Annotated in this window: 50 protein-coding genes (1 of these 50 running past the window's edge); 9 read left to right on the plus strand and 41 right to left on the minus strand. The window is 37.2% G+C overall.

The features are described 5' to 3' along the window. Positions 1–186: 186 nt before the first annotated feature. The 3 genes from GHD00_RS15890 to GHD00_RS15900 all read right to left on the minus strand — a co-directional run bounded on the left by GHD00_RS15890 (position 187) and on the right by GHD00_RS15900 (position 3,322). On the minus strand, positions 187–585 hold the full coding sequence (locus tag GHD00_RS15890; protein WP_163539143.1) for a hypothetical protein: 399 nt from the start codon (positions 583–585) through the stop codon (positions 187–189). Between the two features lie 269 nt (positions 586–854). Further along, a complete protein-coding gene (locus tag GHD00_RS15895) occupies positions 855–2,075 on the minus strand; it encodes an NAD-dependent epimerase/dehydratase family protein (protein WP_163539191.1) in 1,221 nt (406 codons plus the stop codon). Between the two features lie 311 nt (positions 2,076–2,386). After that, entirely contained in the window at positions 2,387–3,322 is a 936-nt protein-coding gene (locus GHD00_RS15900; RefSeq protein ID WP_163539144.1) for a hemolysin family protein, read from the minus strand. A 719-nt stretch (positions 3,323–4,041) separates the two neighbouring features. Here GHD00_RS15900 and GHD00_RS15905 point away from each other — a divergent pair. From GHD00_RS15905 to GHD00_RS15920, 4 genes are read left to right on the plus strand one after another with little or no spacing between them, the layout of a single operon-like run. Then, on the plus strand, positions 4,042–4,992 hold the full coding sequence (locus tag GHD00_RS15905) for a metal ABC transporter solute-binding protein, Zn/Mn family (protein WP_163539145.1): 951 nt from the start codon (positions 4,042–4,044) through the stop codon (positions 4,990–4,992). 1 nt (position 4,993) lies between these two features. Beyond that, on the plus strand, positions 4,994–5,758 hold the full coding sequence (locus GHD00_RS15910; RefSeq protein WP_163539146.1) for a metal ABC transporter ATP-binding protein: 765 nt from the start codon (positions 4,994–4,996) through the stop codon (positions 5,756–5,758). Further along, positions 5,733–6,656, plus strand: coding sequence for a metal ABC transporter permease (locus GHD00_RS15915; protein WP_163539147.1), 924 nt, complete (start codon positions 5,733–5,735; stop codon positions 6,654–6,656). Before GHD00_RS15910 ends, GHD00_RS15915 begins: the two co-directional genes overlap by 26 nt. After that, positions 6,657–7,526 (plus strand): metal ABC transporter permease, encoded by an 870-nt coding sequence (locus tag GHD00_RS15920; RefSeq protein WP_163539148.1) that lies wholly within the window; start codon positions 6,657–6,659, stop codon positions 7,524–7,526. A gap of 162 nt (positions 7,527–7,688) precedes the next feature. Here GHD00_RS15920 and ftsZ read toward each other — a convergent pair whose 3' ends face one another. The 19 genes from ftsZ to GHD00_RS16015 form a co-directional block, all read right to left on the minus strand. Then, positions 7,689–8,645, minus strand: coding sequence for a cell division protein FtsZ (gene ftsZ, locus GHD00_RS15925; RefSeq protein ID WP_163539149.1), 957 nt, complete (start codon positions 8,643–8,645; stop codon positions 7,689–7,691). Between the two features lie 37 nt (positions 8,646–8,682). Then, on the minus strand, positions 8,683–10,818 hold the full coding sequence (locus GHD00_RS15930) for a tetratricopeptide repeat protein (RefSeq protein WP_163539150.1): 2,136 nt from the start codon (positions 10,816–10,818) through the stop codon (positions 8,683–8,685). 654 nt (positions 10,819–11,472) lie between these two features. Then, on the minus strand, positions 11,473–13,011 hold the full coding sequence (gene garD / locus GHD00_RS15935) for a galactarate dehydratase (RefSeq protein ID WP_163539151.1): 1,539 nt from the start codon (positions 13,009–13,011) through the stop codon (positions 11,473–11,475). Between the two features lie 276 nt (positions 13,012–13,287). Continuing rightward, positions 13,288–14,751, minus strand: coding sequence for an alpha-ketoglutaric semialdehyde dehydrogenase GucD (gene gucD / locus GHD00_RS15940; RefSeq protein ID WP_163539152.1), 1,464 nt, complete (start codon positions 14,749–14,751; stop codon positions 13,288–13,290). 39 nt (positions 14,752–14,790) lie between these two features. Next, entirely contained in the window at positions 14,791–15,720 is a 930-nt protein-coding gene (gene kdgD / locus GHD00_RS15945; protein WP_163539153.1) for a 5-dehydro-4-deoxyglucarate dehydratase, read from the minus strand. A 28-nt stretch (positions 15,721–15,748) separates the two neighbouring features. Continuing rightward, a complete protein-coding gene (locus GHD00_RS15950; RefSeq protein ID WP_163539154.1) occupies positions 15,749–16,453 on the minus strand; it encodes a FadR/GntR family transcriptional regulator in 705 nt (234 codons plus the stop codon). Between the two features lie 553 nt (positions 16,454–17,006). Beyond that, entirely contained in the window at positions 17,007–18,587 is a 1,581-nt protein-coding gene (gene pckA / locus GHD00_RS15955) for a phosphoenolpyruvate carboxykinase (ATP) (protein ID WP_163539155.1), read from the minus strand. Then, positions 18,565–18,732, minus strand: coding sequence for a GapA-binding peptide SR1P (locus GHD00_RS15960; protein WP_163539156.1), 168 nt, complete (start codon positions 18,730–18,732; stop codon positions 18,565–18,567). The genes pckA and GHD00_RS15960 overlap by 23 nt, the downstream gene beginning before the upstream one ends. Before the next feature lie 109 nt (positions 18,733–18,841). Next, positions 18,842–20,335 (minus strand): tripartite tricarboxylate transporter permease, encoded by a 1,494-nt coding sequence (locus tag GHD00_RS15965; protein WP_163539157.1) that lies wholly within the window; start codon positions 20,333–20,335, stop codon positions 18,842–18,844. A gap of 15 nt (positions 20,336–20,350) precedes the next feature. Further along, positions 20,351–20,809: a tripartite tricarboxylate transporter TctB family protein gene (locus GHD00_RS15970; RefSeq protein ID WP_163539158.1), complete on the minus strand. Its 459-nt coding sequence runs from the start codon at positions 20,807–20,809 to the stop codon at positions 20,351–20,353. A 112-nt stretch (positions 20,810–20,921) separates the two neighbouring features. Continuing rightward, complete coding sequence (locus GHD00_RS15975) at positions 20,922–21,962, minus strand: tripartite tricarboxylate transporter substrate binding protein (RefSeq protein WP_163539159.1); 1,041 nt, start codon at positions 21,960–21,962, stop codon at positions 20,922–20,924. 385 nt (positions 21,963–22,347) lie between these two features. Beyond that, entirely contained in the window at positions 22,348–23,022 is a 675-nt protein-coding gene (locus GHD00_RS15980) for a response regulator (RefSeq protein WP_163539160.1), read from the minus strand. After that, positions 23,022–24,620, minus strand: a complete 1,599-nt coding sequence (locus GHD00_RS15985; protein WP_163539161.1) for an ATP-binding protein — start codon at positions 24,618–24,620, stop codon at positions 23,022–23,024. The genes GHD00_RS15980 and GHD00_RS15985 overlap by 1 nt, the downstream gene beginning before the upstream one ends. A gap of 558 nt (positions 24,621–25,178) precedes the next feature. Next, complete coding sequence (locus GHD00_RS15990) at positions 25,179–25,910, minus strand: FadR/GntR family transcriptional regulator (protein ID WP_163539162.1); 732 nt, start codon at positions 25,908–25,910, stop codon at positions 25,179–25,181. A gap of 404 nt (positions 25,911–26,314) precedes the next feature. Next, on the minus strand, positions 26,315–26,761 hold the full coding sequence (gene rpiB, locus GHD00_RS15995) for a ribose 5-phosphate isomerase B (RefSeq protein WP_163539163.1): 447 nt from the start codon (positions 26,759–26,761) through the stop codon (positions 26,315–26,317). A gap of 80 nt (positions 26,762–26,841) precedes the next feature. After that, positions 26,842–26,961 (minus strand): GapA-binding peptide SR1P, encoded by a 120-nt coding sequence (locus GHD00_RS16000; RefSeq protein ID WP_163539164.1) that lies wholly within the window; start codon positions 26,959–26,961, stop codon positions 26,842–26,844. 201 nt (positions 26,962–27,162) lie between these two features. Further along, positions 27,163–27,921, minus strand: coding sequence for an SDR family NAD(P)-dependent oxidoreductase (locus GHD00_RS16005; RefSeq protein ID WP_163539165.1), 759 nt, complete (start codon positions 27,919–27,921; stop codon positions 27,163–27,165). After that, positions 27,921–28,880, minus strand: a complete 960-nt coding sequence (locus GHD00_RS16010) for a transketolase family protein (RefSeq protein WP_163539166.1) — start codon at positions 28,878–28,880, stop codon at positions 27,921–27,923. Before GHD00_RS16010 ends, GHD00_RS16005 begins: the two co-directional genes overlap by 1 nt. Position 28,881: 1 nt before the next feature. Continuing rightward, positions 28,882–29,724, minus strand: a complete 843-nt coding sequence (locus GHD00_RS16015) for a transketolase (RefSeq protein ID WP_346427665.1) — start codon at positions 29,722–29,724, stop codon at positions 28,882–28,884. 646 nt (positions 29,725–30,370) lie between these two features. Between GHD00_RS16015 and GHD00_RS16020 the strand changes: the two genes are divergently transcribed. After that, entirely contained in the window at positions 30,371–30,724 is a 354-nt protein-coding gene (locus GHD00_RS16020) for a substrate-binding domain-containing protein (RefSeq protein ID WP_240468729.1), read from the plus strand. Positions 30,725–30,773: 49 nt separating this feature from the next. Beyond that, positions 30,774–31,274: a thiol peroxidase gene (gene tpx, locus GHD00_RS16025; RefSeq protein WP_163539168.1), complete on the plus strand. Its 501-nt coding sequence runs from the start codon at positions 30,774–30,776 to the stop codon at positions 31,272–31,274. A gap of 186 nt (positions 31,275–31,460) precedes the next feature. Here the strand turns inward: tpx and rlmD (GHD00_RS16030) are convergent, their stop codons facing one another. The 10 genes from rlmD (GHD00_RS16030) to pcrB form a co-directional block, all read right to left on the minus strand. Beyond that, entirely contained in the window at positions 31,461–32,939 is a 1,479-nt protein-coding gene (gene rlmD, locus GHD00_RS16030; protein ID WP_163539169.1) for a 23S rRNA (uracil(1939)-C(5))-methyltransferase RlmD, read from the minus strand. Between the two features lie 415 nt (positions 32,940–33,354). After that, on the minus strand, positions 33,355–34,734 hold the full coding sequence (rlmD, locus tag GHD00_RS16035) for a 23S rRNA (uracil(1939)-C(5))-methyltransferase RlmD (RefSeq protein WP_163539170.1): 1,380 nt from the start codon (positions 34,732–34,734) through the stop codon (positions 33,355–33,357). Positions 34,735–34,993: 259 nt separating this feature from the next. Next, positions 34,994–35,911, minus strand: a complete 918-nt coding sequence (locus tag GHD00_RS16040; RefSeq protein ID WP_163539171.1) for a diacylglycerol kinase — start codon at positions 35,909–35,911, stop codon at positions 34,994–34,996. Between the two features lie 126 nt (positions 35,912–36,037). Further along, the gene (gene gatB / locus GHD00_RS16045; RefSeq protein WP_163539172.1) at positions 36,038–37,471 is read right to left on the minus strand and encodes an Asp-tRNA(Asn)/Glu-tRNA(Gln) amidotransferase subunit GatB; all 1,434 of its coding nucleotides are present in this window, start codon (positions 37,469–37,471) and stop codon (positions 36,038–36,040) included. Next, positions 37,471–38,940 carry an Asp-tRNA(Asn)/Glu-tRNA(Gln) amidotransferase subunit GatA gene (gatA, locus tag GHD00_RS16050; protein WP_163539173.1) on the minus strand — a complete coding sequence of 490 codons (1,470 nt, stop codon included), beginning with the start codon at positions 38,938–38,940 and terminating at the stop codon, positions 37,471–37,473. Before gatA ends, gatB begins: the two co-directional genes overlap by 1 nt. A 14-nt stretch (positions 38,941–38,954) precedes the next feature. Next, positions 38,955–39,245: an Asp-tRNA(Asn)/Glu-tRNA(Gln) amidotransferase subunit GatC gene (gene gatC, locus GHD00_RS16055; RefSeq protein ID WP_163539174.1), complete on the minus strand. Its 291-nt coding sequence runs from the start codon at positions 39,243–39,245 to the stop codon at positions 38,955–38,957. Positions 39,246–39,349: 104 nt separating this feature from the next. Then, entirely contained in the window at positions 39,350–40,504 is a 1,155-nt protein-coding gene (locus tag GHD00_RS16060; protein WP_163539175.1) for a CamS family sex pheromone protein, read from the minus strand. Further along, positions 40,501–42,516, minus strand: a complete 2,016-nt coding sequence (ligA, locus tag GHD00_RS16065; protein ID WP_163539176.1) for an NAD-dependent DNA ligase LigA — start codon at positions 42,514–42,516, stop codon at positions 40,501–40,503. Before ligA ends, GHD00_RS16060 begins: the two co-directional genes overlap by 4 nt. 18 nt (positions 42,517–42,534) lie before the next feature. Beyond that, positions 42,535–44,775 (minus strand): DNA helicase PcrA, encoded by a 2,241-nt coding sequence (pcrA, locus tag GHD00_RS16070; protein ID WP_163539177.1) that lies wholly within the window; start codon positions 44,773–44,775, stop codon positions 42,535–42,537. Positions 44,776–44,790: 15 nt separating this feature from the next. Further along, positions 44,791–45,471, minus strand: a complete 681-nt coding sequence (gene pcrB / locus GHD00_RS16075; protein WP_163539178.1) for a heptaprenylglyceryl phosphate synthase — start codon at positions 45,469–45,471, stop codon at positions 44,791–44,793. A gap of 792 nt (positions 45,472–46,263) precedes the next feature. On the opposite strand from pcrB, the gene ahpC reads away from it, so the two are divergent. Both ahpC and ahpF read left to right on the plus strand, forming a co-directional pair. Beyond that, on the plus strand, positions 46,264–46,827 hold the full coding sequence (gene ahpC / locus GHD00_RS16080) for an alkyl hydroperoxide reductase subunit C (protein WP_163539179.1): 564 nt from the start codon (positions 46,264–46,266) through the stop codon (positions 46,825–46,827). Between the two features lie 15 nt (positions 46,828–46,842). Next, the gene (gene ahpF / locus GHD00_RS16085; protein ID WP_163539180.1) at positions 46,843–48,369 is read left to right on the plus strand and encodes an alkyl hydroperoxide reductase subunit F; all 1,527 of its coding nucleotides are present in this window, start codon (positions 46,843–46,845) and stop codon (positions 48,367–48,369) included. A 236-nt stretch (positions 48,370–48,605) separates the two neighbouring features. Here ahpF and GHD00_RS16090 read toward each other — a convergent pair whose 3' ends face one another. The 6 genes from GHD00_RS16090 to modA form a co-directional block, all read right to left on the minus strand. Further along, entirely contained in the window at positions 48,606–49,592 is a 987-nt protein-coding gene (locus tag GHD00_RS16090; protein WP_163539181.1) for a Gfo/Idh/MocA family protein, read from the minus strand. Positions 49,593–49,704: 112 nt separating this feature from the next. Then, positions 49,705–50,001 carry a YerC/YecD family TrpR-related protein gene (locus GHD00_RS16095; protein ID WP_163539182.1) on the minus strand — a complete coding sequence of 99 codons (297 nt, stop codon included), beginning with the start codon at positions 49,999–50,001 and terminating at the stop codon, positions 49,705–49,707. Between the two features lie 17 nt (positions 50,002–50,018). Then, positions 50,019–51,089, minus strand: coding sequence for a DUF3048 domain-containing protein (locus GHD00_RS16100; protein ID WP_163539183.1), 1,071 nt, complete (start codon positions 51,087–51,089; stop codon positions 50,019–50,021). Positions 51,090–51,176: 87 nt separating this feature from the next. Beyond that, positions 51,177–52,919, minus strand: a complete 1,743-nt coding sequence (locus GHD00_RS16105) for an adenine deaminase C-terminal domain-containing protein (RefSeq protein WP_163539184.1) — start codon at positions 52,917–52,919, stop codon at positions 51,177–51,179. Between the two features lie 93 nt (positions 52,920–53,012). Beyond that, positions 53,013–53,666: a molybdate ABC transporter permease subunit gene (gene modB, locus GHD00_RS16110; protein ID WP_163539185.1), complete on the minus strand. Its 654-nt coding sequence runs from the start codon at positions 53,664–53,666 to the stop codon at positions 53,013–53,015. After that, on the minus strand, positions 53,638–54,411 hold the full coding sequence (modA, locus tag GHD00_RS16115) for a molybdate ABC transporter substrate-binding protein (RefSeq protein WP_163539186.1): 774 nt from the start codon (positions 54,409–54,411) through the stop codon (positions 53,638–53,640). The genes modB and modA overlap by 29 nt, the downstream gene beginning before the upstream one ends. Before the next feature lie 108 nt (positions 54,412–54,519). On the opposite strand from modA, the gene moaC reads away from it, so the two are divergent. Next, positions 54,520–55,005 (plus strand): cyclic pyranopterin monophosphate synthase MoaC, encoded by a 486-nt coding sequence (moaC, locus tag GHD00_RS16120; protein WP_163539187.1) that lies wholly within the window; start codon positions 54,520–54,522, stop codon positions 55,003–55,005. Between the two features lie 56 nt (positions 55,006–55,061). On the opposite strand, the gene GHD00_RS16125 is transcribed toward moaC, so the two are convergent. From GHD00_RS16125 to GHD00_RS16135, 3 genes are all read right to left on the minus strand, one after another. Beyond that, entirely contained in the window at positions 55,062–55,577 is a 516-nt protein-coding gene (locus GHD00_RS16125) for a MogA/MoaB family molybdenum cofactor biosynthesis protein (RefSeq protein WP_163539188.1), read from the minus strand. Between the two features lie 13 nt (positions 55,578–55,590). Beyond that, on the minus strand, positions 55,591–56,940 hold the full coding sequence (locus GHD00_RS16130; RefSeq protein ID WP_163539189.1) for a DUF2252 domain-containing protein: 1,350 nt from the start codon (positions 56,938–56,940) through the stop codon (positions 55,591–55,593). 295 nt (positions 56,941–57,235) lie between these two features. Then, positions 57,236–57,671, minus strand: partial view of a VOC family protein gene (locus GHD00_RS16135; RefSeq protein WP_163539190.1) — the 3' portion only. Its footprint extends 413 nt past the window's final position; 436 of the gene's 849 nt are visible here — the last part of the coding sequence; the start codon falls outside the window, past its right edge; it ends in the stop codon at positions 57,236–57,238.

The raw sequence follows: 57,671 nt of genomic DNA on the forward strand, positions 1-57,671 counted from the left end.
TATTCAAAGAAAAAACTGTTCAAAATTAATGAGCAAAAAGTGTTCAATTTAACTTGACGGTTACAGTATGTAACCTTTAGTTATTTTTGGAATTTGCAAATCCCTTAATTAGTTAACCAATGTAATCTAATATCATTTACTAACACTTATCTTATACTTTCCCTATACGAAATCCAATATCACTACTTAATCCTCATTAATTAATTTTCCATGGACAAATACTATCCATACAAAAATAACAAAACAAACAAGCAAAATTGAACCACTGGCGATAAAAAACACTGTTGAAAAAGCTTGTGATAAGTTAAACGGAGACATATAATATAGCCACATCCCTATTGGTAAACCAGTTGAGCCTATCATTGCTGTTATGACATGGAGCTTCGATAACATTGACTTTTTGGGTATTGGGAAAATTTTATAAAAAACAGCAAATGCAAATAAAGAAAGCCAACCTACTACTAGAATATGAGCGTGAACCGCTCTAAAAGATAGAGAGCCTCTACCAGCCATATCCGAACCAATAAACGCACCTATCAACGCAAAAATTGCTGCTGCTTTTATTAACAGACGTGTTCTATCCATGTACTTTTCCTCCATCTTTTTATAGATTTTTAGATTTAGAAATTGTTTCAGTTATATATATTATCCGGCGAGAATTTTTCTAAATCATAAATTTTTATGCTAAAATTGATACCCAAATATTTGACCTTATGCGGAATACAATATATAAAAGACTCTACTCCCTAGGAAGTAAAGCCTGTTACTGAGTAATTTTTCATGTAATTTAGTTAATTTTTGTCTAAATTTATATAGTAGATTATCGAAACAGGAATGATTGATTAATTAATTTGCTAATTGAGAACTCCTGACTCTGGAATACCCGGTTGTTGCTGTTTAGTCCATGTACTTTTAGCAGGGATTTTCGAATAATCTGCCCGGTATGCATATTTTTCGGCAACCTTCGTTACCTCTTGCAACAATCCTGTATTTAACGTAATTGGCTCTAACCCTTTTGATAAGAAAAGGCTATTTTCCACGTGTAGTTCATTTTCAGCAGCTTCTTTACGAGGATTTGATACATAAGCAATTTCTCCCCCTGTAATTTTACTAACAAGCTTAGCCAAATCATTTACACGATGCGTTTCTGTCATTTGATTAAAAATCATAACGCGCTCTTCACGTGCCGGTGGATTTTCAATTGCCAATTGAATACATCGAACTGTATCCTGAATATGGATAAATGCACGTGTCTGACCACCTGTTCCATGAACGGTGATTGGATAACCCACAGCCGCTTGCATTAAGAATCGATTTAATACCGTTCCATAATCTCCATCATAATCAAAGCGATTAATCAATCTTTCATCAAGACTTGTTTCTTTTGTATTAGTTCCCCAAACAATCCCCTGATGAAGATCAGTAATTCTAATATTATCGTTTTTATTATAGAAATGGAATAATAATTGATCCTGGGTCTTTGTCATATGATAAATAGAACCTGGGTTCGTTGGATATAGGATTTGCTGGTTCAATCGTTCCCCGGTCTCTGACTTAACTTCTATATCAAGATAACCTTCGGGAATTTTCATCCCTGCAGTACCATATCCATAAACACCCATTGTACCTAGATGAACAAGGTGAATATCAAGACCTGACTCAACTATCGCGCATAATACATTATGTGTAGTATTTAGATTGTTATTAACAGTATAGCACTTATGTTTTGGCGATTTCATCGAATATGGTGCAGAACGTTGCTCAGCAAAGTGAACAATTACATCCGGTTTCTCATCATTCATTACTTTCAATAATTCACTATAGTCATTGGCAATGTCAATATTATAAAATCCAATCTTATTTCCTGAAACCTCCTCCCAAACTTTTAACCTAGTACCCATTGGTTGAATTGGAGTTAGGGATTCTGCTTCTAGTTCATTGTCAATATTTCTTCGAGATAAATTATCAATAATCACAACCTCATGGCCTAAATTAGATAAATGAAGACTAGTCGGCCAACCACAAAATCCATCCCCGCCAAGTATAACAATCTTTTTATTTAAACCCGTATCCATGCTCTCAAAACTCAAATTTATCACCCTTTGTCTTTTATTTAATGTTAAAAATATATGATATATATATTATAAAGTACAGCTTATCCTAAGGACATAGTATAACTTGCATAATAATGAAAATACAATACAATTATAGAGTAATTCCATAAGAAATCAAAAAAGTAAGACTGTCATTTAACTTGACAGTCCTACATGTTTTATAACTATTCAAAATTTCCTTCGCTTGGTATGAACTATTTACAGTTAACTTTTTCTAATAATTTGCTTAGTGGACTCATCACAATTTTTTAAATACTAAAACTGGTTTCACTTCATAAACCAGATGTTCCTCCGAATTCATCCAATACGATTGCCATATGCACTTTTTCTTTTTGTAATTTCGGAAGAAGGGTGGAAATCTTCATTGATTCAACAACAAAGAGTGGATCTCTTATCAACTCGCTAATTTCGACATCTTTGTACTTAATCAAATGGGTAAAAAATTCTTTTTCTGATAAAATCCCAACAATATTATCAATACTGTCACGATATACAGGAATTCTTGAAAACCGTTCTTCAAAGAATATATTTTTTATTTCTTCAATGGATTGATTTATATCAATTGCAACCATATCGGTACGATGTGTTAGAATTTCACCTGCTAACTTATCATCAAAATCCATGGAACGATGAATAAGTTCCCTTTCTTCTTTATCAATAACCCCTTCTTCTTCACTTATGTCTAATATTACTTTAATTTCCTCTTCTGTTACGGAAGGTAAGTCACTCCCCTTTTCAAAGAGATTAGACACTGCTTTCTTTAATTTTACAAAAAAGAAATTGACTGGTGTTAGTAATTTTATTAATAGGTATAAAATAGTTGAAATAGCTAATGAATAGGTTTCTGCGTGTTCCTTTGCCAAAGATTTAGGAAGGATTTCACCAAAGATCAAAACCAATATAGTCATTACTACAGTGCTTATTACTAAACCAGTATTTCCACCAAACAATTCAGTTGCTACTGTGGCTGAAATACTTGCAGCTGCTATATTAACAATGTTATTTCCTACTAATATTGTAGACAACGTGTTATCAAAATTTTCAGCAAGATATAAAGCCTTTTTGCTCCCTCGTCTACCTTCATCAATAAAATTCTTTAATCTAATTTTATTGACACTTGAGAAAGCTGTCTCAGCAGATGAAAAAAATGCTGACATCAAAATTAACGCAGCTAACAAAATTATTGAATTCAGAGGTATATCATCCAAAAATTTCACACTCCTGTAATATGTTCATTTATATTATTTTCAATTAATCATAATACCAATAAAACAATAGTCGAGTTTATTATTAAGCGTTTACACCATCACGTTTACTTTTAACTTGAACATTTTATACAACTTTCGAATTCTATCATCTCAAACTGTACAGTTAAGCGTTATACTTTAAAGTTATCTTTATTTATCAAATACAAACCATTAGTCCGATAGAAAATATTAATCACTTGAATATTCAACTAGAATCCGTAAGACCTTTTGCACCAATCTATTTCAACTCTATTAAAGCAATTCATTCAAGTTTAGCAAAGATCTTTTTTAAAAGTTTTACAGATTAATATGTAAAAGAGCTTTTCATACAATGGATTTTTTTGGAGTTATTTACCAAACATCTAAAAGGATTCCTAAGGATTTGAGTAAGTTAATCCGTTTTTAGATAACCTTTATTGTATATATCCCCAAAGATATTTTAAAAAATCAAAAAAATCATTGACAATTATCCTCAATTAGCATATTGTTTCCTTAGAGAAACTTTTATTACCTTTTCTAATATAGTTGTCCGTAGGTAAAGGTGTTGGTGCTTTAAAAATTATAAAAATCTAGCTCTGAAAAATTCAGTGTAGAAAAAATCAAGAGGCTTTAGTGTAAGTGCAACTAAACGCATCTTCGCCTTAAGGCATGCATCAAAATGAAAAATGGAGGGAATACACATGTTAAAGAAAAAAAACTGGATTTATGGGATAGTTGTTGCTTGTACTCTTTTAGTAGGCGCAGGTTGCAGTGAAAGTGAGACGACTAATAATGAACAAGAAGAAACGGAGAATATTAAAGTTGTTACAACCATAGCTCAAATTGGAGAACCTTTATCCGTTATCGGAGGAGATCTTATTGAAGTGGAAAGCATAATGGGACCTTCTGTGGATCCCCATTTATATAACCCAACTCAAAGTGATATCACAACAATTGAAAAGGCTGATCTTATCTTTTACAACGGGCTTGATTTAGAGGTGAATATGGTTGAGATTTTTGATGAGATCGCTGAAACAAAGCCCGTTCTTGCTATTGGTGATACGTTATCTGAGGATCAATTATTAGAGGAGGAATCAGGTGTTGTTGATCCTCACATTTGGTTTGATATTGAGCTGTGGCAACAAGCACTGGAAGCTGCAGTGGAAGAATTAAAAGAATATTCACCTGATAACGCAGAGCTTTTAGAAAAGAATAAACAGGATTACTTTGCTGAATTAGATGAGTTAAATACAATGGCAGTTGAAAAGCTAGCTACTATTCCAGAAGAACAAAGAACCCTTGTTACTGCACATGATGCCTTCGGCTACTTCGGAAACAAGTTTTCAATGCAAGTTATTGGTCTTCAAGGATTGAGTACAGAAGATGAGATAGGTGTCTCCGATATCAATGAAACAATTGCTATTATTAAAGAATATCAAATACCTGCAATTTTTGTAGAGTCCAGCATCGACGATCGTAGTATTCAATCTGTCATTGAAGGTGCAGCCAGTGAAGGTGTTCAGGTAGAACTCGGAGGGGAACTTTTCTCTGATGCTATGGGAGAAGCAGGTACAGAGGAGGGTACGTATATTGGGATGTATCGACATAATGTTGAAACCATCTTTAGCGCGCTAAGCAAAGGAGGGGAGTAATATGAAACAGACAGTTCTTCAAGTTGATAATTTAGCTGCTTCCTACCGAAAAAATACGGTACTGTTCGATGTAAACTTTCAAGTACCCGCTGGTTCGTTAACTGGAATTGTCGGTCCAAATGGAGCTGGAAAATCAACTCTTTTAAAAACAATGTTAAATCTGCATCCAGTTTTGTCAGGAACTGTTACTTACTTTGGAAATCCATTATCAAAAGTCAAAAATAGAATTGGATATGTCCCGCAACGTGGTTCAGTTGATTGGGACTTTCCAACCGATGCATTAGATGTCGTAATAATGGGATTGTACAGAGAGATCGGATGGCTAAAATGGCCATCACGTTCTCACAAGAAAAAAGCATATGAATCTCTCGAAAAAATGGGAATGACCGCCTATGCAAATCGACAAATTAGTCAACTCTCTGGAGGTCAACAACAACGTGTTTTTTTGGCTCGCGCCTTAGTTCAAGATGCTGACCTCTATTTCATGGATGAACCTCTCGCCGGTGTCGATGCCGCAACTGAACGGGCAATTATGACTACATTAAAAGAATTAAATTCATTAGGCAAAACGGTGATGGTCGTTCACCATGACTTACAAACTGTTGAAGACTATTTTGATCATGTCCTTTTATTAAACCAAACGGTTATTGACTATGGAAAAACAAACCAATCGTTTACACAAGAAAACATTGCCAAAGCGTATGGAGAAACTATGCGTTTACTGGAGAGGGGGCAAAACCATGTGGGCCATACTCTCAAGCAGTAATACGCAATGGGTTTTAATTAGTACAACGATCCTTGGCATTGCAGCTGGGGCCATTGGATGTATCTCTTATTGGCGGAAACAAAGCTTGATGAGTGATGCATTGGCTCACGCTGCCTTACCTGGAGTCGTGATAGCATTTCTTCTAACCGGTTATAAAAATTTATTTATTTTAATTATAGGAGCTGCAATTAGTGCGTTAATTGGCGCTTTCTTTATTCAGTGGATCCAGTCGTCTACTAGGGTCACAGAGGATACAGCAATGGGTATGATCCTCTCTATCTTTTTTGGCCTTGGAATAATGCTTCTTTCTATCATCAATCGAACAGCAGGGGGAAATCAAAGCGGCCTCGACAGCTTTATTTTCGGTCAGGCAGCAGCCATGGTTCGATCTGATGTGAACACGATGCTAGTTCTAGCTTCATTCGTCATTTTAGTCATCGTTATTGGGTTTAAAGAATGGAAAATGTACCTGTTTGATCCTTCATTTGCACAAGGTTTAGGTTTGTCCCTCACATGGATGAACGTGCTTTATACATTCGTTCTTGTTACAACGATTGTCATTGGAATTCAAGCCGTTGGTGTTATTTTAATTGCAGCGTTACTCATCATACCTTCGGTGAGTGCGCGTTACTGGACCCAGTCGTTTAAGTGGATGCTCGTCCTCTCGGCACTGTTCGGAGGGATAGCCGGAGCTGTAGGAACAGCGATTAGTGCATTGGGAAAAGGGTGGCCTACTGGACCATTTATTGTCGTTGTCGCAGCATCCTTTTTTGTGATATCTCTTGTATTTGGAAAAGAAAAAGGACTTCTTATCAACCATCTGCAGTATAAAAATCATCAAAAGCATGTGAATGCACAACAACTACACACTCGTATTTATGAAAAAGGAGTGGATTAAATGATTTATACAGGATGGATTATTTTGACCGCTTCATTAGTAGGATTATCCTGTGGACTCATAGGTGTGTTCTTAATCCTGCGAAAAATGGCGATGATGTCAGATGCCATCAGCCATACCGTTCTATTAGGTATTGTTATTGCATTTCTTATCACACATGAGTTAAATGGACCTCACATGCTTATAGGGGCGATCATCGCTGGTTTGCTCACTGCTTTTCTTGTGCAGTGGCTCAATTCCCTTGATATTGAACTTCATGCTTCAATGGGAATTGTTTTTACGACGCTATTTGCCATCGGTGTCATCCTAATCGCAACATCCGTTGGAAATGCTCACTTAGATGTCAAACACGCATTAATGGGGGAAATTACCTTTATCCCTTTTAATACAATAACACTCCCTGTGATTGGGGAGATGCCTAAAACAACAGCAATGCTGGCACTTGTGTTATTCATTGTTATTATATTTATCGTCGGTTTTTACAAGGAATGGAAAATCACTTCATTTGATCCTGCCTTAGCAGCAAGTTTAGGTTTACCAGTGATCCTCATGCATTATGTATTTATGAGCCTAGTTTCGATAACAACTGTTGCTTCGTTTGACGCAGTCGGTGCTATTATGGTTGTGGCGATGCTAATTACACCAGCAGCTTCTGCTTACCTTTGGACAGATAAGCTAGCTGTTATGCTTATTCTAAGTGGTTCATTTGGAGTTATTTCAGCAGTTGTTGGCTATTTTTTAGCGGCTTGGATCGATACGTCTATTTCTGGTTCAATGGCCTTCGCTACTGGACTCGTTTTCTTAGTAAGCTTTTGCTTTTCTCCAAAACATGGATTAATTTCAAAGTATATTCGGCCAGCCACTCTATAAGGAACCTTATTCTAGGTTCCTTATTATAAATTCTAGACAAAATGCAACCAGTCGCTTAATGACATAAAAAAGAGATGAATATATAGAGGAGAATAGCGCCCTAGCTATAATTCATCTCAATTCCTTACAATTCTTTTTTTATACATGCTTATGTATTAGACACTATTGCTTCGTAAACCCAGTTGCAATCACTGTCACGATAATTTCTTCTTTTAAGTTTTCATTTATTACGGACCCAAAGATCATGTTTAAATCATCATGAGTTGTCGAGGCTATAATGTCTGCTGCTTCCTGCACTTCATAAAGGCTTAAATTATGTCCACCAGTAATGTTCATGATTACCCCTCTTGCACCGCTAATTGATGTCTCTAGTAAGGGACTGTTGATCGCTTTTTGTGCAGCTTCCATTGCACGAGTTTCCCCAGTAGCTATACCAATCCCCATTAACGCTGTTCCTTTATGTGACATCACTGTTTTGACATCAGCAAAATCAAGATTAATTAAACCTGGAATTGCAATTAAATCAGATATGCCTTGCACACCTCTTTGAAGAACATTATCTGCTTCCTTAAATGCTTCAATCATCGGTGTTTTTTTACTAACAATTTCAATTAAACGTTCATTCGGAATGATTATTAATGTGTTTGCCGCCTCTCTCATTGCGTCAATCCCATTCTTTGCGTTTACTGCTCTTTTGTTTCCTTCAAATTTGAATGGGCGTGTGACGACCCCTATCGTCAGTGCACCTAAATCTCTTGCAATTTCAGCGATCGCAGGGGCTGCCCCCGTTCCGGTACCACCACCCATACCTGCAGTTATAAATACCATATCTGCACCTTCTAATACTTCTTCGATTTCGTTTCTGCTTTCTACTACTGCTTTTTTACCAATTTCTGGACTTGCACCTGCACCAAGTCCTCTTGTTAAAGATGCACCAATTTGTATAGTAAATTCCGCATTTGATTGATTAAGAGCTTGTCCATCAGTGTTCACTGCAATAAACTCCACACCTTCCACTCCCGTTTCAATCATTCGGTTCACTGCATTATTTCCACCGCCACCTACACCGATGACCTTTATTTTAGCGAATTGATCAATATTTGTATCTAACCCAAACATGTGTATCCTCCTTACTTCTATATGATTCCTGCTTGTACTACACTTTTGGGACAGTATTCTTCTCAGCAGGCAACATCAATTCATATTGTCGTGTTCTTATTTCAAAAAGGATTAATGGATCAAAATAGACTTCCGGATTTGTCTTCAGTATGTTTAACGATTCTTTATCCGTTTCAATCATTTGTTCACAATCTAGGATTGCTTCTTTTAAAACGTTAAATGGTTCTCTGAAAAACATGTTAACCTCACGTGTTATTGATTTCTCAAATAATTCAAACGGCATCATAAACTGGCTGCTTATTGAGGCAACGACTTCATCATAGTTTCCCTTCTCTATGAACCTTCGATAAAGTTTGTAAAGATTTACTTTATTTGTTCGTAGGTACCCTATAAGTTTCCCGGAATTTTTTAATAGCAAAACGGTTGGATTAAACCCTGTAAGTATCGAGACACTATCGATTTCAACGACGTTCGTCATTCGATCTGCGTCACGGATCCAGTCGTTTAAAACTTGAAAATCACAAGTTAATGTCAATTTATTTTCTTCATTTAAAGTATTAAAACCTTCAAACAATTCGTCTAAATAGGTTTGGCTTTCTGTAAATTCTTGTTCTGCAACCTTTACCCACTCATGAATCTCTTTAGAAAACTTCGGTAATATGGTTTGTTGAATATAAGATCGAACCACTTCGTTCATCTCTTTATTTAACACTTTATGTATGTTTCCTAAATTACTATTTTCATCAATCACATTGGAACATTCTCTTAAAAGAGTCGGAATCACCTCATTTAAGTTCTCTTTCATCTCATCTCTGATGATAAAAAAAGAGGTTGTAAGAGACTCCGATATTTCATTCTCTATATCATGTAACTGATGAACCGCACCGTTTAGTTTAGAAGTAATTTCTTCATTCAATGCAATTGAATTTACTAATCTATTTTCCAATTCTACTCTCTTGCTATAAAGATGTTCTAGTGATTGTCGAATATAATACAATAATTTTTCAGAGTTTTCTTCCCGATGATCGCCTCTTGTTAATAAAGATGTAGCAAACTCTGTTAAATCATCAAGCGGTTTGCTATCTTCTTCATCTAACCCATTCCTATTTGTCCACTTAGCAATTGATTCAAATAAATCCAGACTTTCACCTAAAACATTATATACATTTTCGGAATAGTAAAAGATCTCTTCAGCTTCATTAACGACAGATGAATCTATACTTGAAGGGAAAAATTCACTCCACGAGATCACTGCTGCAGATACTACGACAGAATCAGAAGTGTCTTTTACTTCCATCCAATGTAATAATAGAGTTGGAACAATATCTGAAAGTTGTTTTATAGAATAATTTTTCCTAAACAATTCTGTGTATGTCCACTGAAAAAGGTTTGATAGTTCTCCGCAACTTTTAAAATCGGAAGTGTCTACCTGTTGGAAATGGTCATTAAAAACTTTCACCCACGAAAGATACTGTTGGTCTGGCTTATAAGTTTTCCATAGTGATTTAGATAGATCAACAAACAATAATTGATCAATAGAATATAAAGCTTGTAATATTTTAGTGAAATAATCCGGTGCAATTCTTTTTGCATTTCCTTCATCAATATAGATTTTTAATCGTTCGTACCATTCAATCGAGTTTGTCCGAAGGGCCTCATTAACTGCGAGATCAATAGCATTCTCCCAATCTTGGTATCTTTCAAAGAAAGAGCAAGCAATGGTTGTTACATTTGGATGGTCCGGGTTAAGCGAAATTACATTCTTAACTACTTTCGTTGCCATATCTAAGTAACCCTTCTCAACATATATGTAAAATAAATTTAACTCAACCTCTGTATTTAATATTAAGTTATCTGAATGAATCGACTTGTAAATATTCTCTGCGTACACTAATTGACCAAGTTCATAGTAAGCATCAGCCTTATTTTTCTCAGCCCATTGTTCAAGTTCACCGTAAATATTCTCCCATTTAAAAATGGCCGCCTCAAAATCTTTATAATGAAAATACAATTCACCTTGCGAAAAACGAAGTTCTTCATCAGTAGTTAGTAATTCATCCTTTTGTCCAATCATTTGCATTTCTGCTAGGGCCTTAAGTGGATTATTTGTTGGATTTTCTATTACAAATTGTTTATAGTAAGTCTTTGAATTCAATGCATTCTCTACTGTCATAAGTATCACTCACTTCCCTTATGAGAAAATTTTTAGAGGGCTTATAACATATTTCGTTTGTGCATCTTATTTTATTGCTGTCATCTCTCTTTTTGAATTCAAGACACCTTTTAGTTTAATAAAGAGAGACTTCCATCAGTGGGGATTCTTTTCATCCCCACTGATGATTAGCGAAACTTACCAGGGTGCTAGCGTTCGTTATCCCCCACATATACTTCTTTCATTATTCTAAGTCTGGAATTAGGGGGCTTACGGACGATTGTTCACCGTGATAAATAACGCTCAAAAAGCTTGAATTTATTATTTGAATGAATTTCAAAATTCTTAGCAAGGACTTAAAAATAAAAAAGGAAGTCCCCCCCAAATCTCGTATAATGGTAGTCGACCAACACATCCCATAAAGCCTGGAGGAATACTTCCTATGACCATAACACCAAATATTAATGTTCATTATTTTAATTAAAACTTAACATTTAATGTATATTATATAACAAAAACTGATTCTTCATTTTATTTGTATGCAACCACTAAAAAATAATAAAACGTCTAATTGCTATTTCAATTAGATTGACGCCAACTAGTCTGTTTACTAATAATACTGCTCCAATAATTGCCCGCACAATACGCTAAATCTGTTAAAAGATAATTTTGAAGTCAAGTTATTGGGGCGGGATTGAACAAGCTTAAGTCATTATGAAGTCCCCAATGATCCGCCCACGTTTGCTTACGTCCGCTAGCAACATCTAACATAAAATGAAATATATCCCATCCTACTTCTTCTATGGTGGCCTGACCGGTGGCTATTTGTCCTGCATTAATATCAATTAAATCCATCCACTGCTCCTTAAGCGAATTCCGAGTAGAGACTTTAACTACCGGGGCCATTTGTAAGCCATACGGTGTTCCACGTCCTGTAGTAAAGATTTGCATGTGCATGCCAGAAGCCAACTGCAACGTACCACAAACAAAGTCACTTGCAGGTGTAGCAGCAAATATTAGGCCTTTTTTCTTCACCTTTTCACCAGATGATAACACACCTGAGATTGGGCTTCTTCCAGATTTAGCGATGGAACCAAGTGATTTTTCGACAACATTGACTAATCCGCCTTTTTTATTTCCAGGGGTTGGATTTGCGCTTCGGTCTGCTTCACCTTTTTGCAAATAATCATCATACCATTTCATTTCGTCAATTAAGGCACGACCTACTTCTTCATTAATCGCTCGTGGTGTTAATAGATGAACGCCATCTCGAACTTCTGTTACTTCCGAAAATAAAACTGTTGCACCTGCACGCACTAATAAATCAGCAGCATAACCTACTGCCGGATTGGCAGTTACACCGGAGAATGCATCACTGCCCCCGCATTGCAATCCAATTACTAAATCAGAAACTGGACAAGTAACTCTCTCACGCTCGTTTAGTTTTTGCAAACGTTCTTCTGCCATTTTCATTACCGATTCAACCATTCTGTTAAAACCTTGTTGATCTTGAAGGGAAATAATATTTGCTTCTGGATTATCACCTGGTATTAAACGCTCAGGAAATAATTTCTCACAGCCTAACCCAACCACCATTACTTCTCCACCAAAGTTGGGATGTGTGGCCAGATTTTGAATAGTCCGAATAGGAATATTTGCTTCAGGTGCATTGATTGCTACACCACATCCATAGGTATGATTTAGTGCGACAACATCATCAACATTTGGATACTTCGGTAATATTTCCTGCTTGATTTTATTAACAGTATAATTAAGAACTCCCGCTACACACTGAACGCTCGTTGTAATGCCTAAAATATTTTTTATTCCGGCACTTCCATCTGCATTTCGATAACCTTGAAACGTATAACCTTCAAGAGGTGACTGTTCTGCATTTGACCTTGTTGCAATCGGAAGTTTCTCTAATGCTGGAGGAGTCGGAAGCTGTACATATTTCTCCTTCACCCAGCTTCCTCTTTTTATCGGAACCGCTGCATAGCCGATTACTTCACCGTAACGAATAATCTCCTGACCCTGTTTTAAATCTGCAAGGGTAACTTTATGTCCCCCGGGGATAAACTCCCGCAATTTTAACCCACAAGAAAAAATAGTACCTTCCTTAAGCCCAACGGAATTAACAATCGTCGCAACATTATCCATTTCATTTATTCTTATATAAAGAGGGATTTCGTTTTCCGTTTTTTCTAATGCCATATCATATTTCTCCTTTCTACAAACTAATAAATACTGACATCCTCCCCTATTAAAATAAGGATCTAAAGCTGCTGCAAAGCTTGGATTGATGTCCTTTGGTAGTAGGAAGAAGAATTGCTTATCAGACACAAATTCATTACCGTTTAGTGGAATTCCTTATTCTGTAAATATAAGTATATTTTACGCGTTTTAAAAACTTAGAAGTTGAATATAATTAAACAGCATTGTGTGGAAGATGGAGAGGTAATAAAAACCGATTAGATTGAACAATAGTTTTTATTTTACAAACACTGTTTTAATGGATGTGAAAAACTCAATTGCGGCTTGACCTTGTTCACGGGAATGAGAACTGGATTGTTTCATACCACCAAAGGGTGCTTGCAGCTCAACGCCTGCACTCTCTGCATTAATGCGAACGAGACCAGAGTCCATTTCATTAATAAAGGATAGCATTTGTTGGATATTTGTAGTAAAGATAGAAGCGCTCAATCCAAATTCCGCATCATTAGCTACTTCCAATGCTTCTTCAATGGTATCTACTTTCATAAGTGCAAGAACAGGTCCAAAAATTTCTTCCTGTGCAATTGTCATATCAGTGGTTACATTTTCAAATATGGTTGGTTGGACAAAATAACCTTTATCATACGCTTCACCTGAAAGTCTCTCACCGCCTAAAAGTAGAGATGCACCTTCATCGATGCCTTTTTGTATATAGGAAAGTACTGTGTTTAATTGATTTTCACTTGCACTTGGGCCCATCCAAATACCTTTCTCGAGACCATTTCCAATTGTAATTTCCTTAACTTTAGTGAGAAGCTTCTCCTTAAACGATTCATAAACATCGTTTTGCACAATAACACGGCTAGTGGCTGTACATTTCTGCCCAGTTGATCGTAGTCCACCGCTAATAGTCGCTTCTACAGCAAGGTCAAGATCAGCATCTGCACTTACAATGACAGGGTTTTTTCCACCCATTTCCAATTGGTATTTTCCACCTCGAGCTAGTACTAATTGCCCAATTTGTTTTCCTACACGATTAGAACCTGTAAATGTAATGCCATTTACATCAGGGTGTTCAGCTAACCCCTGACCAATAACAGAACCAGCACCTGTAATCATATTTACCACACCAGATGGAAACCCAGCTTCTGCAAAGCATTCAAATACCTTTGCACAAGTTACGGCTGTTTCTGTGGCAGGTTTTAGAACAACGGTGTTTCCATAAATTAATGCAGGTGCAGCTTTCCAAATTGGAATGGCAACAGGAAAGTTCCAAGGAGTAATGACACCAACAACACCTAATGGCGCTCGAGTAGTAAACATTAAGGCATCTTTGTCTGTTGAAGGAATCACATCTCCTACTTTTCGTAGTCCTTCACCAGCATAATATCGAAGAATAGCTACTCCACGAGCTGTTTCGCCTTTCGCTTCCGGAAGTGTTTTTCCCATTTCTCTCGTCATTGTTTCGGCAATTTCGTCGATCCGACTCTCAAGAATATCTGCTGCTTTATAGAGGAATTTTCCTCTTGCATCTCCAGATAATTTCTTCCATTTTTTTTGAGCTAACTTCGCTACAGCTACTGCTTCGTTTAGATCTCCTGTTGTTGACTTTTGCACATGACCAATGACATCTTCAATATTGGCAGGATTCTTATTTTCAATCACTTCGTCTGCATTAGATTCCACCCACTTGCCATTAATATAGTTCAAATATAGATTTTTTTTGGTTTGTAATTCCATTGTTCACACTCCTAACGTCACTAAATTTGTTCTATCTTTTTAAAGTGATACTTTATGATCTGCTGGATATTTTTCTAAAGCTTGCTTTAACACCTTTTCCAGTTCCTTATAGTGCTCCTGTTCAACTGGAACAATCGGTGGCCTAACCGCTGTACTTACTGGTAACCCCATAATTTCCATACCTGCCTTAATTAACGAAACAGCGTACCCTTTACGCTTTTTTCGTATACCGTTTATAGGTAAAATAACATCTTCGTAAATATCGCGTACGAGTTGTTTATCCTTATTTAATAGTGCTTGATAGAACATTCTAGAAATATGAGGAATATAGTTTGATATGGCTGATGAATAAGAATCAAAACCTAATGGTAAGTATGCCGGCATGGTTACTTCAGCCATAGGCATACCATTTAGCCAACCTAAACGATCTCCAATCGTTTGCGTCAATTCAATGTTTAAATCCATATTACCAATTCCATCTTTCACACCTACTACTTGCGGGAATTCCATAAGCTTCATTAAAGCATCTAATTGTAAGACAGCATTTGCTCTTTGGTATAAAATAGCATTCAAATCAGTGCTTTGAATAATTGACTTGTAGTATTCACATAGACCTTTTTGCTCTCCTTCAATTAAATACGGTGGTAAGATTAAATAACCATCTGCACCTAATTTCTCTGAAATATAAGCCTTCTCAATGGCATCAGCTGAATTTCCACCCACTCCTGTATATACAGGGACATTGTCAGCTGCTACAGAAACGGCGATTTCCAACATTTTTTCATATTCTTTTGAGCTAATCGCATGAAATTCGCCTGAGCCACAAGCAATAAAAATGGCCTCTAACCCGTTGTCTACTAAAAATTCAATATTACTTATTAGGCTGTTTTCACAAATTTTCCCATCTTCCTTAAATGGTGTAACAGGGAATCCTAGAATACCTGTGGGTGCTTTTCTTTGATTTGACATTTTTTCAACCCTTTCACTTTGGAATTTTTTATTTATTATAAAGACTTGCAATAAGTCTTTTCCTCGCGTGATCTAGGTGTCGGTACATGGATAAATAGGACTCGATTGGATCTCTGCTTTCTAAGGCATCATAAATTTGTTTATGCTGCTTCACAGTAAAGTTCTTATCTTTATCCTCACTTGGAATAATTCTAAACATTTCATCAAACATATTGAGTAATGGATCGATAATTCCTTCAGTTATGGAATTACAGGCACTATAAGCGATAATCTGATGGAACTCTTTATCTATTTCTCTATGATCTCCCTGTAGATTTTCCATTAGCTCAATATTTTCCCGTAACCTCTGCAAATCGTTATCCGTTATTTTTTCAGCAGCTAATGAAACGAGTCCCAACTCTTGAGACATTCGTGTTTCTGCAATAGCTCTCATATTTCCTGCAGATAATGACAGCATAATTTCATATGGCTTACTCCAAATTTTATTGGTAAAATAAGTTCCTTCCCTAGTTTTCCTACGGACAACTCCAATCGTTTCTAAAGAACTTATAGCTTCTCTCAATACCGGTCTGCTTACTTGGAACTTATCCAGCAGATCCATTTCTGGAGGAAGTTTGTCTCCTGGTTTTAGTTGACCACTTATAAGAAAATGTATAATTTGATCGATTACTTGATTAGATAAAGTATCTCGTTTAACAGATTTTATATCCAAATTATTCGTATCTTTTTGCAAAATAGATCACTTCCTTTCCATTCAGTGAAGTTGTAAATTGGAATCAAAATTTATGAAAGCGTTTTTCTGTTTAATTGTAAGACAAATTAATTATAAGGTCAATAAATATTCAGAATTTTTTGTTATTTTTTTGTCTGACAAATAATTTTTTAGTGGGGAAACTACTACGTTTTCGATGAATAAAGGAACAGATAACCTTAAACATGTTAAAACAACTAGATTTATCACAAATAAATAATTGGATATACTCCCCAATATTAGGAGAAGATCGAGACGGTTCTTCTCCTGCCAAAAAGCCCAAATGAAGCAGGGGACGGTCCCCTGCTTCATTTGGGCTTTTTGCCTCTTTTCTATTAATTTTTGATTCTCTAAAAGGTATCTCTTTTTATTACATTTTTATTCTCATTTTGAAGCCATTTTATTAATTTATGTTCATCTTGTAGATCTTCTTAATTTTATATCTCCACTTAAACGTTAAATCGGTTACTCAACTTTAATTTTTAAAAAACTTATTATCACATTGATACATATTTCAACGTGTTCTACCTATTGATCAAATTTGCGGTCCTGCTTGCTTTATTTCTGGCTCTACATTAGAAAAGCGTTCGAAATTTGAAATAAATCTTTCCGCTAACTCTTGTGCTTTTTTGTCATAAGTTTTTTTGTTTTCCCATGTATGACGTGGGTTTAATATTTCTGTCGGAACCCCTGCTACCGTTTCTGGAATAAATAAACCAAAATGAGAATCTTGATTGTAGTTCACTTCCTCCAAATCACCATTAATTGCTGCCCGAACCATGGTACGAGTGTATGCTAATTTTATTCTTTCACCGACTCCATATGCACCGCCGGACCATCCAGTATTGACAAGATAAACACGTACATCATGGTCATCAATTTTTTTACCAAGTAACTCCGCATATACATTAGGGTCAAGCGGTAGGAACGGCTCACCAAAACAAGTGGAAAAGGTAGCTTCCGGTTCGGTAATGCCCCTCTCCGTACCAGCAAGTTTCGATGTATACCCGCTCAAGAAATGATACATAGCCTGTTCTTTTGTTAGCTTTGATATCGGAGGAAGTACACCGAATGCATCCGCTGTAAGAAAAATAATTACTTTTGGATGACCACCAATGCTCGGGCTAATCGCTCCAGGGATGTTTTCAATCGAATAAGCAGCACGGGTGTTTTCCGTATATGTGTTAGCATCAAAATCTAACAATCTAGTTTCAGGATCAATCACTACGTTCTCTAAAACAGAACCATATTTAATTGCCCTCCATATTTGTGGTTCTTCTTCCTGAGATAGCCCGATACATTTCGCATAACAGCCGCCTTCAAAGTTAAAGACACCATTATCTGACCAGCCATGCTCATCATCACCGATAAGCTTACGATTTGGATCTGCTGACAGTGTTGTTTTTCCTGTTCCTGATAAGCCAAAAAACAACGCCACATCATCAGGACTGTCACCCATATTAGCAGAACAATGCATTGACAATATGCCTTCAAATGGCAACAAAAAATTAAGCACACTGAATACAGATTTTTTCATTTCACCTGCGTAGGCAGTACCGCCAATGAGCACGATTCTTCTTTCAAATGAAATAGATATAAATGTTTCTGAATGAAGCTCATCCTTCATTGGATCTGCTTTTAATCCAGGTAGACAAATAATTGTAAAATCAGAACCCTTTTTTCCTGAATCACGTTCTTCATGTTGAATAAATAGTTGCTTAACGAATAGATTATGCCAGGCAAATTCATTGATCACCCGAATGGGTATTCGGTGGTTTGTGTCAGCACCGGCTGCTCCTTCAAACATAAATAGCTCTCGTTCAGACATATAAGCTAACGCTCTTTTGTAGAGTGAATCAAATGTTTGATCAGAAATCGGTTGGTTGATTTTTCCCCACTTCACCCGTCCTTTTGTAACGGAATCGTCAACAATATATTTATCCTTTGGTGACCTACCTGTAAATTCTCCTGTATAGGCATGAAGTGCTCCTTGCTCTGTTAGTATTGCTTCCTTTCGCATAATGGCCTTTTCGACTAACTCGGATACAGATAAGTTATTGTATACCTTTCTAGAATAAAGCGTATCCATCTCATTAAGCGCCTTCAATATTCTCATTCCTTTCGTTCTCTTGTTCTATGCCATTTGGGCTGCAAATAGCATAAAGAGTGGTTACTTTTGAAGAAGGGAACGTTTCTACAACACTCTCAAAATATGCACAGACAACAACACCCCTATCAGGAAGACCTTTGTAATTTTCCACTTTCTACCATCCTCTCTTTCATATCTCCCTGGGCTGTTGCGTCAAATGCTGCTCTAATAATTGACCTAATTACGAATTATGGCCATAACTTTCTCATATACAATTACCTTTAACCAGCTTTTTTCTTAGACCAGATACTGTTGGCAATCGGGAAGGCAAATGAAAGCACAGATAAAATAATTAATACAAGTGAAATATTGTTTTCAAACAAAATAGAAATACTTCCATTGGAAATCGTCATAGATTGTCTAAATGATTTTTCCATCATACCACCTAGGATAAACGCTAAGATGAAAGGTGGAGCTGGGAATGCAAACATTCGCATCAAGAAACCGATGACACCGAATGCTAATAATAGATACAAGTCAAAAACACTGAAACTAATTGCATATACCCCAATTAAACTAAACATTAAGACTAACGAAATTAATAATGGTCTAGGAATGGTTAAAATTCTCGCGATATAAGGAATTAACGGTAAATTTAAGACCAATAGAAAAATGTTACCGATATACATACTAGCAATAATACCCCAGAAAACTTCAGGGCGATCTCCCATTAACATTGGTCCTGGTTGTAATCCTAATACTAAGAATGCTCCTAACATAACGGCTGTCGTACCTGAACCTGGAATACCAAGACTTAATAACGGTACAAACGCACCACTAGTCGCAGCATTGTTAGACGCTTCTGGAGCAGCTAGCCCTTTAACCGATCCTTTTCCAAACTCCTCTGGCTTCTTAGCAATTCGCTTCTCAGCAATATAACTAATAAACGATGCAATAGTTGCACCGGCACCTGGTAAAATACCTAAGATAAATCCAAGTAAAGATTGACGGCCCACTGGACCACTCATTTCCTTCGCATCATCTTTAGATAATTTTAAGCTGCCAATTTCTTTTCCAGAACCAGCTGCAGTTTTATGACGATTCATAACTAAATAACAAACTTCTGCAATGGCAAATAAACCTAGAGCAATGACTAGAAAATCAATACCATCTAATAAATTCATGCTACCAAATGTAAATCGACCCGTTCCTGTTTGAGGGTCAATTCCAATTGTTGCAATCATGAAACCAACCACTGCTGAAATAAGTGCTTTAATCGTTGAACCTTCTGATAAACTAGCAATGGCAGTAAGACCTAGTAACATTAAAGCAAAATACGCAGGTGGTCCAAACGATATCGCCACACTCGCCAACATCGGTGCAAAAATCATCAGTAATACAACACTAATGGTTCCACCGGCAAATGAGGAGATGGCCGCAATCGCTAATGCTTTCCCTGCTTTACCCTGCTGCGCCATCGGGTATCCATCAAATGATGATGCAACAGTACCTGAAATGCCTGGCGCATTTAACAATATAGAGGATGTTGAACCACCAAATACAGCCCCATAATAAACACCTGCCATCATAACAAGTGCTAAAGTCGGATCCATTCCGTACGTAATCGGAATCATAATCGCAATCGCACTAATAGGGCCAAGTCCAGGTAGCATTCCGATAAATGTACCTACAAATACACCTAATAATACGAATAGAATACCTTCCCAACTAAAGGCCACTTCAAAACCTGTTAAAATTCCTTCAATAGCTCCCATGCTTCCCCTCCTCTCTTAAAACGGTAGTATTCCTTGTGGTAGTTTAATTTGAAGCATAAAAACAAAGATACTATATAGAGCTATAGGAAACACAATTGATACAATTGCATTCACAATATGGTTTTTATAACCTAAAAACCAAGAACAAAAATAAACGAACAAAACGGTCATAATAATAAAACCAAGTGTTTCAAATAACATAATGTAGATTAAGAGCAATGCACCTACACCCAATAAGGCTTTAACATCTTTTTTAGGAATTCGACGCTTTGCCTTTTGCTCTTCTGAATCACTATCTTTAGAAAAAAATAGAGCAACCGATAATACTAATAAAACCCATCCCAATGTCTTTGGAACGGCATCAGCATCTACTGGAATATAAGGATAGGTTGGTAATTGATAACTCATATATAAATAACCTATTGATAATAGTGCTAAGATTAAGCCAATTTTACGATTAACTCCTTGTAACACTGGAATTCACTCCTTACTAGTCAAAACCCGCTCGGAATTATTTTCATTTAATAACTTCGCTAAAATTATTCAGAAGTCAACGATATCAGCCCGTTGACTTCCATTAAAGAAATTATTCTAATAAACCTAATTCTTCAAGAATACTTTTTAGATTCTCTTTTTCTTCATCTAAGAATTGTTTATATTCTTCATTGCCCATGTACATTTCGTTCCAACCATAGTTAGCACGTACTTCAGCGAACGCTTCTGAATCACTTAACTCTTTAAATTTATTTTCGTAATATTCAACAGCTGCCGGGTCCATATCTTTTGGACCAAAGAAGCCTCTCCAGTTTACGAATGTTTCATCGATTCCCTGCTCTTTAGCCGTTGGGAATGTTGAAAGCACTTCACCATCTAAACGTTCTTCAGATGTTACGGCAAGAACTTTTAGTTTATCCGCGCGAACTTGCTCAGCAACTTCAGCTACACCTGTTGAGAATACATCAGCACTTCCGTTTAATACTTGAGTCACACCGCCAGCATCTGGGGCAGAAACATATTTAATTTTTGTAATATCTACACCTGCTGCTTTAGCGAAGCGTACGAACTGAATGTGGTCCATACTGCCAGGAGCAGATGTACCAACAATTGTTACACTTTGCGGATCTTCTTTCATATCCTCAAATAGTTCATTCAAATTATCCCATTTTGCATCTTTAGCAACTGCAAAAGCACCGTAGTCAGCAATCACGTTTGCAATTGGAGTAAAATCTTCATGTCCGTACTCAGACTGACCATTTAATGGTACTAATAAAATTGGTGAAGATGATACGAATAAGTTGTGGTTACTACCTTCTTGTTCAGCCATGTAAGCCCAACCGATAGCACCGCCGGCACCTTCTTTGTTAACAACACCTATATCTTGATCAATCAAACTTTCTTCAGTTAAAACTTGTGCTGACATACGAGCCGTTGTATCCCAACCTCCACCAGCACCTGCTGGAGCAACAATTTCGATAGACTCTGAAAGTGCCCATTCATCATTGTCTTCACCAGAGTTTTCTTCAGTATCTTCGTCGTTTGCATTGTCATTATTTGATGACGTGTTCTCACCACCACATGCGGCTAAGAACATTAATACAAATATTAATAATGCTAATAATTTCTTCATGATAAACCCCCTAATAATTTTAATTTTGATAAGGAAAACCCGACTTAACGAAAAGGAGCAATACTAAGTCGAGGTATTCCCACTCCCACCCCTCATTTAAAAAGTGTTAGAGTGTTAGTTACTATGATAATTGTTAATCTTTTGAATGTAACCGTTTACAAAATAACTCGCATTAAGAACCTTAAATGTTTTTTGTTCATTTTGTTCACGAGATGGATATGTAGTGATCAACTAATAAGGTGTCACGGTCTATCCATTGCCCAGAATAGCGGATTCATTAAGGTGGGGGTACAACGAAAATTCAGCCAATCCTGTCTGATCAACAGTAAGTATGTTTAGTGGCCTATTTTTTTAAAACAAAAAAAATAGAACCATATAAATGGTCCTAGCTCTGATAATATTTCCGTTCGGGTCTGCCAACAATTCCGTATTCTAATTCCGCTTGGCACTCACCCTCTGAGATTAAATATTCTAGATACCTTCTAGCTGTTGTTCGAGATGCCCCCATTTGCCGCCCCATTTCTTCGGCTGTAACACCTTTAGCTTGCTTTAGAATCTCTTTTACCTTTTTCAATGTTAAGGGATCAATTCCTTTAGGAGTATTTTGATCAAGTTCACTTGAGACTGTACTACTTCTCCCGAAATACGTATCTAGTAATTCTTGGTCAACCTCGTCCTTTTTGTCTATCTCTTCATAAAACTGTTTGAACTTTTTAACCGTTTCAACAAAACGTTTCAGAGTGACAGGTTTAATAATATAATCGAATATACCCTTTTTTAAGGCTTCTTGGACAATTTCTTTATCAGTTCCCGCACTAATCATAATAATCCCAATGTCTGGTTTAATTTCTTTAATTTCCTCAATAATTTCTGTTCCCAATCGATCAGGCATATAAATGTCGAGTAAAATCAAATCAACATCCATACCCTGGAGTTTGTCCAATGTATCGTCAGCTGCCAGTGATTTAAAGACCACTTCACAGTCTTCAATATGTCTAAGAAAACCTTCATGAATAGACGCCACACGATAATCGTCTTCCGTAATCGCCACTTTCAACATTATACATCGTCACCTTCTTCCACTTGCTTTGGTAAGTAAACAGTGAAAACCGTACCTTCTCCTTCTTCACTTTGTATTTCAATATTTCCACGTAGTTCGTCTACAACTTCTTCCACAATAGATAATCCATATCCACGGTCATCAGTTCCCTTAGTTGAAAAACTTTTCTTAAAAATTTGACTCTGCAGATCAGATGGGATGCCATAACCTTCATCGCTTACTTCAAAAATAATATCATTCCCTATATCTGTTGCAAAGAAATTAACCTTCTTACTATCACCATCATTTACTGCTTCAATGGCATTATCTAATAGGTTGCCTAAGATTGTAATCATTTTAGATGTATTAATGTGTTTAGGTAACTGAGATAATGAACTATTCTCATCAATGACTAGTTCTACTTTTTTCTCTGATGCCTTGCCTATTTTTCCTAAAAGAATAGCTTGGGCCGTTTGATCCTCAATATATTTGAATAGTGTTTTCGTTTGGTGTTGATGTTGTTCATACTCCTCTTGAATTAAATCAATCGCTTCCTGATAATTTCCAAGCTGTAGCAACCCGGATATAACGTATAGTTTATTTGTATATTCATGTGTTTGAGCACGTAAGTCCTCGGAATAACTTTTCACTTCAGATAGAGCATCTAACATCTGTTGGATTTCAGTTTTATCTCTAAAACTAGCGACCACCCCAACCACTTCTTTATTTTCATAAATCGGCGTGCGGTTAACGATTACTACCCGATCCCTTAGTATCATCTCATCATCTGTATCTGCTTTTCCTTCATGAAGTACTTTAAACATTTTGGTATTTGGTAGAACATCATTAATATGTTTAAACTTCACATCTTCAGTCAAACCTAGCATTTTTCTAGCTGAATTATTTAAAATCGTGATGATACCATCCGAATCAATTGCGATAATGCCCTCTTTTACTGAGCGCAATACGGCTTTACGCTCACGATATAAAGACACAATTTCATGAGGTTCTAACCCTAAAATATCATTACGAATACTTCGAGTTAAAAATACTCCTCCTATAATCCCTAAACCTAAAACACCTAATCCAGTTATATATAAAACTGTCAGCCGATCATAAATCGTTCCACGGATATCTTCCAGCATAAACCCAACAGAAACAAGACCTATAACCTCACCTTGATCGTTAAAAATAGGTGCCTTACCTCGAAGTGATGGACCTAATGACCCTACGGCTTCAGATTTATAATACTCACCATGTATAAGTGCCTGTTCATTATCGCCTCCGACCATTTTTCGACCAATTTTAAACTCTTGAGTATGTGAATAACGAATACTATTCTTGTTACCAACAACTATAAATTCTGCACCAACCTTATCCCTGATTTTTTCTGCTATCGGCTGAATTACTTCAGATGGCTCGTCTAATTCAAACGCATCAATGACTTCAGGCATCAACGAGATCGTAGTTGCAACACTTAAAGCACGCTCACCCATGGCGTTCTTCGTCTGATTCCATTCTATGTAACCATAAATACCTGTAACCAAAACAGTCACAAATATTAAAAGCGAGATAATTAAGGTTAATATTTTTGTTTTTAATGAGAATTTTTGAGCCATTTTTGTCTTTCCTCCGTGAAGTCGTTATTACTTATATACAGAATAACATGTAATGATGAGTGTTAGTGACGTTAATATACAAATCATAGAAAAAACTCCAGTTATACTGGAGTCCCATCGTTAAAACTATACTTTTTTTAGTTAAAATCTAAAACCGTCACCTATAATTTTATTCGATAGAAAGAGGTGTTTAACAATCGTGCGTGATTTCTAAGCAAATTCAGTTACCCTAATTTGGATTAATAGAATTCCCTTTACTGAAGTAAATGCAAAAACAAGGTATATTTTACTAATATCTTGTTTTAAACTTTTCACATGATCGATTTAAATCATATTTAACTTATAATAGACACTCCAATCGTTATTGGAATAATTCTACTAAGAGTAGCGATATTTGAGGATGAAATCTAAATTGCAAAAATAGGAAGGAAAAATACGGAATGTACATTTTAATGTAATTAAAAAAGCAACCAAACATTGCTGGTTGCCTCTGTAATATATTATTTCATACCTAACCAAAAAATTTGAACATTTTATTTCTGGGATGAAAGTGAATTATTAAGCTTTCCAATATCTTTCATACAAGTTTTGCATATGGAATGTCATTTTTTCGACAGCATCTTTTTCATCATGATTTTCTATTGCCTCAATAAGTGATTTATGCTCTATAAAATTAATATCTCTATAGTCAGGTCTAGTCACTGTTCGATCACGAATTAACTGCCACATTTCTTGTTGCTTCATTGCATTACTAATTGCTGACATAAACTGAATATATAACTCATTATGAGAAGCTTTTGCAATACCATTGTGTAACTCTTCATCTGTTTCTGGAACATAGACCCCCCTCTTCGTTTCTTCCTCCATCTTTTTAATGGTCAAACGAAGATCTTCAATGTCTTCATCAGTAGCTCTTAATGCTGCATATTTCACAATTACTGGCTCAATATTCATTCTTGCTTCCACAATATCTTCAGGTGAGATTGAATCCATTAGAAATCCTACTTGTGAATTTTCTGTCGTTACCTGAGTGTTTTTAACAAAAACACCTTCCCCTTGACGAGAATAAATAACACCATTCAATTCAAGTGCACTCAATGCTTGTCTTACTGGGGCACGACTAACTCCAAACTGCTCACAAAGTTCTCTTTCTGCAGGCAATTTGTCACCAATATTAAAAGAGCCTGACTGGATCTCTGAAAATATTTGATTATAAATTTGTATGTATAATTTTTTATTAGATACACGATTAAAGTTAATATTAACCACTCTCTCAATAAGTATTCTCATGAAATGAAACTTTGTAAAACACATTTAATTATAAGCTTTTCTAGCTCAAAGAGCAACTGTAAAGGTGAATGATCCAGCTCTAAAGAGTAAATTATGTTTATGCTTTCCATCGTTAAATAAATAAAAGACTATTCACAATAAGTTACATTATTACTTATATCACTAAAAACATTATAGTAAGAGTAGTAGAGTCGAATAACAAACATTTTTAAAGATGATTGTCAAAAGAATAAGTTCACATTTGATAAGTGATTTAACTCGGATGCCTCGATGAACCTTTCTTATAGAGCTGAATAATGAACCACTTGCTTCTCCTGAATATTTGACCACTTTATAGAAATATACAATAAAAGAATTCCTTCACTAAAATCCAACAAAATTTAGTGAAGGAATAATAAGATGACTTATACCATATTCGTTTCATATGTGGTAACTTTATTTATTCTATCTTCATGTCTCCCACCTTCAAATGAGGTAGTTAGCCATACTTTTGCAATCTCTCGGGCTAATCCAGGACCAATTACACGTTCTCCCATTGTTAATATATTTGAATCATTATGCTCCCTTGTTGCTTTTGCACTAAATATATCATGTACAAGTGCACAGCGAATCCCCTTCACCTTATTTGCGGCAATACTCATTCCAATCCCAGTACCGCAAATCAAAATCCCTCGATCTACTTCTTGGTTTGCAACTTTTTCTGCTACCGGAATCGCATAATCAGGATAGTCAACTGATGTTCTACATTCACACCCTAAATCTACAAAATCTATATTCAATTCTAGCAATAATGATAAAATTTCTTCACGAAGAGCGATTCCTCCGTGGTCGGATGCTATAGCTACTTTCACTCGTTCTCCCCCATTTCTTTTTTACGCAACAAAATTTGACCTTTCTAAACCCTGTTTATAAAAGTCTATTCTTTAAACCCTTATTTATTAAGCCGCTTTCTAGTCCTACAGCATCTACATTTAGCATAAAGAACAGTTACCTTTTCATCTTCAAAATGATCAATTGTTGAATTGCAATTTTGACAAACCAATGTGCCCACGTCAATAACCTCCTTTGGAAGATCGTTATGTATATACTTAAGCTACTCTGACACAACTTTATTCTTTATATCTATTGCGCTTTGAAAAAAGCCATCATTTATTAAATTTTAAAGTACTAATGTGTAAAAGGTTATAAATGAGCTAAGATAATAACAAAGGCAATCCAATCTAGGAATGCCTTTGTCATCAATAAGTGCTCATTAATCCATGTGTGAACCACCGTTTATATCAATTTCTTCTCCTGTGATATACGATGCTTCTTCTGAAGCTAAAAATGCTATTGTTTTTGCAATTTCCTCAGGCTCACCAGGTCTACCCATAGGAATACTGTCAATAACCTTTTTTGCATCTTCTTCAGGAAGTGATTTCCAAATTTCAGTATTCACCAGTCCTGGTGCCACACAATTAACTGTGATTCCATCCAGTGCTACTTCTCTTGCTAAGTTTTTAGAGAAACCTAATACTGCAGCCTTAGATGCAGAATAATGTGCTCCTCCAAAAACTCCCCCACCTCTTTTTGCTGAAACGGAAGAAAGGCTTATGATTCTACCAAACTTTTGTTCTTTCATGGTTTTTAGTACTGATTGACTACATAAGAATAAGCCAAACATATTAACATTAAAGATTTTCGTCATATCTTCAAGTGTCATATCCTGAGTAGTTACTTTTTGTGAAATACCTGCATTGTTTACTAAAATATCAATTCTTCCATAGGTTGAAAGGGTTTTCTCAATCATTGCATCAACGGAACTTTGGTCAGTAACATTCAGAGTTACACCTAAAGCTTTCCCGCCTTCTTTTGTAATTGCATTTACAGTATCATCTACACCTTCTGCATTTAAATCAGCAACAACAACTGCTGCACCCTGCTTTGCAAGAGTTTCTGCAATTTTACGTCCGATACCTGTTTTCGAACCACTTCCTGTAATTATAGCGACTTTATTATCTAATTTAAACATTATACCTTCACCCCTACCAAGTCATTTGCTGTATTAACAATATTTTCAATAGTAATCCCATTAAGCTCTAAAAGTTTTTCATATGGAGCAGACTCTCCGAACTGATCTTGTATACCAATTCTTTTAACCTTACCCTTACCTTCTTCTGCAGCAACTTCACTTACCGCACTTCCTAGACCATTAAGAATATTATGATCTTCCACAGTAATGATTTGGCCTAATTCTAAACATTCAACAACTGCTTCTCGATCAATTGGTTTTATTGTATGCATATCTAATAGTTTCACAGAAATCCCTAGTTTTTCTAACTCTTTTGTAGCTTCAATTGCTAAGTGGACAGCATCTCCATTAGCAATAATTGCAATATCTTTTCCTTCATGTAATTTTTTAGCTTTACCAATTTCAAATTCTTCATTTTCATCATAAATAACTGGAATTGCACCTCTTGTAAAACGTAGATACACAGGTCCATAGATTTCTGCAGCTTGCTCTACTAATTTTCTAGTAGAATAATAGTCAGAACCCATAATAACAGTCATATTCGGCATACTTCTATAAATCCCCATGTCTTCTACAGCTTGGTGACTTCCACCATCACTAGCTGGAGTTAACCCACCATGTGAACAAGCAACTTTAACATTAAGCTTCGGATAACACACCTCTTGTCTAATTTGCTCTGACATTCTTAAAGAACCGAATACAGCGTAAGTGCTTACAAACGGTACTTTCCCTGTTGTCGAAAGACCTGCCGCGAGTCCAGCAGCATTTTGCTCAGCAATTCCTACATTTACATGTTGCTCAGGTAATTCCTTTGCAAATTTCATTGTTTTACAAGATTTCGCAATATCAGCATCTACAACATAAATATTTCTATCCTCTTTACCAAGTTTAACGACTTCATCTCCAAAAGCTTCTCTCGTCGTCTTTTTTGTTGATAAATCCTTTTCTAAAATATTCATTTTATTTTAACCCTCCTTCAATATCTACGATCGCCTTTTCAAGTTGTTCATCATTTGGAGCTGCTCCATGCCAATCAACGACATTCTCCATATAAGAAACTCCTCTACCTTTGACAGTATCAAGTACAACACATTTTGGTTTTCCATTTTTAACATCTCTTATTTCATCTAACATTTCTACAACTTTTTCCATGGAGTGACCGTCAATACGTTTTGTTTCAAACCCAAATGTTTCAAACTTCTTCTCAATATCTTGAAGCGGCATAATTTCATCGCAAGTACCATCAATTTGAAGATTGTTAAAATCTACAAATACAACTAAATTATCCAATTGATATTTCACCGCAGACTGAACAGCTTCCCAAATTTGGCCTTCCTGACACTCTCCATCACCTAATAAAGAGAATACACGATAATTTTCCTTATCTCTTTTTCCTGCTAATGCCATTCCAACTGCAGTAGAAAGCCCTTGCCCAAGTGAACCTGTTGAAATATCAACCCCCGGACACTTTTTCATATCTGGATGGCCTTGGAAAGGAGAACCATACTCTCTCAACGCGTAAACCTTTTCATATGGTACATATCCACGTAAAGCTAAAGCAGAGTATAGTATTGGACAAACATGCCCTTTTGAAAGAACAAATCTGTCACGATCTTCCCAGTCAGGATTATTTGGATCAATATTCATTTCTTTAAAGTACAACGCTGTCATTAAATCTGCTGCTGAAAGTGATCCTCCCGGATGCCCAGATTGTGCTTTGTGCACCATCGTTACAACTGTTTTTCTCATTTCTATTGCTTTTTCTTTTAACTCTTCAATATTTAACGCTGTCATGCTCGTCACCTCATTTGAGTTATTTTAAAAATATTAACTTGTTTATTTGTTAACTTGTATACTAAGTGATCTATGCTTTCATTATACATATCCGCGGTTCATTTGTCTACTAAGTGAACAATATTTTTTATTTAGATTTTCTAATTTGTTTAAGATTTAGCGAATAAAACAGATTAAAAAGACTTTTTTAAGGAAACATCTTATAAGTCGACATGGAATTTACCCACAAAAAAAGCAGACTAGAATCGGGTGATTCTAGTCTGCTTTTTATCGATATTCTCTTAGCAATTTTTAAACTTATAATAATAACATAGTTAATTGTGAAATTATGGCTAATATCGTTAGACTAAGCAACATAATTAGAAAGAATGGTACAACAGCTCTTACTAATATAGGCATACTTATACCAGAAACACTTGATCCCACAAATAAATTCACTCCGAGATGGAGGAGTTATAAAACCAATAGACAAAGTAACAATCATAATTATTCCAGACAGGATCCATCCTTAATTCAATTGCTATCGGAAAACAAACATCAACTCTTAGGAGTTTTATTAGTTAATCGTTTTACTTACTTTTATAAACAAGAATAAAGTTTAAGTGTTTCGGTGTCAACGTCAAATCTCGAATAATTTTGTTAAAAAGTAAAAATATTGAAGTCAATATCATCTAGTGTAAAAGGTGGAGCAACTGCAGTACAAGAGTTACTTTCTAAAAACAAAGAAATATCCGCTCTCTTTGTCCAAAATGACCTCATGACAATTGGAGCTTTTAGTGAGTTAAAAGAATTAGAATTAAATATACCTGATGATATTGCTATTATAGGTTTCGGAGATTTTTCTTCGTCACAAATAGTCAACCCACCAGTTACAAACATTGTATTACCACCTGAAACGATTGGTCGTACAGCTTTAGATATGCTTATTAATAAAATTAACAACCCAAACTATATGAGTCATATCGAACTCCCACCTTCTATGATAATTAGAAATTCTTGCGGGTGTTAGTTCGATTTGTCATAGATAAAATCAATAAATTATTAGGAGGAATTTTTTTATGGCTTCTGTTACTTTTAAACAAGAACCTGTCACCTTACTTGGAGATGAAGTTAAAGTAGGTGATACAGCTCCAAATTTCAAAGTATTATCAAATAACTTAGAAACCGTTACACTTGATGACTATGAAGGCAAAGTTAAGTTAATTTCTGCTGTACCTTCCATTGATACTGGGGTATGCTCTGAGGAAACAATCCGCTTTAACAAAGAAGCTGATTCGATTCCAAATGTACAGGTATTAACTATTAGTATGGACTTACCATTTGCACAAACTCGCTGGTGTGCAGCCAATGATGTAAAGAATTTAGACACATTATCAGACCACAACCTAGCAGATTTCGGTAAAAACTACGGCACGCTAATAGAGGAACTTCGCTTATTAACTAGAGCTGTATTTGTCGTAGATTCTAATAATAAAATTACATATGTAGAGTATGTAGATGAAGTTACGAATCACCCAGACTATGAAAGTGCTCTAGAAGCTGCAAAAGCCGCTAAATAATTCTAAAAATCTTTGTACATTATTCCAATGCCCTTCACATTTTGTGGAGGGCATTTTTCCAAAAAGACTCCTTGGACTGGCTGGATGTATTGTTAGTTACATAACCCGTTAACCAAGCAGTACAGAACATACTCGTAGCAGTTTCTTTTTCTCATGAGAAATAAGGAATAAACCTCATCCAAATCATCAGCTGTCTTTTAAAATAAGTTGCGAGACGCACTCCACATGCGCCGTCTGAGGAAACATATCCACTGGTTGAATCTCTTCTACCTTATAACCGTTCTTAATCAAGTACTTCATATCACGCGCCTGTGTCTCAGGGTTACATGACACATACACTACTCGCTCCGGCTTCAGTTTGGTTACACTGGACAAGAACGCTTGATCGCTACCGCTTCGTGGCGGATCAAGAATGACCACATCTGCATGTTCACCCCGTGCCGCCATCTGCACCATGTATTCCCCGGCATCTCCTTGATAGAATCGAGCATTTTTTACGCCGTTACGTTTTGAATTACGAATGGCATCACGGACTGCACCTTTATTAAGCTCTATACCAATAACTTTACCAGCTTTTTGACTCGCAACCAAACCAATCGTACCAATTCCACAGTATGCATCAATTACGGTTTCCTCTCCAGTTAGCTCTGCCATTTCAATTGCCTTTGTATATAACTTTTCGGTCTGAATTGGATTAATCTGATAGAAGGACTTCGCCGAAATCTGGAACTCCAATCCACAGAGAGTATCTGTTATGGTCCCCTTGCCGAATAGTACCTTCTCTTGTTCGCCAAGTACCATACTGTCACTCCTATTATTTACATTCAGCAGCATAGTCGTAATCCCTGGATGAGCTTTTCTTAATGCTTTCACAAAATTATTTTTTCCCTTAAACATAGATGATGCAGCTACTAACACCACCATAATCTCTCCACTGTTCTTACCGACCCTTACTAGCACATGCCGTAGGAATCCTCGTCCAGTGTCTTCATTGTACGGCTGCATTTTAAAGGAGTTCATCATACCCTTGATGGTTTGTATAATTTCATCCGCTTTCGGATCGTGAATGAGAGATCGCTCCATTGGTATAATCTGATGAGTATTTGGGGCGTATAGTCCGCAAATAACCTGTCGCTTTTTATTCAAACCGAATGTCATGGTATTTTTATTTCGATAATCATACGGATGGTCCATGGTTATGATAGGCTCCGGCTTTCCGAAAGGTTTCATTAATTTGTCTATGGTTTTTTGCTTAAAACGTGCTTGCGCCTCATAACTCATGTGATGAATCTGACATCCCCCAGATTCGTAGTAATAAGAGTGTGGGGGGATGTCACGGTCTTCTGAAGAGTTAATCACACGCTTTATCTCCGTTTTAGTAAATCGCCCCTTTCGAGAAATAATCACCTCAGCTGTTTCGCCAGGCAACAGATTCTCTACTTCAAGCTCCTTCCCTTCCCATAGGAATATACCTTTCCCCTCATTAGTAAGGCCTGAGCAGGTTACCTCTGCGGTTACACTTTTCCCACCATGCCGCTTACGGTGTGTATTAGGATTGGTGTTGAATTTATGTTTTTTTTTACTTCCCTGAAGTGCTTGTTTGCCTTTATGTTTATTTTGTTTTTTTACAGATTTTTTAGAACCTTTATTTTTCCGATTAGTCATAAGACACTACCCAACTTTTCTTCTATTGTGTTTGATACTTCATTATAAACTACCCAAAACTTGCGGTAAAATGTATTAATATATTAGTATCTCCTATTTTTTTAGAATAAATTATTATTTTTCTATCCAAAAGGCTTTCTAATGTGAATTAATGCTTAGATAAAGAAAACTCGTCGATTGACGAGCCTTTGGTGAAGTCAGAGACGTAGTTGCGCTTATCTATCTTCCTAATCGTGGAATCTACGTCGTATTCACTTCATCTGTAACACGATATAAATTCTGATAAGGTAAAATAGGGAAACCCTAGATTAATTGGCTTCCCCTCTTTTACCTCACACACTTCCAGAACCTTATTTTCATAATTTCGTGTGTTTTTCCACAAAACTTTATTCGTTTTACAAGACTTTATTGTGTGTTACAACTTCAACACAAGCTCGGCCACACTTTCAATATGTGTCGTTTGCGGAAACATATCGACTGGTTGTACTTCTTTAGTTTCAAACCCACCATCTTCCAAGATTCTTAAATCTCTTGCCAAAGTAGAAGGATTACATGATACATAAACGATTCGCTTAGGTTTCATATCAATCATGGCTTGTAAAAGTTCTTCATCACAGCCTTTTCTTGGTGGATCCACCACAATTACATCTGGTCTTAATCCCTGTGCATTCCACCAATTCATCACTTTTTCTGCCTGTCCGACAAAGAATTCCGCATTGTCCATATGATTCAGCTTGGCATTTTCTTTTGCATCAGAAACTGCTTCTGGTACAACTTCTACGCCATATACTTTCTTTGCCTTCTGAGCAAGAAATAACGAGATGGTTCCAATCCCGCAATACGCATCAATAACTGTTTCACTTCCAGTAATTGAGGCATATTTTAATGCTTGATCATATAGTTTTTTTGTCTGAACAGGGTTGACTTGATAAAAAGATTTAGCTGAAATCGCAAAGCGAATGCCGCCTATTTCATCATAAATATATTCTGCACCCCAAAGAACCTTTGTCTTTTTACCTAATATCACATTTGTTTTCTCTGGGTTAATATTCTGAACAATCGACTTAATATGCGGGTAAGTTTCTGTTAGCTCATCTACTAGCTTATGCAACTGGGGAATGTCTTCTTTTCGAGTGATTAGAACAATCATTGTTTCATTGGTTTCTTTTCCTGATCTGACCATAATATGACGTAAGAGGCCACGATGATTTTTTTCATCGTAAGCAGATATACCAAGTCGGCTCGCTATTTCCCGTACTGCATCCACCATTCGATCATTTACTTCATCTGTGATGATGCAATGATCCATGTCTTCGATAATGTCATGACTTCTTTTTCGATAAAAGCCTGTAACTAATTTCCCGTTTTTTGTTCCTACTGGCATTTGTACTTTATTTCGATAGCGCCACGGATCATCCATCCCTATCGTAGGATGAACTGGAATCTCCTCAATATGTCCGATTTTCTTCAGAGCACTTTTCACTTGATTTTGCTTCATTTCTAATTGCATGGCATAACTCATATGCTGCAATTGGCATCCACCACATTTGTAAAACACATCACAAGGTGGATCAACTCGGTCTGTGCTTCTATCCGTTACTTCGATTAATTTCCCAAATCCAAAATTCTTCTTTACTTTTATGACTTTTACTTGCGCCTTTTCTCCAGGTAAGCCATATGGAACGAATAAAGGATATCCGTTTATTTTACCGACACCTGCGCCTTCGTGTGTGATATCCTCGAAACTTAACTCAATCATTTGGTTTTTCTTTACTGGTGGTGTTGCTTTTCCCATATTATCAACGTCCTTCTTGACAGATATGTACCTTCTTCATTATGTCACGATCTTCGTCAACACTCGTCATTCGACATCGTATGCTGTCCAAATTTTATCATAGACAACAACAAATAGAAAATTTCATGTCTATTTTCATCATTTCCTGGGAAATAATTTTATTTACACTAATATTTCCACATGCTTTGTCATTTTATGATAGTCATTTTTAATCAAAAGATGTAAAAAGCTATATGCTAAGCATAGCATATAGCCTATCTTACGTTTCTATTTTATCCTGTTTATCACAGAATTCCTTTGATACAAAAAATTCAATATGCTGATATAGATTCATAAATTCTCCGGGTAATAAACCGCCATACTCCCCGTCGAGGTTTAATTGCATCTTTTCTTCTGTGTTCACTTTTATCCTATTGGCTCTTGTATAGAAAATGTTTTTATCTCCTAAATGTGCTCCCCTTGTAGCAAGACTGGCAATTCGCACAAATTCGGCTAAATTCATTTTCTTCAATATAACGAGATCAAAATAGCCATCATCCATTTTAGCTTCTGGAGCGAGTTTCTCGAAACCACCTACTGAGTTAGTGTTAGACACTAAGAATAGCATGATCTCTTCTTCAAACCATTTTCCATCATATTCGATTTGAACCTTTGTTGGCCGTAAGGATGGGAGCATTTCAACACCCTTTAAATAATAAGCTAATTGACCCAAAACTGTCTTCAATTTGCTTGGCACTTCATAAGTCAGTTCAGTTAGCTTCCCGCCACCAGCTATGTTCATGAAATAGTGATCATTCACTTTCCCGATGTCCAGTGGTCGGATATTTTGTTCTAAAATCACATCTACTGCTTTATGAATTTCACGAGGAATGCTGAGAGCACGTGCAAAATCATTCGTTGTACCACCTGGAATAATCGCTAGTTTTGGTCTATAATCTTGCTCTGCGATGCCTTGAATGACTTCATTAATGGTTCCGTCTCCTCCAGCGGCAACTATAAGATCAAATTCACGTTTCACAGCATACTTGGCTGCTTTTGTCGCATCACCTTCACCTGTTGTAGCATGAACCGATGTTTCATAGCCGGCCTCTTCAAAACGAATGAGAACGTTAGCTAATTCCTTTTTAAATCCTTCTCGACCAGATGTTGGATTATAAATGATTCGAGCACGTTTCATTGTCATTCTCCTCTTATCGTTGCATCTATTAATCATCATAATGGATTTCTTATATATTGCAACTATTTACACTATGAATAAAGCCAAAATACAAGGACTGCATCATTCATGCAGTCCTTTATCTTACTATCTCTTTTCGATTTCTTCTTTCAAAATCTTATTTACCATTGGCGGGTTAGCTTGTCCTTTTGTTGCTTTCATCGTTTGACCGACAAGGAATCCAAGTGCTTTGTCTTTCCCGTTTTTGAAATCCGTAATAGATTGTTCATTTTCATCAAGAATTCCAGTGATGATATCACGAAGCTGCCCTTCATCCGAAATTTGCACTAATCCTTTTTCTTTGACGATTTTCTCTGGGTCTCCACCTTTTTCTACAAGTTCTGCAAAGACTTTTTTCGCCATTTTTGAAGAGATAGTGCCGTCTTCAATTAATTGAATCATTTTCGCTAGTGCTTCTGGCGTCATTTTTAAATCATGAATTTCTACTTGTTGTTTATTCATATAAGCAGAAACTTCACCCATTAGCCAGTTCGAAGCTTGCTTGACGTCTGCTCCTGCGTCAATCGCTGCTTCAAAGAAGTCAGACATCTCTTTCGTACTTGTTAACACACCTGCATCATATGCTGGAAGCTCCCATTCATTCACATAACGTTCACGACGAGCATCCGGTAATTCAGGGATTTCAGCACGAACACGCTCTTTCCATGCTTCATCAATATAAAGCGGTACTAAATCTGGCTCAGGGAAATAACGGTAATCATCTGAACCTTCTTTCACACGCATTAGAATTGTTTCTTTTTTCTGCTCATCATAACGACGCGTTTCTTGTAAAATTTCTCCGCCATCTAATAGAACTTCACGTTGACGCTTTTCTTCAAACTCTAGTCCTTTTTGCACAAAAGAGAAAGAGTTTAAGTTTTTCAATTCTGTCTTAGTACCGAATTCCTCTTGTCCAACAGGACGAATCGAAATATTAGCATCACAACGAAGAGATCCTTCTTCCATCTTACAGTCAGAAACACCTGTATATTGAATGATGTTTTTCAATTTTTCTAAGTAAGCATACGCTTCCTCAGGTGTACGAATATCAGGCTCTGATACAATTTCTACAAGAGGTGTACCTTGTCGGTTATAATCAACAAGAGAATAGCCGTCATCCTTGTGTGTCAACTTCCCTGCATCTTCTTCTAAGTGAAGGCGAGTAATACCGATTTTCTTTGTCTCTCCGTTCACTTCGATTTCAATCCATCCATTTTCGCCAATCGGCTGATCAAATTGAGAAATTTGATAGGCTTTCGGGTTATCTGGATAGAAATAGTTCTTACGATCAAATTTCGTATCTGTCGCAATATCACAATTAATCGCCATCGCAGCCTTCATCGCATAATTCACTGCTTCTTCATTTAATACAGGTAAAACTCCTGGGTAACCTAAGTCAATTGGATTAATATTTGCATTGGGTTCTGAACCAAAGGCATTAGGACTCGGACTAAAGATCTTCGATTGCGTCTTTAATTCAACGTGCACCTCTAGACCAATAACTGTTTCAAAGTTTGTCATTATGCTTCACCTCCTAGGCTAGGACGTTTTTTATGATGGTCGGTTGCTTTTTCAAATGCATGTGCTGCACGATACACCTTAGATTCATCAAAGTGCTTGCCGATAATTTGCAATCCAATTGGTAAACCTTCACTAGAGAATCCACATGGAAGAGAAATTCCCGGAACACCTGCAAGGTTTACTGGAATAGTTAAAATATCATTAGCATACATCGTTAATGGATCATCAATGTTTTCTCCAACTTTAAACGCTGGAGTTGGAGTAGTTGGTCCAACAATTACATCATAGTCTTCGAATACTTTTTCGAAATCATTTTTGATTAGAGTACGTACTTTTTGCGCTTTTTTGTAATAAGCATCATAGTAACCAGAGCTTAGCGCAAATGTACCTAACATAATACGGCGTTTTACTTCATCTCCAAATCCTTCTGCACGAGACAGCTTAAACATATCTAACATGTTATCTGCCTTTTCCGAACGAACACCATAGCGTACGCCATCAAAACGTGCTAAGTTCGCACTAGCTTCAGATGAAGATAATAAGTAATAAGCAGCAACTGCATATTTAGAGTGTGGTAGAGAAACTTCCTCCCAAGTTGCTCCTAATTCTTCATATTGTTTTAAAGCTTCAAGTACCGTTTCTCTTACTTCAGGGTTAACCCCTTCTTGTAAATATTCTTTTGGGACAGCAATGCGCAATCCTTCCACGTCTTGGTTTATAACTTCACTATAATTTGGAACGTCTACATTTGCTGAAGTAGAATCCATTTTGTCTTGTCCAACAATTGCCTGTAATAAATGAGCATTGTCTTCTACCGTACGGGTAATCGGTCCAATTTGGTCTAAGGATGACGCAAATGCTACTAAACCAAAACGAGATACAAGACCGTAAGTAGGTTTTAATCCAACGACACCACAAAAGGCTGCCGGTTGACGAATCGAACCGCCAGTGTCAGAGCCTAAGGAGAAAAATACTTCACCTGCTGCAACAGATGCGGCTGATCCCCCGCTTGATCCACCTGGGACATAGTCCGTATTCCATGGGTTACGTGTTTTTTGGTAGCTAGAATTTTCGTTAGATGAACCCATCGCAAATTCATCCATGTTTAATTTCCCAATCGTTACCGTCTTTTCCTCTTTCAGCTTTTCAACTACTGTCGCATCATATAATGGATCATTTAAATTGTCTAAAATTTGACTCGCACAAGTTGTACGCAATCCTTTTGTAACAATGTTATCTTTTATCCCAATCGGCATCCCATATAAAATGGATGGATTTTCTCCTAATTGTTCATCTAATTGTTTAGCTTGTTCTTTCGCTTCTTCCTCGTTTAATGTCAAAAACGCTTTGACTTGATCATCTACCTCGTTGATACGAGCATAAGAAGCTTCCACAAGATCACTAACACTAATTTCTTTATTATGTAGCTTGTCTTGCAATTCTTTTAACGTATAGTCAAATAATGACACAGTCACAGCCTCCCTTATTCTAGAATTGATGGCACTTGAAATTGTCCATCTTCTTCGTCTGGTGCATTCTTTAATGCATCTTCTTTCTTAATCCATTCTTTTGGTTCATCTTTGCGCATCACATTTTTTAGGTCCAACACGTGTGTCGTTGGCTCTACGTCATCTGTATCTAATTCATTTAAAAGCTCAGCATAATTGATAATATCACCAAGCTGTTTGGTCATTTTCTCTACTTCTTCCTCTTCTAAAGCCAAACGCGCCAGATTTGCCACGTGCTTTACTTGATCTTTTGAAATTTCAGCCATAATTCTTGTCACCTCCACTAAAATTCATAAACTATTTGTGAAATCCATAACATTTATTTTACCATTAATCTCATATTTGCAAAACAAATTTGTGTTAAAAAGGATTAATGATAGATATGAACAAAACCTTCTTCCGCTCCAGCCTCGCGAATAATCAACGCTTCTTGCTTATCGCCAGAAGTAATATTAATCTCCAAATCATAATTATTCGGGAATCCAGACATCACCAATCCATATACGTACTGTGTAAAACCAATTAATTCTGCTTTCCCATAAAAAGAAACAGGTATTTCAATCTTCAAATTTCGTAATTGTTCTTCTTGATAGAACCCTTTCCCAATCACACTTACATAATTAGGAAAATAAGATGCTACATCTGACTCAAAGTCTACTAATGTTGCCCATGTATCAGGATACGTACTTTCCCCATAATTGGACGGAAATAACACATATTCTTCATCGATAGCCTCCCAATTGCCAACAGATGCACTATCCTCTGCTATTACTGTCCTAGCTACAAAATTACCCGGGACAAGATCATTTTGCTCTGCCTCTCGATAAAGCGCCAGCATAATCGGGACATTTTCTAACCCCTCAATTTGACGTGTACGCTGAACCACCTCAGCAGCAACCTCATTTGCCTCTCGTATCATATCTTCTCGAGAAATATCCTCATAATAATAAGGGCCACCGATCTCTGTTCGATAACGATATACCGACTTCATCGCAATCGCAATGGAAATACCAGCTAGTTCCACCACATCCTCATCTGTTTTCTTTAAATAATTTTGCTCTAACACATGAGACAAATATTTCGGATTATCCGCTTCTTCTTCTACAGGATCGACATCTCCCTCTAAATTGATCTCTGGATTTAATCCTAGCGGCTCTTCCTCTTCATCATAACGTTCCAGCCAATCATATAAGATATCCTCTGTAATATATTGGCCTTCCTGAAAAAAGTGGTCATCTGGACTAAACACCGTTTTAGAATGACGGCGCAATCCCTCTTCCAGTTCATCAATATCTAAACGATTGGCCACCTGATTCGTTATCACACCGCGCGCCTTACTTAACTTAGAATCAATCAACACTCGATAATTTTGCTCTGACAAGCTATATTTAGGGATAATTGCCGTATCCTGCTCAGCATCCTCAATGGATTCATCCACCACCGCTTCTTCCTGCTCGCCAAAGTCAGGCGCACAGCCAGCCATGAATAAAACAAATATAAGGGTTACAAGAAAATAACGTCTCATTCCGATTCCCCCTCTAGCACTTCCTGCAGATGAACTTCATCCCATACATCGACATCCAGCTTTTTCGCCTTATCCAACTTCGAACCAGCATCCTCTCCAGCAATTAACAGATCCGTCTTCTTACTCACACTTCCCGTCACTTTTCCTCCAAGAGCCTCGATTCTTTGTTTCGCTTCCTGTCTTGTAAAAATAGCGAGTTTCCCAGTCAATACGACTGTTTTGCCTGAAAACGGACTATCCTCTGAAACATCTGCTGCTCTCGGACCATCGTATGTGAAATTCAGTCCTAATTTCTTTAACTCGCTTATCAAGTGCTCTACTTCTTCATCTTCAAAGTAGCGAACAATCGAATCTGCCATTTTATCTCCTATCTCATCAATGGCAACTAAATCATCCAACGTCGCTTTTTGCAAATTTTCCATTGTTTCAAAATGAGCTGCTAAGGTACGGGCAGCTTTAGAACCAACATAACGAATGCCTAACCCAAATAACAGCTTTTCCAGTGAGTTCTGTTTTGATTGTTCAATCGCCTTTAGTAAATTTTGAACAGATTTTTCTCCCATACGATCAAGCTTTAATAGTTCTTCTCTTTCCAGCCTGTATAGATCCGCAATGGTATGAATCAATCCTTCTCTGAACAGCTGCTCTATCACTTTTTCACCTAAACCGTCGATATTCATCGCAAGTCTTGAAACAAAATGAATTAAACCTTCTTTTAACTGTGCTGGACAGTTCGGGTTAATACATCTTAAAGCCACTTCTTCCTCTAAGCGTACAAGCTCACTTTGACAAGAGGGACATTCGTTTGGCATCGAGAATGGCTCTAACTCTTTATCTCTCATATCTTCTACGACACGGACAACCTCTGGGATGATATCACCAGCTTTTTTTATCACAACAGTATCGCTGATTCGGATGTCTTTTTCTTTAATTAAATCTTCATTGTGAAGAGAGGCTCTTTGCACGGTAGTTCCCGCCACTTTGACTGGATCTAAAATGGCAGTGGGGGTCACGACACCTGTACGACCTACACTAAGTTCAATATCGGTTAAGGTGGTGACTGCTTCTTCCGCTGGGAATTTATAAGCAATGGCCCACCTTGGGCTTTTTGCGGTAAAACCCAACTGTTCCTGTGCTTCGAGATTATCTACTTTAATGACGATGCCATCAATGTCATAAGATATATTGGCACGTTGGTCTACCCAATTGTCTATATAGTCTATGACTTCCTCTATCCCATCACATTTTTGCCATTCTGGGTTTGTTTTAAAGCCAAGCTCCTGTAAATATTGTAACCTTTCACTATGCGTAGCTAGAGTACCTGATTCCCATTCTCCTACCGCATATATAAAGATATCCAGCTGGCGTTTGGCTGCTATTTTCGGATCTAATTGCCGTAAAGAACCAGCAGCAGCATTTCTTGGGTTAGCAAATGGCTCTTCCCCATTTGCTTCCCTTGCTTCATTTAAGGAAAGAAACGCCGACTGTGGCATAAAGGCTTCTCCTCTTACTTCAATTGGATTTTCATCCTTAATTCGAAGCGGGATACTTCTGATTGTTTTCAAATTACTTGTAATATCTTCACCAGTTGTCCCATCCCCTCTTGTTGCTCCTTGAACTAATAATCCATCTTGGTAACGTAAGGATATGGCCAAGCCATCTATTTTCAATTCACAAACATAGGTGACATGGTCAGCATCCAGCCCTTCTCGTACACGGCGATCAAAATCTTTAAGATCTTCTTCATTAAAGGCATTGCCTAAACTAAGCATTGGGACGCGATGATTTACTTTTTTAAATGCATCTAACGGCTCACCGCCCACTCGTTGAGAAGGAGAGTCTGGCATGATAAGAGATGGAAAAGATTCTTCTATTTCCTTTAATTCCTGCATTTTTTTGTCATATTCAAAATCTGAAACGGTTGGGTTGTCTAACACATGGTATTCATAATTGTATTGATTCAATGCTTCTCGAAGTGATTCTAACTCCTTTTTCGCCTCTTGTTCCGTCATATTTACTGCACCTCCTTATCAGCTTTTTGTTATCGGCGCAAACTTAGCCAGAACTCTTTTAATACCAGTTGGTGCTGGAAAAGCGATATCTAATTCCATTGCATCACCTTTTCCTTCCACTTTGACGACAGTTCCTTCTCCCCATTTTTTGTGTGAGGCTTTATCTCCTACTTGCCATGCCATTTTTTCTCCACCAGTAGACGGATTTTCGATTTTTCTAGCTTTTCTTTTCGGCTTAGGATTTGGCTGTCCAAATGGCAATGAATCATCTGAAATATCCACACCGCTTGATCCAAACATAGACTCCGTCGCTTCTTCTTTCCCTTCGACCAATTCTTCTGGAATTTCATTAATAAAACGGCTGATAGGATTCATGTTCGTCCGTCCAAATAAAGTACGCATCTTGGCATGAGAAACATGTAACATCTGCTCTGCTCTTGTAATGCCAACATATGCAAGTCGTCTTTCCTCTTGCATTTCATCATCATCCATCATCGAGCGGCTATGCGGAAAGACATTTTCCTCCATCCCGATTAAAAAGACAACAGGGAATTCTAGACCTTTCGCTGCATGGAGCGTCATCATTGTTACCTTATCATCAGCGGTTGGATCTTCATCCATTCTGTCAATATCTGAAACGAGAGCTAAGTCGGTTAAGAAGTTGACCAGTGTTTTATCTTCATTGGTTTCTTCAAAATGCTTTGTCACCGTTTTGAACTCCTCAATATTTTCTAATCGTGTCTGGGCTTCAATACTTCTTTCATTTAGCAGCATTTCTTCATAGCCTGTTTTTCCAATCACTTCTTCCACCATATCTGTTGCTGTGAGAAACTCTTGCTGTTGCTCCCAATTTTTAATCATTTGACCAAATTGCATAAGCGATTTCGCAGCTTTAGCACTAACCCCAACGAAATCTACTTCTTGTACTGCTGTGTACAACGAAATATCATTTGCTGCGGCATATGCTTGCAATTTATCAAGTGATGTCTTGCCAACTCCTCGCTTTGGTTCATTAACCACACGGACAAAGCTAATGTCATCATCAGGGTTAACGATCAAGCGTAAGTATGCAAGCATATCTTTAATTTCTTTTCGATCATAGAATTTAGTACCGCCAACCATTTGGTACGGAATATTCGCCTTCATAAACGTTTCCTCAATCGCTCGAGACTGCGCGTTAGTACGATAAAGGATGGCAATATCTTTATGACGATATTTATTTCCCTTTACATAACTCTCAATCTTGTTGGCTACATGAAGACCTTCTTCTCGTTCTGTTGAGGCATGAAAATAATGAATTTTGGCCCCGTCATTGTTTTCCGTCCAAAGGTTTTTCGGCTTACGCCCAGCATTGTTTTCAATCACTTGATTGGCTGCTTGTAAAATAGATTTCGTGGAACGATAGTTTTGCTCTAGCATTACCACTTTCGCAGAAGGATAATCCTTTTCAAATGAAAGAATATTGGTTATGTCTGCTCCGCGCCAAGCATAGATCGATTGATCCGAATCCCCGACAACACATAGATTTTGAAACTTTAAAGCGAGCTGCTTAACCAAATAATATTGGGCATGGTTGGTATCTTGGTACTCATCAACGTGTATATATTGAAAACGTCGCTGATAGTATTCCAGTACCTCTGGCACACGCTTAAACAAATGAATCGTCTGCATAATTAAATCATCGAAATCTAATGCCTGATTTTTTCGCAACCTCTTTTGATATTCCTGATAAACTTCCCCTATTTGTCTTTCATAGAAATTCCCAACCGTTTCCACGTATTTCTCAGGAGTAATCAATTCGTTCTTCGCACTGCTTATCGCCCCTAAAAAAGCACGAGGCTCAAATTGTTTAGGGTCTAAGTTTTTTTCTTTTACGATATTTTTAATGACGGTCAATTGGTCTCCGCTATCTAGGATAGAAAAATTACGGCTGTATCCTATTCGGTCTATATCTCTTCTGAGAATGCGGACACACATGGAGTGAAAAGTGGATACCCACATGTCATTGCCTGCTGGACCGACTAATCCTGCGATTCTTTCTTTCATTTCTCGTGCTGCTTTATTTGTAAAGGTAATGGCGAGAATGTTGCGAGGTGACACTTGTTTTTCGTCTAGCAAATAAGCAATCCTATGTGTGAGAACTCGCGTTTTGCCACTACCCGCTCCTGCCATAATCAGTAATGGCCCTTCTGTATGCTGTGCAGCTTCACGCTGTTGTTGGTTTAATCCTTTTAACAAGTCGTGCATCATCCGACTCATTGTAACACCATCCTTTTACTTTGTTGCTTTTACCGTTTTTAACGCTTCTTTCGGATTATCATAAATGACATTACCTACTACAATTATATCGGCATACTCACTCATTTCAGCGGCTTGTTCTTTGGTTTCAATGCCGCCTCCATAAATGAATTTCGTTTGTTTCAATTCTTGGCTAATCGATTGTACCATTTCCGAGTCACCATATGTACCACTATATTCTAAATAGAAAAAAGGAAAATGGAATAAGTGCTCTGCCATCCTTGCATAAGCTATCGCTTCTTTCTTAGATGGTAATTTGCAGTCAGCATGTTGGAATACTTTTGACTGCTCGTTCATTATGCAGTAACCTTCTGCTAGCATCTCGTCCCAATTGATAATATCCCCGTATTCAACAACGGCATCATGTTGTATATCCATCATCCACCTTTTGCTTTGACTATTTAACACCATTGGTACAAAATAGTAATCGAAGCCTGGCGTTACAGATTCAATATTAGAAATTTCCATAATAACTGGTACGGTATGGCGACGAATTTTGCTTAAAAGAAATAATACACCGTCCAATGTCACATCATCTGTACCACCAACTATAATAGCATCTGTGCCAGATTCACATAATTGATCTAGCACCTTGTCGTCTATATCTTTAGCTGGATCTAGCTTAAATACATGTTTCCAATTTTCGATATTATACACAATCCTGATCCTCCAATTAATCGCGATTCCTTATCCATTTACTCATTATAGCAAAAAATAAAGACAATATTGAATGATAACAATATGAAATAAAAAAAATACTCAATCACTCGTCTCACACTGTGTGCTTAATCGTCGCTGCGGAAAAACACTCGCTTTCCGTGGGGAACGCTTCAGCCTCCTCGGAAGCAAAGAACGCTTCCTGTGGGGGCTTCAGACTGTTCCTTTCCCACAGGAGTCTCGTATTTTTCCGCAGCTTAGTAAGGTTTTCTATTGATGTTAGTAGGAATTATCGAAATGTTGTTTTCATCAGCTTCTTTCAATCATCAGGTAATCACCACCAGCGTAGACAACATACGTAGACTCCTGCGGGAACAGCACGAGCTGAAGATTCCGCAGACAGCGAAGTATGAGCTGTCGAGGAAGCTGAAGCCGTGCCCGCGGAAAGCGAAGTATGTTGGCGGAGCGTCATAATAGCAGTAGCCAAAAATGAGTGGGATATAGGCGCACTCCATTTTACACTTCACTATTGAGCAGTTTTGATCACCTGTGTCATAAAAACAACAATGAATACGAAATGGGCCTTTATCTGTAAATATTACTTATATTCTCATTTTAGATTATTAATTGGTAATGGCGTTTATATTTTATTTTCGTTAGTTGCTTAGCAATATTCTTGACAAATCGAATTAAGTTATCAATAATTAATATAGAATAATAATTATTTTATTTACATAATTTTAGTAAATAAAATAATACTACCAATATAAATTTCTAAAGGAGGACATTCACATGTCATTAATCGGTAAGGAAGTATTGCCATTTAAAGCATCTGCATTCCGTCAAGGGGAATTTGTCGATGTAACAGAAGAAAACTTCAAAGGGAACTGGAGCATTGTTTGCTTCTATCCAGCAGATTTCACTTTTGTTTGCCCAACAGAATTAGAAGATTTACAAAATCAATATGCAGAGTTACAAAAGCTAGGAGTAGAAGTATATTCCGTTTCTACTGATACTCACTTTACACATAAAGCATGGCACGAAAGCTCTGATGCAATCGGCAAAATTGAATACACAATGATTGGTGACCCATCACACCAACTTTCACTAAACTTTGACGTATTAAGAGAAGACGCGGGGCTTGCTGATCGTGGTACATTCATCATCGATCCAGAGGGAATTATTCAAGCAGCAGAGATCAATGCAGAAGGTATTGGCCGTGACGCTAGTACATTAATCAAAAAAATCAAAGCAGCTCAATACGTACGTAACAACCCTGGTGAAGTTTGCCCAGCTAAATGGGAAGAAGGCGGCGAAACATTAAAACCAAGTATCGATCTTGTAGGTAAAATTTAAGAGAAGAGGATTAAAATGCTTGATCAAGATATAAAATCACAGCTTAAAGAATATTTGAAACTGTTGGAAAATGATATCGTCATTAAGGCGAAAATTGGATCTGATGATGTTTCAAAAGAAGTTGATGAACTAGTCAATGAAATTGCAAGCATGTCCGACAAAATTTCAGTTGAGACAGGTGATTTCCCAAGAACACCAAGCTTTAGCATCAATCGTGTTGACGAGGACACTGGCGTTGTGTTTTCCGGTGTTCCACTTGGTCATGAATTCACTTCGCTTGTATTAGCATTGTTACAGGTAAGCGGAAGACCACCAAAAGTGGATGAAAAAACGATCGAGCAAATCAAGCAGCTTGAAGGACCATTACATTTTGAAACCTATGTAAGCCTGTCTTGTCAAAACTGCCCTGATGTCGTGCAGGCATTAAACTTGATGAGTGTTGTGAACCCAGACATCACACATACAATGATTGAAGGGTCAGCATTTAAAGACGAGGCAGATAGTAAAGACGTAATGGCTGTTCCTGCTGTATTTTTAGACGGTGAATCCTTTGTTAATGGACGCCAAACACTAGAAAGCATCCTAGAAAAACTAGGAAGCAGTGTAGACGTGTCTGAATTAAATGACAAAGATCCATTTGATGTACTTGTTGTCGGCGGTGGTCCAGCTGGAGCGAGCGCCGCAATCTATGCCGCACGTAAAGGAATCCGAACTGGCGTTGTTGCGGAACGCTTCGGCGGACAAGTACAAGATACATTAGGAATCGAGAATTTCATCACGACAAAATATACAGAAGGACCTAAACTCGTTTCTGGACTAGAAGAGCATGTCCGTGATTATGATGTAGATATCATGAACTCGATGCGTGCTAAATCTTTAACGAAAAAAGATAACTTTGAAGTTGAGTTAGAAAACGGCGCAACATTGAAGAGTAAAACAATTGTGCTTTCCACTGGTGCCCGCTGGCGAAATATCGGAGTACCTGGTGAAGCAGAATTTAAAAACAAAGGGGTTGCCTACTGTCCACACTGTGACGGCCCAATTTTTGAAGGCAAAGATGTAGCTGTAATCGGCGGTGGAAACTCTGGTGTCGAGGCTGCTATTGATTTAGCAGGTATCGTGAAGCACGTCACCGTACTTGAATTCTTACCAGAACTTAAAGCAGACAAAGTATTGCAAGAACGTTTGCACAGCTTACCAAACGTAACAGTTATCACGAATGCGAAGACCGAAGAAATCTATGGTTCGGATAAGGTAGAAGGCCTTCGCTATGTCGATCGTGAAACGGAAGATGAGCATAATATTGCTCTAGCAGGTGTGTTTATCCAAATAGGTCTTGTACCAAATACAGAATGGTTGAAAGATACCTTGGAAGTAAATAAATTTGGAGAGATTATTGTAGATGAGCGTGGTACTACAAGCATTCCTGGTGTTTTTGCAGCAGGAGATTGTACAAATAGCGCTTATAAACAAATTATTATTTCCATGGGATCTGGTGCTACCGCAGCATTAGGTGCATTCGATCATTTAATTCGAAACTAAATAACTAAAAAGAGGCTGTCACTCCATTAATGGAGTGACAGCCTCTTTTTTACACGCCGTTCGGGTTCGCTCTAGGCGGACGTTTTCCGCTCTCCCAAACTAATCTGAAAACCACCATTTTTTAGAAAATAGCCTTCTTTTTAAGTATGCTAGTGAGACATCAAATAAAACTGGTGATGATGACCGTGGTTCGCCCACGGAAAGCGAGTGTTGTTCCAAAGCAGAGATATTAAAAGCTATTTTTTATCAGCTGGAAATACTATTCCAATTTCTTTTCTTGCTGCGTCAAGGACGCGAATTGTTTCCAATGAGTTTTCCCATGTATTCACTTTATTTTCTATTTCATTATTCTCAATCGACTCGATAAAAGATTTTGCCTCATAATACATTGTATTTTCCTTTTGCCCAGCGTCTATCTTCTCTTCAGATCCATCTTTGTAAACGATTTTTACATCGTCCATATCAGAGAACTTGCCAATGACTATGGAGCCCTTCTCCCCTTGAATTTCAGATGGGAGGGAGGAATTCGTGATTTTGGAAAACATGGCCACACCGTTTAAAGAAGGATAATCGACTGTAACCGTTCCTTCTCCATCAACACCAGAATCCAGCATATAAGCTGTTGCTTTCACACGCTCTGGAGCTCCAAAAAGAGCTATCATTGGATAGATACAATAGACACCGATATCCATTAAAGATCCGTTCGATAATTCAGGTTTGAACGCATTTAGCACGATACCCTCTTTATATTTATCATATCGTGATGAGTATTGGCAAAAGTTTGCAACATAGCGACGAATCGGGCCAATTTTTTCTAGGCTTTCTTGAATTAATCGAAAGTTAGGCACATGAGTTGTTTTCATTGCTTCCATTAAAACGACATTATGCTGTTTAGCTGTATCAATCATTGCTTGTACTTCTTGTTCATTTGATGCAAAAGGTTTTTCGACAATAACGTGTTTGCCTGCCTTTAGACATGCAATCGCATGTTCACTATGTAATGCTGTAGGCGATGCAATATAGACTGCATCTAGTTGTTCACTATTTGTAAACTCGTCAAGATCGGTATATGTATGTTCCACATTGTACTTGCCCGCAAATTCCGCTGCCTTTTCTTCTGTTCGTGAATAGATTGCATTTAATCGAAATTTATCTAGTTTACTTGCTCCATCAATAAATCGATCTGTAATCCAATTCGTACCAATAATTCCAAACCGGATCATTCTTCTACCTCCATTGTTGCCATATTTTTTGATAAATAGGAAAAATGGCTGCCTCATAAGTTGGATTTTCTAAATTTGAATAGTGATAACTTCTGAGACAACCGTTCTTTATCTATTCATTTTCTTTCAATCGATCTAACACAATACGATAGCCATCATTGCCATACGACAAGCAACGCTTCACACGTGAAATCGTCGTTGTGGATGCACTTGATTCGTTTGCAATAGCTGTGTATGTTCTACCTTCGTCCAGCATTTTTGCTACTTGCAATCGTTGTGCTAATGACTGAATTTCGTTCATGGTTGCAATATCATCAAAGAAGCGATAGCATTCTTCGCGATCTTCTAGTGATAAAATCGCATCAAACAATTGATCCAGTTGTTCGCCACGCAATTTATCAATTTGCATGGTATACATCTCTCCTTTTATTCCGTTGGGCCAGTTATACTTACGCCACTTACACCTGGGCTGGTTGGTATCACATTCACCCAAGTCTTACCTGGAACAAACGGAACTGGTTCTCCATCTTTTGTTGGGATTATTCTACCATTATTACGCTCCCATTGCACGTGTTGCACTTTACCCTTTTGTAGCAGTAAAGCGTCTCCTCCAGATGAAAGGTCAATTTCTCTTCTTCCCGCACTATCTACTACTTGGTGATATGTTTCCAGTATGAATATGTTATCTATCGTAACATCCTCACCTGTTTCAAGCTCCGTTGTTCTTGTTCCTCCATCAAAACGAATATATTGTTCGGATGCTTCTTGATACTGATATTGTATCGAATTGCTACCATAACTAAATTGTACGTTGGTTGCGTCGTCTCCTTCAACCTCTGCATCTTGCGTAAAGTTCATCTCTTCGTATTCCATATCAATGTCATACCCCTTTCCTTCTGCCTTAGGGTAAACACTATCAAATAATACGTATGAGTTATGCGGTGCCACTCGATCTGCAGACCTTTCAAACAACACTTTATCATTATCATATATAGCCCCATTTAAAAAGTCAGCCGCTCCATTTATGAGCATATCATCGATAAACTCCGCTGCACCATGATAAATATATAACGCATTATAATCATCGGCTAAGTTAAAATAGTATGGTCTAGCACTCCTTACTGGCCCTACCTTATCTGGCATTTCACTTTGGTACATAGCCATTAATCGAGTAATATTACCTTCTGCTAAAATTTCAAATACAAGATCTGCTTGAGACAGCCCTGTTTGCGGTCTAGCTTTGGGATGATTATTTACCATGACAGCTACAATACGATTGGTGGCTTCTTCCTCTGCTTCTAAACCTGTTAATGGATAAACATACTCTGGGCCTTGTTCCATTTCTGTTTCCTCTTGTTCTTCTGGAGCAGGCTCATGTGATTCTTCTTCTTGTTCTTCTACTGGATCTGTTTCTACTTCTTCTGTTGTTTCTTTTTCACTTGAACAAGCCACTAATAAAATGGATAATAGCATTAGATAGCCTAGATTCTTTATCATGTTCCCACATCCTTCATCTATGTAATAAAAAGAAGATTCGACATGCATTTTCATTGCATGTCGAATGTTTTCTTCATTATAACAAAACTAGCGCATTATCGCAGGGAATAAAATATCTTTTTTCTTTACATCTATAATACCGAGCGGTGTTATACGAACAAATGGTAGATGCATCGATGATAAGAAAAGTATGCTGGATGGCGGATCATCATATTGATACCCATACTGTTTTAATAGCTCCTTTAATTGCTGATCCTTCTTGATCAAAGTAGACATGTCGCTATTCGACATCATGCCGGCAATATTTAAAGGTAACTCAAAGATTATTTTACCCTCATGCACTAATACAATACCTCCGCCAATTTCTTTCATGCGAGTGAAAGCTAGCAGTAAATCGGATTTACTTTTACCAATTAAAACAATGTCCCCTGTTAAGGAGTAGGAGCTTGCTAATCCACCTAATGTCTTCGTAAACCCTTTGATAATCGTATTTACACGCCATTCTCCTTCTCGATCTACCAGCATAAGGAACGACTCGTCATTGGAATTCATGATGGTTTCCGTATTTGCATCAATAGAGATCGGATATGGCTTCATAATTACGTCATTTTCCATTTTGACTCCTACAGGCATGGAAAACTGCAAATCATGTTCTGTTAATTGCCAATTTAAGTCCAGCTTTCCTAGACCATATTTTTCCCAGTCAATTGTATTATCCTGCTCTACTCGTTTTCCATCTTTCTTTAACCATTTTCCTTTAGCTATAACAGAAACAGGCGTTGCATTATCTTTGCTTTCTAAGATATTTAAGTGCGCCACACGTCCAGGTGCAATCGATCCTAATCGCTCTTCTAAATGAAATTGCTCCGCTGGATTATAGGTTGCCATCATATAGGCTTCCACTTCAGGAACCCCTTGATCGATGGCAATTTGTACACATTGATTCATGATACCATTTTGGTAAAAAGCTGGTGTAGAACCATCTGTTGTCATCGTTAAATTATCATACGAGTGTAAATTTAATGATTTCAATTCTTGCAGTAAATGTTCTAAATCAGGGCGAATAGAAGAATGACGCAAACCAACTCGATACCCCATTGCTAATCGGTTATACACTTCTTCACCTGATAAGGCCTCATGATCTGAGCTCGCTCCTAATAATTTCAGCTTTACTAAAGTTCGTTCAGAAGCACCAGGGAAATGTCCTTCCACTGGCTTTCTTAACCGTTTGGCTTCCTGCATCCAATAAAGAATTCGATCGTCGTTACGCAATACTTGCGGCCATGCCGTTAATTCGCCACCTTGCACAACAGCTTCATGTTGAAGCCATTCATGAATTTCTTCATCATTAAAGATTTCCTGCTCTTCATTAATTTCCGATTGAGAATCAAATCTTGCCCACCAATACATAGAAACAGGAAGCTTTGAAAAGTCATCAATCAATGAAAACGCTTTCTCTCTGCTAGTTAAATAAAGCCACGGTAAGTTGTCATTCATCAGCGTAGTTGTTCCTGTCTCTCCCGCAAGCATTGCTAATTGATAAGGATTATATAATTGAAATGGGTGTGCGTGCGGCTCTATATAGCCTGGCACCACATACTTACCGCTGCAGTCCACTACTTCTATTTCGGACAAGTTTTGTGGTAATTTATTTCCAACATAAACAATTCGATCATGATATATCCAAATATTTGCCTCTATCCATTTTCTTAAAAAGACATTTAAGTATATAGCATTTGTCAAAACAAGTGTTGGTGCTTCTTTTCCATCTATCACTGCTACTTGCTTACGAATCTCTTTATTTCTCCATCTATATAAATGATCTTTCATGTAAATCTCCTCTACTTTTTTGGCATTTTCTATATTTTAACACGTGTTGATAACGTTTGCATTGTGTGGAAATGACAAATTTATGAATGATTTTTAGGCAGATTTACGTAAAAATAAAAGCATAACAAAAGAAACCAAAATAATCGACAAAACCCATGCCCAGGCTAATCCCATTTGATTGGATTCAAATGCCACATATATTGCTGTTGGAATCGTTTGGGTTTTACCAGGGATATTGCCGGCAAACATAATCGTTGCACCAAATTCCCCTAATGCTCGAGCAAAGCTTAACGTAATTCCTGTGATCAAGGAGTTTTTCGATAATGGTAAAGTAATCTGGCGAAAAACTTCCCATTCATTTGCTCCATCAACCCTTGCAGCGTCTTCAATATTTCGATCAATTTGCAACATTCCGGTTCGAACGGATTGATACATTAACGGAAATGCTACCACAACAGCAGCCAGCACTGCTGCCCATATCGTAAAAATAATAGATGTATCAAATAAAGTGTCCAATAATATTCCTAAAAAACCGTTTCTTCCAAATCCAATAATAAGCAAAAATCCAATCACTGTTGGAGGTAATACAATAGGAAGTAACAGGACAGTGTCGAGCCATAACTTCCCTCTAAAATGTATTTTAGTCATGACCCAAGCTATGGATATGCCTAATACAGATACTATGATCAAGGCAAGGAGTGAAACAAATAAGGATAATTTAATTGGTTGTAAAAAAGCTTCCATCATCTTCACCATCTATTTCTTGAAATCCATTGTCTTCAAAAATGTCTATTGCGGTATCTGTTTGTAAAAATTCTAAGAAAGTCTCTATTTCTGCTTGATACTTTGTATCATTCACTATACCGACTGGGTAAATGATCGGACGATGCTCTCCTAATGCAAAGGACCGATTGATTTGTACTTGGTCTGAGCTAACAGCATCTGAATAATAAACAATGCCTGCATCGACATTGCCACTCTCTACATATTGTAATACTTGTCGTACATCTTTTGTCAAAACAAGGTGCTCTTCTAAAGAAGTAAAAACCCCGAGGCTTGCTAATGCTTCTTTCGCGTAAGCTCCGGCTGGTACTGCTTCTGGTGTACCGATGGCCATCTGTGTGATTTGAGAATAATCTGTGATGATGGCTGTGTTTTTTGGTTGAATCCAGACTAGCTCATTCGTTAAAAGGGGCACTGACGATGGTTGCTCGATCCTCCCTGCATCGATTACCCTCTGATATTTTTCTAATGAAGCGGAGAAAAACAGGTCTACAGGGGCTCCTTGAATGATTTGCTGACTGAGTGTACCGGAGCCGCTAAAATTGGTAGATATATGTATGTTAGGGTGTTTGTTTTCATATTGTTGGATGATTTGGGACAATGGTTTTTCGAGACTGGCTGCTGCTGAAATGGTTAGTTCGGTTTGATTGGATTGACAGCCGCTGATCAATAGGCAAAATGTTAAAATGGATAAAATGTTTCGTATCATTGTGCTTTCCTTTCTGATGCTATGATGGTTCTATTATAACATGTTTCGCTTGTGGTGGTGATTCGTGTCAAGGTGTAGTATACTTTGAATGGAAGGTTGGTGATCGTTATGACAGATTTTTCGCATATGAATGAGCAAGGTCGCGCGAAAATGGTAGACATTACGGATAAAGCAATGACGCATCGAACAGCTATTGCTCGTTCTAGTATTTTTGTTGGCAAGAAGATTTACCATAAGATTGTCGATGAAGCAGTGGAAAAGGGGGATGTCCTTTCGGTTAGTCAAGTGGCTGGTATTATGGCGGCAAAGCAGACGTCACAAATTATTCCCATGTGTCATCCCTTGCCACTAAGTGGAGTGGATATTCAGTTTGACTGGCAGGAAGCACATACTGGATATGAGCTCGTCATTACAGTGGAGGCGAAAACGAAAGGAAGTACTGGCGTGGAAATGGAAGCATTAACGGCAGCTTCTGTTACGGCATTGACCATTTATGATATGTGTAAAGCTGTAGACAAAGGCATAGTTATTGGACAAACCTATTTAGTCGAAAAAACTGGTGGAAAAAGCGGTACATATCGAAGAGAAGAATAGGGTTGAATAGGAAGAGAGACTCTGCTGTATCAAGTCTCTCTCTTCATCCAGCTATATTATTCTTTCAAATCTTTATTAATTTCTCTCATCACATGTCCGATTTCTGGGATAATGAGGTGTTCCATTGCTAGTTTTACTGCACCAGAAGAGCCTGGTGTGGAAAAAATAGCTGTGTGATTCGCTACTCCTGCTGTTGCTCGAGATAGAATAGCTGCAGAGCCGATGTCCTCTTGATAACTCAGCATACGAAATATCTCGCCAAAACCGGGTATCTCTTTATCTAGCAATTGCTCCACAACTTCTATAGTTACATCTCGCTTAGCAATACCTGTTCCACCATTAATTAAAATCGCATCAATGTATGGGTTGGCTGTTCCATCTTCTATAGCCTTTCTTATCTCCTCCTGTTCGTCCTTAACAACCTGATAGGCATGGACTTGATGGTGATGCGTTTTTAAATATTGCTTCATTAACTTTCCGCTTTTATCTGTCTCTTCTGTTCTCGTATCACTGACGGTAATGATTTTACAAGCTACTGATTTGGGTGCTTCTGCTTTGTGTAAATGAAGCATATAGTCTCCCTCCTTAGTTGTTTGTATAAAAATGTGTGTTTAACCATTCTAGAAAGAGCTCATAGTCTTGTTTTACCTGCCGCTTATAAAAACGAGACCACAAGACAAGTTCATGAACAAAAGCATCTTTGTTTTGCTCGATTACTTTATGGATTTCATCTTCACTATGATAATCAAGTAATGATTCTTTAATATCCTGGTCGGCACGTGCATGTATTTTAGCTGCAATTTCTCCCATAATTTTAACCGATTGTTTGATCGACTTTTTCTTTATTAATAAATTACTTGGAATATCTTCGTCATAAGCACAACGCTTACGCACATAAAATTCTCCGTTTCCAATAGACAAATAGCCTAGGTATGGATCCGTTTTATGGTGCATGGCTTTTTGTGTCATAATGACTCTTTTTCCTTGATGCTGATATTTGTCCCAGAAAGAGTCTTGAAACTCCACAAAATAGGCTGGTATTGGCGGTCTTGCTTCTTTCACTTCTAAGATAACATCATCGTGATCTTTTTCATGCGTCCCTTCAATTAACACATAATAACGTCTTAATCCAGTAGAAGCGACACCAGCCCCTATTTTTTTCACGATATCCTTAATTTGATAATGCTCGTCTCCTTTATATACTTCTTCTGGAATCGACTTTATATATTGTTGCCAGTTTTCTACGATTTCGTTGTATTCTTTTTCTGTCATTTTATATAATTTTTCTTTTTCCCGATTGAATTTACGCTCGCCTTCATCATCTAGGATAGTTTGTTTATGAAGTTCATGTGTTGCTTCACGATCTTCTAATTTTTTTAACACTTTTTTAATCGGCCCTTTTGTATGATCTTCATCAAAAGTTAATGTTGCAGGATCTTCTTCTCGTTTAGAAAATTTTTTGATTTGCTTGCGATATGCTTTTAGAAAGGCAATCACTAATTCGTCTTGCTTTTCTTCCTCTTCCACCCCTTGTTGTTCTGCAAGCAATCGAATACTAACAACCATTCTTAACACATCATAAAGAAAAGAACCAAGATAGCCTTCATCAAAATCATCTACATCGAATACGAGATTAGCCTCTTCATCTTGAAAACTACTAAAGTTATCAAAATGCATATCTCCCATTATCCAAGTTGGTTTATCTTCAGGAGTATGGAAAGAAAAGGGGATTTTTGTTACATCATAATAAAAAAGATAGGCGCTTCCTCGATAAAAACTATAAGGGCCTTGTTTCATTTTATTGTATTTCTTTTTTCGATCCTTTTTCCAAAGGTTCATTACTTCTGAATCAAGCTGTTCTAAAATTGTATAGAGTGACTGTTTTCTTAACGTTCGACTTGTTTCACGCACTTTTTCTTGGATATTTTCAACCATCTAGACCCCTCCTTGAAGATGATAGTTATATTCTACCATAAAAAATAAAAGAGAGCTGTCCTAAATCAGCTCTCTGTGCACGTAACTGGAATATAAGCTATCGGACATACGATTCGCTAATTCTATAAGAACAGTGCTTTCGCATGGGTTTGTGGACATACAGTTCCTTATTTGGCTTATACCTTAGTAAAAAGAGAGCTCCTTTAGAAAATAAGGTACCTGATGTCCGTTTAGAGATAACACTAGCCTGATTTCATAAAATAACGTACCTCATGTCCTTGAAAATAATATTGCCCTAATTAATAAGAATAATTTTATTTCCGGAAGGATCTTTGGTGATTGTTTTATCTTTCTCTTCTTTTACTGATGCGCCGATTGCTTTTAAGTTTGCCACTGCTTGTTGTACTGCTTCTTGATCAGGATAGATAATGGTGTATGATTCCAAACCTACACTTCTTTCTGATGGAGGTGGTGCACCTACTCCGTTCCACGTGTTTAGTCCAATATGATGATGATATTTTCCTGTAGAAATAAACAGAGCTTGATCACCGAAACGACAAACCGTCTCAAACCCTAAACCTTTTTCATAAAACTTTTTTGTTTTGGGAATGTCCGCTACATGTAAATGTATATGTCCCATTACCGTTTGAGTCGGCAAACCTTGCCATGCTCCTTGCTTTCCTTCTTTCAATAAATCTTCAAAGTCTAATGGATCTACTGTCATTGCAACT

The organism is Gracilibacillus sp. YIM 98692, from assembly GCF_010993965.1.
Lineage (GTDB): Bacteria > Bacillota > Bacilli > Bacillales > Amphibacillaceae > Gracilibacillus.

What these genes read in the sequence shown, in the direction of transcription:
- GHD00_RS15890 (WP_163539143.1), bottom strand. Translation starts at nt 585, where the DNA reads ATGGATAGAACACGTCTGTTAATAAAAGCAGCAGCAATTTTTGCGTTG.
- GHD00_RS15895 (WP_163539191.1), bottom strand. Translation starts at nt 2,075, where the DNA reads ATGGATACGGGTTTAAATAAAAAGATTGTTATACTTGGCGGGGATGGA.
- GHD00_RS15905 (WP_163539145.1), top strand. Translation starts at nt 4,042, where the DNA reads ATGTTAAAGAAAAAAAACTGGATTTATGGGATAGTTGTTGCTTGTACT.
- GHD00_RS15910 (WP_163539146.1), top strand. Translation starts at nt 4,994, where the DNA reads ATGAAACAGACAGTTCTTCAAGTTGATAATTTAGCTGCTTCCTACCGA.
- GHD00_RS15915 (WP_163539147.1), top strand. Translation starts at nt 5,733, where the DNA reads ATGTGGGCCATACTCTCAAGCAGTAATACGCAATGGGTTTTAATTAGT.
- GHD00_RS15920 (WP_163539148.1), top strand. Translation starts at nt 6,657, where the DNA reads ATGATTTATACAGGATGGATTATTTTGACCGCTTCATTAGTAGGATTA.
- ftsZ (WP_163539149.1), bottom strand. Translation starts at nt 8,645, where the DNA reads ATGTTTGGGTTAGATACAAATATTGATCAATTCGCTAAAATAAAGGTC.
- GHD00_RS15930 (WP_163539150.1), bottom strand. Translation starts at nt 10,818, where the DNA reads ATGACAGTAGAGAATGCATTGAATTCAAAGACTTACTATAAACAATTT.
- garD (WP_163539151.1), bottom strand. Translation starts at nt 13,011, where the DNA reads ATGGCATTAGAAAAAACGGAAAACGAAATCCCTCTTTATATAAGAATA.
- gucD (WP_163539152.1), bottom strand. Translation starts at nt 14,751, where the DNA reads ATGGAATTACAAACCAAAAAAAATCTATATTTGAACTATATTAATGGC.
- kdgD (WP_163539153.1), bottom strand. Translation starts at nt 15,720, where the DNA reads ATGTCAAATCAAAGAAAAGCACCCACAGGTATTCTAGGATTCCCTGTT.
- pckA (WP_163539155.1), bottom strand. Translation starts at nt 18,587, where the DNA reads ATGAGAATATTGAAGGCGCTTAATGAGATGGATACGCTTTATTCTAGA.
- GHD00_RS15965 (WP_163539157.1), bottom strand. Translation starts at nt 20,335, where the DNA reads ATGGGAGCTATTGAAGGAATTTTAACAGGTTTTGAAGTGGCCTTTAGT.
- GHD00_RS15975 (WP_163539159.1), bottom strand. Translation starts at nt 21,962, where the DNA reads ATGAAGAAATTATTAGCATTATTAATATTTGTATTAATGTTCTTAGCC.
- GHD00_RS15980 (WP_163539160.1), bottom strand. Translation starts at nt 23,022, where the DNA reads ATGTTGAAAGTGGCGATTACGGAAGACGATTATCGTGTGGCGTCTATT.
- GHD00_RS15985 (WP_163539161.1), bottom strand. Translation starts at nt 24,620, where the DNA reads ATGGCTCAAAAATTCTCATTAAAAACAAAAATATTAACCTTAATTATC.
- GHD00_RS15990 (WP_163539162.1), bottom strand. Translation starts at nt 25,910, where the DNA reads ATGAGAATACTTATTGAGAGAGTGGTTAATATTAACTTTAATCGTGTA.
- GHD00_RS16005 (WP_163539165.1), bottom strand. Translation starts at nt 27,921, where the DNA reads ATGTTTAAATTAGATAATAAAGTCGCTATAATTACAGGAAGTGGTTCG.
- GHD00_RS16010 (WP_163539166.1), bottom strand. Translation starts at nt 28,880, where the DNA reads ATGAATATTTTAGAAAAGGATTTATCAACAAAAAAGACGACGAGAGAA.
- tpx (WP_163539168.1), top strand. Translation starts at nt 30,774, where the DNA reads ATGGCTTCTGTTACTTTTAAACAAGAACCTGTCACCTTACTTGGAGAT.
- rlmD (WP_163539169.1), bottom strand. Translation starts at nt 32,939, where the DNA reads ATGACTAATCGGAAAAATAAAGGTTCTAAAAAATCTGTAAAAAAACAA.
- rlmD (WP_163539170.1), bottom strand. Translation starts at nt 34,734, where the DNA reads ATGGGAAAAGCAACACCACCAGTAAAGAAAAACCAAATGATTGAGTTA.
- GHD00_RS16040 (WP_163539171.1), bottom strand. Translation starts at nt 35,911, where the DNA reads ATGAAACGTGCTCGAATCATTTATAATCCAACATCTGGTCGAGAAGGA.
- gatB (WP_163539172.1), bottom strand. Translation starts at nt 37,471, where the DNA reads ATGACAAACTTTGAAACAGTTATTGGTCTAGAGGTGCACGTTGAATTA.
- gatC (WP_163539174.1), bottom strand. Translation starts at nt 39,245, where the DNA reads ATGGCTGAAATTTCAAAAGATCAAGTAAAGCACGTGGCAAATCTGGCG.
- GHD00_RS16060 (WP_163539175.1), bottom strand. Translation starts at nt 40,504, where the DNA reads ATGAGACGTTATTTTCTTGTAACCCTTATATTTGTTTTATTCATGGCT.
- ligA (WP_163539176.1), bottom strand. Translation starts at nt 42,516, where the DNA reads ATGACGGAACAAGAGGCGAAAAAGGAGTTAGAATCACTTCGAGAAGCA.
- pcrA (WP_163539177.1), bottom strand. Translation starts at nt 44,775, where the DNA reads ATGAGTCGGATGATGCACGACTTGTTAAAAGGATTAAACCAACAACAG.
- ahpC (WP_163539179.1), top strand. Translation starts at nt 46,264, where the DNA reads ATGTCATTAATCGGTAAGGAAGTATTGCCATTTAAAGCATCTGCATTC.
- ahpF (WP_163539180.1), top strand. Translation starts at nt 46,843, where the DNA reads ATGCTTGATCAAGATATAAAATCACAGCTTAAAGAATATTTGAAACTG.
- GHD00_RS16090 (WP_163539181.1), bottom strand. Translation starts at nt 49,592, where the DNA reads ATGATCCGGTTTGGAATTATTGGTACGAATTGGATTACAGATCGATTT.
- GHD00_RS16095 (WP_163539182.1), bottom strand. Translation starts at nt 50,001, where the DNA reads ATGCAAATTGATAAATTGCGTGGCGAACAACTGGATCAATTGTTTGAT.
- GHD00_RS16100 (WP_163539183.1), bottom strand. Translation starts at nt 51,089, where the DNA reads ATGATAAAGAATCTAGGCTATCTAATGCTATTATCCATTTTATTAGTG.
- GHD00_RS16105 (WP_163539184.1), bottom strand. Translation starts at nt 52,919, where the DNA reads ATGAAAGATCATTTATATAGATGGAGAAATAAAGAGATTCGTAAGCAA.
- modB (WP_163539185.1), bottom strand. Translation starts at nt 53,666, where the DNA reads ATGATGGAAGCTTTTTTACAACCAATTAAATTATCCTTATTTGTTTCA.
- modA (WP_163539186.1), bottom strand. Translation starts at nt 54,411, where the DNA reads ATGATACGAAACATTTTATCCATTTTAACATTTTGCCTATTGATCAGC.
- moaC (WP_163539187.1), top strand. Translation starts at nt 54,520, where the DNA reads ATGACAGATTTTTCGCATATGAATGAGCAAGGTCGCGCGAAAATGGTA.
- GHD00_RS16125 (WP_163539188.1), bottom strand. Translation starts at nt 55,577, where the DNA reads ATGCTTCATTTACACAAAGCAGAAGCACCCAAATCAGTAGCTTGTAAA.
- GHD00_RS16130 (WP_163539189.1), bottom strand. Translation starts at nt 56,940, where the DNA reads ATGGTTGAAAATATCCAAGAAAAAGTGCGTGAAACAAGTCGAACGTTA.